At 71.7% G+C, this 55867-nt stretch carries 48 protein-coding genes and 2 pseudogenes (2 of these 50 cut by a window edge); 22 read left to right on the top strand and 28 right to left on the bottom strand.

Annotated elements, in window-relative coordinates:
• The 4 genes from ACZ4WQ_RS17510 to ACZ4WQ_RS17525 form a co-directional block, all read right to left on the bottom strand.
• Positions 1 to 15: the 5' portion of a Uma2 family endonuclease gene (locus ACZ4WQ_RS17510; protein ID WP_398371064.1), read on the bottom strand. The gene continues 594 nt to the left of window position 1, outside the view; 15 of the gene's 609 nt are visible here — the first part of the coding sequence; the start codon lies at positions 13 to 15; its stop codon lies beyond the left edge, outside the window.
• 169 nt (positions 16 to 184) lie between these two features.
• Positions 185 to 2641 carry an FtsX-like permease family protein gene (locus ACZ4WQ_RS17515; protein WP_398371066.1) on the bottom strand — a complete coding sequence of 819 codons (2457 nt, stop codon included), beginning with the start codon at positions 2639 to 2641 and terminating at the stop codon, positions 185 to 187.
• Positions 2638 to 3324 carry an ABC transporter ATP-binding protein gene (locus tag ACZ4WQ_RS17520; RefSeq protein WP_352127892.1) on the bottom strand — a complete coding sequence of 229 codons (687 nt, stop codon included), beginning with the start codon at positions 3322 to 3324 and terminating at the stop codon, positions 2638 to 2640. Before ACZ4WQ_RS17520 ends, ACZ4WQ_RS17515 begins: the two co-directional genes overlap by 4 nt.
• On the bottom strand, positions 3321 to 3845 hold the full coding sequence (locus ACZ4WQ_RS17525) for a PadR family transcriptional regulator (protein ID WP_014176769.1): 525 nt from the start codon (positions 3843 to 3845) through the stop codon (positions 3321 to 3323). Before ACZ4WQ_RS17525 ends, ACZ4WQ_RS17520 begins: the two co-directional genes overlap by 4 nt.
• 227 nt (positions 3846 to 4072) lie before the next feature.
• Here ACZ4WQ_RS17525 and ACZ4WQ_RS17530 point away from each other — a divergent pair, with 227 nt between their 5' ends.
• Complete coding sequence (locus ACZ4WQ_RS17530; protein ID WP_385340463.1) at positions 4073 to 5263, top strand: UDP-N-acetylglucosamine--N-acetylmuramyl-(pentapeptide) pyrophosphoryl-undecaprenol N-acetylglucosamine transferase; 1191 nt, start codon at positions 4073 to 4075, stop codon at positions 5261 to 5263.
• A 16-nt stretch (positions 5264 to 5279) separates the two neighbouring features.
• On the opposite strand, the gene ACZ4WQ_RS17535 is transcribed toward ACZ4WQ_RS17530, so the two are convergent.
• Genes ACZ4WQ_RS17535 through rfbB form a run of 4 tightly spaced genes read right to left on the bottom strand, consistent with a single transcriptional unit; the run spans position 5280 to position 8623 of the window.
• Positions 5280 to 5465 carry a hypothetical protein gene (locus ACZ4WQ_RS17535; RefSeq protein WP_385340461.1) on the bottom strand — a complete coding sequence of 62 codons (186 nt, stop codon included), beginning with the start codon at positions 5463 to 5465 and terminating at the stop codon, positions 5280 to 5282.
• Between the two features lie 25 nt (positions 5466 to 5490).
• On the bottom strand, positions 5491 to 6630 hold the full coding sequence (locus ACZ4WQ_RS17540; protein ID WP_311727521.1) for a DegT/DnrJ/EryC1/StrS family aminotransferase: 1140 nt from the start codon (positions 6628 to 6630) through the stop codon (positions 5491 to 5493).
• Positions 6627 to 7595: an ATP-grasp domain-containing protein gene (locus ACZ4WQ_RS17545; protein ID WP_311727522.1), complete on the bottom strand. Its 969-nt coding sequence runs from the start codon at positions 7593 to 7595 to the stop codon at positions 6627 to 6629. Before ACZ4WQ_RS17545 ends, ACZ4WQ_RS17540 begins: the two co-directional genes overlap by 4 nt.
• A 5-nt stretch (positions 7596 to 7600) precedes the next feature.
• Positions 7601 to 8623: a dTDP-glucose 4,6-dehydratase gene (rfbB, locus tag ACZ4WQ_RS17550; RefSeq protein ID WP_468022278.1), complete on the bottom strand. Its 1023-nt coding sequence runs from the start codon at positions 8621 to 8623 to the stop codon at positions 7601 to 7603.
• A gap of 239 nt (positions 8624 to 8862) precedes the next feature.
• On the opposite strand from rfbB, the gene ACZ4WQ_RS17555 reads away from it, so the two are divergent.
• Complete coding sequence (locus tag ACZ4WQ_RS17555) at positions 8863 to 10158, top strand: helix-turn-helix domain-containing protein (protein ID WP_385340457.1); 1296 nt, start codon at positions 8863 to 8865, stop codon at positions 10156 to 10158.
• A gap of 147 nt (positions 10159 to 10305) precedes the next feature.
• Here ACZ4WQ_RS17555 and ACZ4WQ_RS17560 read toward each other — a convergent pair whose 3' ends face one another.
• Positions 10306 to 10515 carry a type II toxin-antitoxin system antitoxin gene (locus ACZ4WQ_RS17560; protein ID WP_311727679.1) on the bottom strand — a complete coding sequence of 70 codons (210 nt, stop codon included), beginning with the start codon at positions 10513 to 10515 and terminating at the stop codon, positions 10306 to 10308.
• A gap of 80 nt (positions 10516 to 10595) precedes the next feature.
• A complete protein-coding gene (locus ACZ4WQ_RS17565) occupies positions 10596 to 11537 on the bottom strand; it encodes an SPFH domain-containing protein (protein WP_361183484.1) in 942 nt (313 codons plus the stop codon).
• Positions 11538 to 11790: 253 nt separating this feature from the next.
• On the opposite strand from ACZ4WQ_RS17565, the gene ACZ4WQ_RS17570 reads away from it, so the two are divergent.
• Entirely contained in the window at positions 11791 to 14061 is a 2271-nt protein-coding gene (locus ACZ4WQ_RS17570) for a transglycosylase domain-containing protein (protein WP_385340453.1), read from the top strand.
• An 80-nt stretch (positions 14062 to 14141) separates the two neighbouring features.
• Here ACZ4WQ_RS17570 and ACZ4WQ_RS17575 read toward each other — a convergent pair whose 3' ends face one another.
• The 6 genes from ACZ4WQ_RS17575 to ACZ4WQ_RS17600 all read right to left on the bottom strand — a co-directional run bounded on the left by ACZ4WQ_RS17575 (position 14142) and on the right by ACZ4WQ_RS17600 (position 22485).
• Positions 14142 to 16592: a SpoIIE family protein phosphatase gene (locus tag ACZ4WQ_RS17575; protein WP_358845254.1), complete on the bottom strand. Its 2451-nt coding sequence runs from the start codon at positions 16590 to 16592 to the stop codon at positions 14142 to 14144.
• A 57-nt stretch (positions 16593 to 16649) separates the two neighbouring features.
• A complete protein-coding gene (locus tag ACZ4WQ_RS17580) occupies positions 16650 to 17312 on the bottom strand; it encodes a class I SAM-dependent DNA methyltransferase (protein ID WP_311727680.1) in 663 nt (220 codons plus the stop codon).
• 263 nt (positions 17313 to 17575) lie between these two features.
• Positions 17576 to 18289: a cytidylyl-2-hydroxypropylphosphonate hydrolase gene (fomD, locus tag ACZ4WQ_RS17585; RefSeq protein ID WP_358845253.1), complete on the bottom strand. Its 714-nt coding sequence runs from the start codon at positions 18287 to 18289 to the stop codon at positions 17576 to 17578.
• 57 nt (positions 18290 to 18346) lie between these two features.
• A complete protein-coding gene (locus ACZ4WQ_RS17590; protein ID WP_468022279.1) occupies positions 18347 to 19738 on the bottom strand; it encodes a class II fumarate hydratase in 1392 nt (463 codons plus the stop codon).
• A gap of 99 nt (positions 19739 to 19837) precedes the next feature.
• The gene (locus tag ACZ4WQ_RS17595; RefSeq protein WP_358845252.1) at positions 19838 to 21970 is read right to left on the bottom strand and encodes a bifunctional polysaccharide deacetylase/glycosyltransferase family 2 protein; all 2133 of its coding nucleotides are present in this window, start codon (positions 21968 to 21970) and stop codon (positions 19838 to 19840) included.
• A 110-nt stretch (positions 21971 to 22080) separates the two neighbouring features.
• Positions 22081 to 22485, bottom strand: a complete 405-nt coding sequence (locus ACZ4WQ_RS17600; RefSeq protein WP_468022280.1) for a hypothetical protein — start codon at positions 22483 to 22485, stop codon at positions 22081 to 22083.
• 340 nt (positions 22486 to 22825) lie between these two features.
• On the opposite strand from ACZ4WQ_RS17600, the gene ACZ4WQ_RS17605 reads away from it, so the two are divergent.
• Positions 22826 to 23869, top strand: coding sequence for a chitinase (locus ACZ4WQ_RS17605; RefSeq protein ID WP_385340446.1), 1044 nt, complete (start codon positions 22826 to 22828; stop codon positions 23867 to 23869).
• A 22-nt stretch (positions 23870 to 23891) separates the two neighbouring features.
• Here the strand turns inward: ACZ4WQ_RS17605 and ACZ4WQ_RS17610 are convergent, their stop codons facing one another.
• Complete coding sequence (locus ACZ4WQ_RS17610) at positions 23892 to 25577, bottom strand: fumarate hydratase (RefSeq protein ID WP_398371075.1); 1686 nt, start codon at positions 25575 to 25577, stop codon at positions 23892 to 23894.
• Positions 25578 to 25788: 211 nt separating this feature from the next.
• Between ACZ4WQ_RS17610 and ACZ4WQ_RS17615 the strand changes: the two genes are divergently transcribed.
• Together ACZ4WQ_RS17615 and ACZ4WQ_RS17620 are read left to right on the top strand one after the other, a co-directional pair.
• A complete protein-coding gene (locus ACZ4WQ_RS17615) occupies positions 25789 to 26445 on the top strand; it encodes a DUF1707 SHOCT-like domain-containing protein (protein WP_311727534.1) in 657 nt (218 codons plus the stop codon).
• A 149-nt stretch (positions 26446 to 26594) separates the two neighbouring features.
• Positions 26595 to 26951: a WhiB family transcriptional regulator gene (locus ACZ4WQ_RS17620; RefSeq protein WP_311727535.1), complete on the top strand. Its 357-nt coding sequence runs from the start codon at positions 26595 to 26597 to the stop codon at positions 26949 to 26951.
• Between the two features lie 69 nt (positions 26952 to 27020).
• On the opposite strand, the gene glpX is transcribed toward ACZ4WQ_RS17620, so the two are convergent.
• Entirely contained in the window at positions 27021 to 28052 is a 1032-nt protein-coding gene (glpX, locus tag ACZ4WQ_RS17625; RefSeq protein ID WP_311727536.1) for a class II fructose-bisphosphatase, read from the bottom strand.
• Positions 28053 to 28223: 171 nt separating this feature from the next.
• On the opposite strand from glpX, the gene ACZ4WQ_RS17630 reads away from it, so the two are divergent.
• Positions 28224 to 28766 carry a DUF4245 domain-containing protein gene (locus ACZ4WQ_RS17630; RefSeq protein WP_398371819.1) on the top strand — a complete coding sequence of 181 codons (543 nt, stop codon included), beginning with the start codon at positions 28224 to 28226 and terminating at the stop codon, positions 28764 to 28766.
• 84 nt (positions 28767 to 28850) lie between these two features.
• Here the strand turns inward: ACZ4WQ_RS17630 and ACZ4WQ_RS17635 are convergent, their stop codons facing one another.
• The 3 genes from ACZ4WQ_RS17635 to xseA all read right to left on the bottom strand — a co-directional run bounded on the left by ACZ4WQ_RS17635 (position 28851) and on the right by xseA (position 31088).
• Complete coding sequence (locus tag ACZ4WQ_RS17635; protein ID WP_311727537.1) at positions 28851 to 29441, bottom strand: malonic semialdehyde reductase; 591 nt, start codon at positions 29439 to 29441, stop codon at positions 28851 to 28853.
• 134 nt (positions 29442 to 29575) lie between these two features.
• A complete protein-coding gene (locus ACZ4WQ_RS17640) occupies positions 29576 to 29857 on the bottom strand; it encodes an exodeoxyribonuclease VII small subunit (protein ID WP_311727538.1) in 282 nt (93 codons plus the stop codon).
• Positions 29858 to 29867: 10 nt separating this feature from the next.
• Positions 29868 to 31088 carry an exodeoxyribonuclease VII large subunit gene (gene xseA, locus ACZ4WQ_RS17645; protein WP_311727539.1) on the bottom strand — a complete coding sequence of 407 codons (1221 nt, stop codon included), beginning with the start codon at positions 31086 to 31088 and terminating at the stop codon, positions 29868 to 29870.
• 64 nt (positions 31089 to 31152) lie between these two features.
• On the opposite strand from xseA, the gene ACZ4WQ_RS17650 reads away from it, so the two are divergent.
• Positions 31153 to 32163, top strand: coding sequence for a 4-hydroxy-3-methylbut-2-enyl diphosphate reductase (locus tag ACZ4WQ_RS17650; protein WP_311727540.1), 1011 nt, complete (start codon positions 31153 to 31155; stop codon positions 32161 to 32163).
• 39 nt (positions 32164 to 32202) lie between these two features.
• On the top strand, positions 32203 to 33099 hold the full coding sequence (gene ppgK, locus ACZ4WQ_RS17655; RefSeq protein WP_311727541.1) for a polyphosphate--glucose phosphotransferase: 897 nt from the start codon (positions 32203 to 32205) through the stop codon (positions 33097 to 33099).
• Positions 33100 to 33121: 22 nt separating this feature from the next.
• Here ppgK and ACZ4WQ_RS17660 read toward each other — a convergent pair.
• Positions 33122 to 33817 (bottom strand): annotated as a pseudogene (locus ACZ4WQ_RS17660) (DUF6542 domain-containing protein); the annotation flags it as partial.
• A 68-nt stretch (positions 33818 to 33885) separates the two neighbouring features.
• Between ACZ4WQ_RS17660 and ychF the strand changes: the two are divergent.
• The 4 genes from ychF to ACZ4WQ_RS17680 all read left to right on the top strand — a co-directional run bounded on the left by ychF (position 33886) and on the right by ACZ4WQ_RS17680 (position 40470).
• A complete protein-coding gene (gene ychF, locus ACZ4WQ_RS17665; RefSeq protein WP_311727542.1) occupies positions 33886 to 34974 on the top strand; it encodes a redox-regulated ATPase YchF in 1089 nt (362 codons plus the stop codon).
• 1049 nt (positions 34975 to 36023) lie between these two features.
• Positions 36024 to 36848: an SDR family oxidoreductase gene (locus ACZ4WQ_RS17670; protein WP_398371081.1), complete on the top strand. Its 825-nt coding sequence runs from the start codon at positions 36024 to 36026 to the stop codon at positions 36846 to 36848.
• 154 nt (positions 36849 to 37002) lie between these two features.
• The gene (locus ACZ4WQ_RS17675) at positions 37003 to 38421 is read left to right on the top strand and encodes an ATP-binding protein (RefSeq protein WP_385345499.1); all 1419 of its coding nucleotides are present in this window, start codon (positions 37003 to 37005) and stop codon (positions 38419 to 38421) included.
• A gap of 795 nt (positions 38422 to 39216) precedes the next feature.
• Entirely contained in the window at positions 39217 to 40470 is a 1254-nt protein-coding gene (locus ACZ4WQ_RS17680; RefSeq protein WP_398371084.1) for an ATP-binding protein, read from the top strand.
• A 248-nt stretch (positions 40471 to 40718) separates the two neighbouring features.
• Here ACZ4WQ_RS17680 and ACZ4WQ_RS17685 read toward each other — a convergent pair whose 3' ends face one another.
• Entirely contained in the window at positions 40719 to 41642 is a 924-nt protein-coding gene (locus tag ACZ4WQ_RS17685) for an NADP-dependent oxidoreductase (RefSeq protein ID WP_385345495.1), read from the bottom strand.
• A 305-nt stretch (positions 41643 to 41947) separates the two neighbouring features.
• On the opposite strand from ACZ4WQ_RS17685, the pseudogene ACZ4WQ_RS17690 reads away from it, so the two are divergent.
• The 8 genes and pseudogenes from ACZ4WQ_RS17690 to ACZ4WQ_RS17725 all read left to right on the top strand — a co-directional run.
• Positions 41948 to 43744: pseudogene (locus ACZ4WQ_RS17690) on the top strand (class III lanthionine synthetase LanKC N-terminal domain-containing protein); the annotation flags it as partial.
• A 40-nt stretch (positions 43745 to 43784) separates the two neighbouring features.
• Positions 43785 to 44717, top strand: coding sequence for a lanthionine synthetase LanC family protein (locus tag ACZ4WQ_RS17695; protein ID WP_398371086.1), 933 nt, complete (start codon positions 43785 to 43787; stop codon positions 44715 to 44717).
• Positions 44718 to 44774: 57 nt separating this feature from the next.
• On the top strand, positions 44775 to 44903 hold the full coding sequence (locus tag ACZ4WQ_RS17700; RefSeq protein ID WP_311727550.1) for an ALQxL family class IV lanthipeptide: 129 nt from the start codon (positions 44775 to 44777) through the stop codon (positions 44901 to 44903).
• 44 nt (positions 44904 to 44947) lie between these two features.
• A complete protein-coding gene (locus ACZ4WQ_RS17705) occupies positions 44948 to 45067 on the top strand; it encodes an ALQxL family class IV lanthipeptide (RefSeq protein ID WP_311727551.1) in 120 nt (39 codons plus the stop codon).
• A 66-nt stretch (positions 45068 to 45133) separates the two neighbouring features.
• The gene (locus ACZ4WQ_RS17710; RefSeq protein ID WP_311727552.1) at positions 45134 to 45265 is read left to right on the top strand and encodes an ALQxL family class IV lanthipeptide; all 132 of its coding nucleotides are present in this window, start codon (positions 45134 to 45136) and stop codon (positions 45263 to 45265) included.
• A gap of 39 nt (positions 45266 to 45304) precedes the next feature.
• Positions 45305 to 45976: a flavoprotein gene (locus tag ACZ4WQ_RS17715; protein WP_311727553.1), complete on the top strand. Its 672-nt coding sequence runs from the start codon at positions 45305 to 45307 to the stop codon at positions 45974 to 45976.
• Positions 45969 to 47693: an ABC transporter ATP-binding protein gene (locus tag ACZ4WQ_RS17720; protein ID WP_398371089.1), complete on the top strand. Its 1725-nt coding sequence runs from the start codon at positions 45969 to 45971 to the stop codon at positions 47691 to 47693. Before ACZ4WQ_RS17715 ends, ACZ4WQ_RS17720 begins: the two co-directional genes overlap by 8 nt.
• Positions 47690 to 49423, top strand: coding sequence for an ABC transporter ATP-binding protein (locus tag ACZ4WQ_RS17725; protein WP_398371091.1), 1734 nt, complete (start codon positions 47690 to 47692; stop codon positions 49421 to 49423). Before ACZ4WQ_RS17720 ends, ACZ4WQ_RS17725 begins: the two co-directional genes overlap by 4 nt.
• Here ACZ4WQ_RS17725 and ACZ4WQ_RS17730 read toward each other — a convergent pair whose 3' ends face one another.
• The 4 genes from ACZ4WQ_RS17730 to lanKC form a co-directional block, all read right to left on the bottom strand.
• A complete protein-coding gene (locus ACZ4WQ_RS17730) occupies positions 49424 to 51769 on the bottom strand; it encodes a LuxR C-terminal-related transcriptional regulator (protein WP_398371093.1) in 2346 nt (781 codons plus the stop codon).
• 88 nt (positions 51770 to 51857) lie between these two features.
• Positions 51858 to 51986, bottom strand: coding sequence for a SapB/AmfS family lanthipeptide (locus ACZ4WQ_RS17735; protein ID WP_398371095.1), 129 nt, complete (start codon positions 51984 to 51986; stop codon positions 51858 to 51860).
• A 202-nt stretch (positions 51987 to 52188) separates the two neighbouring features.
• Complete coding sequence (locus tag ACZ4WQ_RS17740; RefSeq protein WP_311727558.1) at positions 52189 to 52314, bottom strand: SapB/AmfS family lanthipeptide; 126 nt, start codon at positions 52312 to 52314, stop codon at positions 52189 to 52191.
• A gap of 75 nt (positions 52315 to 52389) precedes the next feature.
• Complete coding sequence (gene lanKC / locus ACZ4WQ_RS17745; protein WP_385345481.1) at positions 52390 to 54945, bottom strand: class III lanthionine synthetase LanKC; 2556 nt, start codon at positions 54943 to 54945, stop codon at positions 52390 to 52392.
• A gap of 189 nt (positions 54946 to 55134) precedes the next feature.
• Between lanKC and ACZ4WQ_RS17750 the strand changes: the two genes are divergently transcribed.
• Complete coding sequence (locus ACZ4WQ_RS17750) at positions 55135 to 55284, top strand: class III lanthipeptide (RefSeq protein ID WP_311727559.1); 150 nt, start codon at positions 55135 to 55137, stop codon at positions 55282 to 55284.
• An 86-nt stretch (positions 55285 to 55370) separates the two neighbouring features.
• On the opposite strand, the gene ACZ4WQ_RS17755 is transcribed toward ACZ4WQ_RS17750, so the two are convergent.
• Positions 55371 to 55867 carry the final stretch of an MAB_1171c family putative transporter gene (locus ACZ4WQ_RS17755; RefSeq protein WP_398371098.1) on the bottom strand. Its footprint extends 745 nt past the window's final position, so only the last 497 of its 1242 coding nucleotides appear in the window; its start codon lies off the right edge, out of view — the gene reads right to left on this strand; it ends in the stop codon at positions 55371 to 55373.

The following is a 55867-nucleotide window of genomic DNA, read 5'->3' on the forward strand; positions in this document are numbered from 1 at the left end:
GGCGGTTGCGGACAAAGCGGGCCTCCCAGCGGCTGTCGAGACCATCGTCGTGGCCGCGCCACCGTCATGTGTCCCGTAAGACGGGATTCACTCCAACGGGTGGCATAAACCCCGAAACACCCGACCGCCGGGCCCTTTCCCCAGGTGGGAAGGGCCCGGCGGCAACAAGCGCGCCGATCGTGCGCTACTCCGTACGGAGCCCTTCCGGCCGCATCATGCGCCACAGCGGCCCCATGCTGACCAGGGTCACCAGCAGGATCACGCCCGCGCCGATGCCGGTCATCGTGGTGACGCTCGCCCAGTCCACGGCGATCGGCTCGTCGACCATCTTGAGCAGGATCGCCCCCAGGGCGATGCCGCCCGCGACCGACAGGGCCAGGCCCAGGACCACCGGGATCGCGGTCTGCCACAGGACGGACCAGCCGAGAGTCGCGCGGCGGGTGCCGAAGGCGACCAGGACCGAGAGGAGCTTCTTGCGTTCGCGCAGCTGCTCCAGCATGGAGACGATCATGCTCGCGCCGATCAGCAGCAGGGTGGCCGAGGCGCCGATGAACAGGCCGCGCTTGATGGTCCGGAACTCGTCCGACTGCTTGGTGCTCTGCAGCTCGTAGGTGTCCGGCTGGGAGGAGAGCCGGGCAGCCGTGTTGCGGGCGTACTCGATGGCGTCCGGGACCTTCGGGTCGAGCCGGAGCATCATCTGCACCGAGGGCTCGTCCAGGTCGGCGATGTCCAGCGCGCCCGGGGTGGCCAGGATGCCGGAGTGCTCGCTGCCCCGCGGGTCCTTCTTGAGGTCCACGACGGGCGTGGACTTGGGGATCGTCCACAGCAGCGGCTTGCTGCGGGAGGGGTTGTAGTCCTCGTCGAAGTTGAGGTTGACCGTCGCGCCCGGTTGGGTGAAGTAGGTGTCCTTGTCGTCGAACTCGGCGGGCTTGGTGACGAAGACGTCGCCGTCGCGGCAGTCGCCGATCCGCGCCAGCTCCTTCAGCGTGCGGCAGTCGCCGACCATCACGCTCTGGACCGGGATGTCGCCCGGGGCCTTGACCTTGCTGTTCGGGTCGCTGACCATTCCTTCGGTGACGCCGAGCGCGTCGCGCACGCCCTTGGTGCCGGTGTACTGCGCGATGGCGTCCCGCGCCTGCGCGCCGGTGTCCACCGGGATGTACGCCACCACATCGGCGCGGGTCGGGTCCTGTCCGGTGGAGGTGGTGTTGTCGCTCTCCGCGGCGGCGAAGAGCATGGTGATCGCGATCGCGCCGGCCACCGCGACCGTGATGCCGCTGACCGCGCGCGAGGCGGCGCCGCTGCTGAGCTGGAGCCGCCGGGTGGCGAGCTGCCAGGGGACGGGGCCGCCACCGAAGCGCTTGACGACGGCTTCGACCAGCCACGGCAGCAGCGCGGTGATGCCGACGAGCATCAGCACCGCACCGGCCGCGACCTGGTACATGTCGCCGTCGCTGCTCCCCGTTCCCGAGCTGAGGCGCGGCAGCAGCAGCGCGAGGCCGAGGACGGGGAACAGCAGCCGCCACCACAGGCGACGCGGCTTGGGCGCGGTGTTGCGTACGACGCCGAGCGGTTCGATGGTGATACTGCGCAGCGCGATCTGGGTGACCACGACGGCGCAGGTGGGCACCGCGACCATGATCAGCGTGGTGATGGCGGCCGAGGGCTGGACGTCGGAGGAGAAGACGCTGGTGCCGAACACCGCGACCCCGTCGATGAACTGCCTGACCAGCAGGAAGATCCCGGTGCCGACCACGAGTCCGAGGAGGGAGCCGACCAGTGCCTCGCCGGCCGCGATCCGCCGCGTCATCCGGCTGTCGGCGCCCACCAGGCGCAGCGCGGCGAGCCGTCGGTCGCGGCGCTCGCCGCCGAAGCGTACGGCGGTGGCGATGAAGATGGCCACGGGCAGGAGTAGCACCACACAGCCCACGACGATCAGCATCAGCAGGACCGGGTCCAGCTCCTGCTCCTGCTTCGGGGAGTTGTCACCCCAGTGGTCGAGACGGTTGCCGGCGCCCTCGACGGCGTCGGGTCCGACGCCCGCGTAGTAGAAGAGCTCGGCCGGTCCGGCCAGTCCCTCGTCGCCGATGGTGCCGACGATCTTGTAGTCGAGGCGTTCCCTGAGCAGCTTGTTGTCGCCGTCGGCGAGCAGCTTCTTCAGGGCGGGGGAGACCACCATCTCGCCGGTCGCGGGGATCCGGTCGACGCCCGGGGGCAGGGCCGGCCGGTCGCCGTCGGGGGCCAGCAGGAGCCCCGTGATGTCGGAGCCGCGGAAGGTGGTGCTTCCAAAGCCGAGCCGCACGGTGTTGGGGCCCGGTTTGACGTTGCTCGTGTAGCCGTTCGTGTAGGAGCGGGCGCTGGTGCGGTCGTCGCGCGCGGAGACGATATGCGGGACGGCGGCGGCGACCAGCAGCAGCGCCACGCCGAGCCCGACGCCGACCGCCGTCAGGAGCGTCCTGGTCCAGCTCTCCCGGCCGCCGCCGACCGCGAAGCGCGCCCCCGTCGCCAGGTCGGCGGCCCAGCGGCGCAGCCCGACCGGCTGGCGGGGCTCCGGGCGGGCGGGGGGCGCCGGGGGCGCTCCGCCGGGGGGCTGTTCCGCCTGCTCCGCAGCCCGCAGCGGGGTCACATGGCCGGCGCTCATCGGGCGCCCGCCATGTCCCGCGCCTTGCCGTCCCGTACGACGACCTCGCGGTCGGAGTACGCGGCGACGCGCGCCTCGTGGGTGACCAGGACGACTGCCGCGTTGGTCTCGCGGGCGGCCTCGGTCAGCAGCTCCATCACCCGCTCGCCGTTGAGCGAGTCGAGTGCGCCGGTCGGCTCGTCGGCGAACAGCACGCGCGGGCCGGTGACCAGCGAGCGGGCCACGGCGACCCGCTGTCCCTGGCCGCCGGAGACCTCGCCGGGCCGCTTGTCGCGCACATCGGCGACCTCCAGCCGCTCCAGCCAGACCAGCGCGCGGCTCTCCGCCTCCTTGCGCCCCACGCCGGTCAGCCGCAGCGGCAGCGCGACGTTCTCCACACAGCTCAGCTCGGGGACCAGCTGGCCGAACTGGAAGACGAAGCCGAACTCGCTGCGGCGCAGCGCGCTGCGCTGGGAGTCGGGCATGGCGGACAGCAGCCGCCCGCCGTACTGGACGGTGCCGGAGTCCGGGGTGACGATCCCGGCGAGGCAGTGGAGCAGGGTCGACTTGCCGGACCCCGAGGGGCCCATGACGGCCACGACCTCGCCCGCGTGGATCGAGAAGTCGGCGCCGTCCAGGGCGGGGGTCGGGCCGTAGGCCTTGTTCAGCCCTTCGGCTATGAGAAGCGAGCCTGCGGGAGTCATGGGGTTACCGCCTTGGCGAGTTGGCCGAGGCGCGCGGCGGTGAGCTCCAGCCAGCGCAGGTCGGCCTCGAGGTGGAAGAGGGCGTGGTCGCAGATGAGCTGATCGCTGAGGTCGCCGGTGCGCTTGCGCTGGGTGAGCTCGCGCATCAGGCGCAGATGCTCGGCACGCTGCACGTCGAGCAGGTCCGCGGCGTCCCGGCCGGTCATCAGCGCGAGGACGACCTTGGTGTAGAGGACGGACTGGAGGTACGGCTCGGGCTTCTCTGGCTGCCGGAGCCACTGCTCCACGTCGGTGATGCCGGCCTCGGTGATGGCGTAGCGCTTGCGCTCGGGGCCACCACCGTGCTCGATGCCGTCGACCTCGACGAGGCCGTTCTTCAGGAGCCGGGACATGGTCGAGTAGACCTGTCCGTAGTGCAGCGGGCGGTCGTGCCCGAATCTCTCGTCAAAGGCCCGCTTGAGGTCGTAGCCGTGGCGCGGGCCGGACTCCAGGAGTCCGAGCAGGGTGTGGCCGATTGACATGCGCAGCACTCTACACCATGCGTATACCTCGTGTGTATAGATGCGCGAGGCTGGGCGTTTCCGCAGGTGAGAGGGGTAGCCTCGCAAGCCCGCCCGGTTCCGCGGTGTCGAGCCCCTGTCCATGTGCGGCTCCGCCGCGTTGGGCTTCGCCGCGCCGGGGGGCTCCGCCCCAGACCTCCGGGCGGACCCTCCGGAATGCACATCCGGGTCGGGCGGGAGCTACTAGGGTGCGCGGGGTGAACGAACCTGCTTCCCGCCTGCCGAGCACCTTCCGCCTCATCGTCACGGGGGGTGGTACCGGCGGCCATACCTACCCCGCGCTCACCGCGGTCCGGGCATTGCAGGCCCGGCTGGCGGCCGACGGCCGCGCTCTCGATGTCCTCTGGATCGGCACGCCCGACGGTCTGGAGGCTCGCGTCGCCCCGGCCGAGGGCATCGCCTTCAAGACGGTCGCGACGGGCAAGATTCGCCGGTCTGCGAACCCGCTCAAGATGATCAGCCCGGCGAACGTCAAGGACATGGCGCGCGTGCCGCTCGGTGTCGCCCAAGCCCGCAAAATCGTGTCGGACTTCCGGCCGGACGTTGTCCTTGCGACCGGCGGGTACGTCGCCGTCCCGGCCGGGCTTGCCGCGCGGATGTGCAAGCGCCCGCTGGTGCTGCATGAACAGACGGTGCGGCTCGGGCTGGCGAACCGGAAGCTGGCTGGCTCGGCGACGCGCATCGCCGTGTCGTCGGAGTCGACGCTCCCGCTCCTCCCGGAGGCCGTACGGTCTGCGGCCGTCGTCACCGGGAACCCGGTCCGCCCGGAGGTGCTGGCCGGCCACGCGGAAAAAGCAATCACCGCGCTCGGGCTGACCGGCTTCGACCGGCAGCTCCCGACGCTCTACGTCACCGGCGGCGCCCAGGGCGCGCAGCAGATCAACAACGTTGTGCGGGACGCCCTCCCTTGGCTGCTGGAGCGCGCGAACGTGGTGCACCAATGCGGGCCGGCGAACGTCGAGGCCCTGCGCGCGAGCGCGGCCGGGCTCCCGCCGCAGCTCGCTGGCCGGTACTTCCTCACTGGGTTCGTCGGCCCAGAGCTACCCGACGTCCTGGCGCTCGTCGACGTCGTGGTCTCTCGCAGCGGCGCCGGCACCCTCGCGGAGCTCACCGCCCTCGGTAAGCCGGCCGTGTTCGTGCCGCTCGCCTCCTCGGCTGGGAACGAACAGGCGCACAACGCCCGCTACCTGGAGGAGGCAGGGGCTGCGGTCGCTCTTGAGGGGGAGGTCACCGCGGTGCGGTTGCGGGATGCTCTCGGACCGCTGCTGGCCGATCCGGCGCGGCGCGCGGGGATGGCGGAGGCGGCCCGGGTGCACGGGCGGCCGGACGCGGCGGACAGGCTCGTAGACGTGCTCCTGTCCGCCGCGTCCGGCGGCTGACCGGCCGGGGCCGGGTCTACGGGAGGTGCTGCGGGGCCCCGTTCTCGATGAGGCGGACGACGTCGGCGAAGGCATCCGGCTCCTTGCCCCAGGGGTCGGGGACGTCTCGGTCATCGAGGTAGAGGCCGAGCTTCGGCGCGGTCGCCTCGTCGGCGAGAATGAGCGCGGCCAGCGCTAGGCGGCAGCGGTTCCCGAGGCACACCGTCAGCAGCCGCCGCGGCCGGGGGTCACTGGCCGGCCCCCGCCGCGAGGACCTGCCGGAGCTCGCCGGCGACGTGCCGAGCGTCCACCTCCGTGAGGTGCTGGTGGAACGGCAACGTCATGATCTCCCGTCCCAGGCGCTCGGTGACCGGCAGCGGCCGGTGCCAGGCGGAGAAGGCCGGCTGCGTGTGGTTCGGCGGGTAGTGCACGCCGACGCCGATGCCGCGTTCCCGCAGCGCGCGGAACACCGCGTCGCGGCGGCCGTCGAGGACGCGGACGGCGCACATCGGCGGCACGGTGCGCGGCACGTCGGCGTCGACCAGGGCGATGCCGCCGACCCCCTCCAGCGCGGCGGCGTAGGCCCGCCACAAGGAGCGGCGCCGGGTCTCCGCCTCCGCGAAGTGGTCGAGCTGCACCAGCCCGACGGCGGCGTTGAGCGGCGACATCTGCACGCGCAGCCCGAACCCGTCAACGGTGTATGTCGTCGCCTCGGCGCGCCGGGCCGCGGACTCGATGATGCCGAGGCCGCGCAGCCGCCGACAGGTGTCGGCCTCCAGTGGCGTGCGGGGCACGATCGCGCCGCCGAGCCCGCACGTGAGGTTCTTCACCGGGCCGAAGGAGAAACACGTCACCACGCCGGTCGCGCCGACCCGGCGCTCTCCCTGGCAGGAGCCGAAGGCCTGCGCCGCGTCCTCGACGACGGTCACGCCCTGCTCGTCCAGCGCGGGCCGGGCCGGAGTGAGGTCGACTGCCCGGCCCCCGTAGAGAACCGGCATGACGGCGCGGGTATGCGGAGTGAGGGCGCCCAGGACCTCGGCGGGCTCGACGCAGCACGTGCGGGGGTTGACCTCGATGAACCGCGGCCGGGCCCCCGTCGCGATGATCGCCTGCACGGTCGCGCAGAACGTGAAGGAGGGCACCAGGACATCGTGTCCGGGGCCGACGCCGGCGGCGAGCATGGCGACGTGGAGGGCGGCCGTGCCGGAGGCGACCGCGACGACCTCCGACACCCCGAGGAACCCGGCAACGCGCTGCTCGAACTCCTCCGTGACCGCGCCGTGGTTGTACTGCCCGGCGCTCAACATCGAGGCGATAGCGGCCTCCTCGCCGCCGTAGAGGTACGGGCGCCCGTTCCGCGCGAGGTCCGGGGATGCGGTGCGGGTCATCGCGGGGTCCCTTCGCTGGTGGTCAGCGTCTCGACGTACTTCGTGAGGGTGATCTCCGGCTTGTACGTGAGCCGGTCATGGTCGACGTCCTGGCGGAAGAGGCCGCGGAGGTACTGCCCGACGTAGTCCGCGCCGGCCGCGACGGAGGCGGGGAAGCCTCCGCCGACCCTGGCGTTCGCCTCGGTGATGACGACCTGCTCCGGGCCCTCCTCGTCGCGGATGAAGCCCTGGACGCAGCACGCCCCGGTGACCCCGGTCGCGGTGAGCGCCGCCCGGACGCACTTGGCCGCCTCGGGGTCGGCGAACGTGCGGGAGACGACGGCGAGCCCGCCCTTGACCAAGAGTCGGTACCGGAGGATCACCGAGGCCTGACCGGCACGGTCAACGAGGCAATCCGCGGTGAACTCCCGGCCGCGGACGTGCTCCTGCACGACCGGCGCCGGGACGAGCTCGCATAACACCCGGGCCTGCTCCCGCGTCCGGCACACATGCACGCCCTTTGCGCCCTGCCCATACCGAGGCTTGACGACGAGGAGGCCGTCCGGCGCGCTGTCGAGCTCGTCCGGGAGGACAGTGCGAGGTGTCGGCACCCGGTGCTTGGCCAGCACAGCGGCGAACCGGGCTTTGTCTCCGCACGCCGTCGCCGCCTCCCGGGTCGGGAGCCAGGTGGTGACGCCAAGGTTCGCCAGGGGGCGGCGGAGGGCGATGAGCCTCGGGAGCTCCCGCTCAACCGTCGAGAGGACGGCGTCCGGGCGGGCCTTCGCGCACAGCCGGAGTACGGCCGCCCGGTACGCGGCGTCCGCCGCGGGTGGGAGGACGTGCGCGGTGACCTCCGGGAGGAGGAGCCCAGCCGCGTGCGGGTCCGCGTCGGCCGCGAGGACCTTGCAGCCGAGCTGCTGGAGGGACCGGGCGAGGTCGAAGCCGGGAGTGCTGCCGACCCCGGTCACGAGGATGCGCTTCGCCACGTCGGTCACCGCCCGGCCGGAGCGGCGGGCACGGCGCGCCGCGCGGGCGGAGGTGCGGCCTGCGGATTCCGCATGAGCGGCGCCCACCGGTCGGGGTTGCGGCGGTACCAGTCAGCGGCCTCGGCGAGCCCGCCCTCCAGGTCCCGGGCGGGCCGGTACCCGAGCTGGGCGGAGGCCTTCGAGCAGTCGATCGAGTACCGCAGGTCATTCGCCGGCCGGTCGGGGACGTAGGTGACCGCCTCCCGGGTCGCGCCGCAGATGCGGAGCAGGCGCTCGGTGAGCTCCCGGCCGGTGAGGTCGGTTCCGCCGCCGAGGTTGTAGACCTCACCGGGGGTTCCGCTCTGGAGGACGGCCTCGACGCCGGCGCAGTTGTCTTCGACGTGGAGCCAGTTGCGGACGTGCTCGCCCCGACCGTGGAGGGTGACCGGCTCACCGCGCAGGAGCCGGGTGACGAACAGGGGGATGATCTTCTCGGGGTGCTGGTACGGGCCGTAGTTGTTCGAGGACCGCGTCACGCACACCGGCACGCCGTACGTCTGGAAGTAGCTAAGGGCGATGAGGTCGCTCGCGGCCTTCGACGCGGCGTAGGGGACGGACGGACGGAGCGGGAACTCCTCGGTGGCCATGCCTTCCAGGAGCGGGCCGTACACCTCGTCTGTCGAGACGTGCACGAACTTCTGCACCTCGTGCCGCATCGCGGCGTCGAGGAGGGTCTGCGTGCCGCGGACGTTCGTCTCCAGGAACGTCCCGGCCGCGAAAAACGAGCGGTCGACGTGGGACTCCGCGGCGAAGTGTACGACCGCCGTGTGCGCGGCCATCAGACCGCCTACGAGTTCGGCGTCGAGGATGTTGCCGTGGACGAATGTCAGCTTCGGGTTGAAGAACGCCGTCCCCAGGTTCTCGATGTGGCCGGCGTAGGTGAGGGCGTCGAGGACGGTCACGGTCGCGACGTCGTCCGCCGCAAGGATGCGCTTGACGAAGTGCGAGCCGATGAAGCCCGCCCCACCGGTCACGAGTACGTGTTCCATAGATGCCTCCATGGAGGGAAGGAGACGGCCCGGCGTTGACCGTGCCGTCAAACGGAGCTCCCGGGCCGATCGGCCGGGCGTGAACTCACCATGCGGGCCCGCCACCGGGGCCGGGAGGTACCCGGCGCCGGTCCGCACACGGTGTGCGAGGCCCGCACACGGCATGCATCCGTACGCCCTCCCCGCACTGGGGAGTTGGCACTAGCGTCATTGCTCCCGCCGTTCCGTAGGAGGCGCCTATGGACGTCACCAGAATCGCGCGAGAGATCGGGGCCGAACTCCGCAGCGCGCGGTGCCGTGCCCGGCTCACGCAGACCCAGGTCGGGAAAGTCGTCGGCTACTCAGCGAGCGCGGTCTCCCGGATCGAGGCCGGCCGAATGCGGCTGGAGTACGACCGGCTCCTTGCCTTCGCCGCGTTCCTCAACATCCCACTCGACAGGCTGGGCGGGACTCCTGTCCCCAGCCCGGCCCCGATCGATACGGTGGGGCGTCCAGCGGACGAGGAGGATGCGGTGCGTCGTAGGAACCTGCTCACCGGTGCGGCAGCGATCGGAGTGACGGCCGCGTTCGGCGCCCCTGCGGCGAGCGCCTCACCCACCGGGGGCGACCCGGCCGCGCCTCTTGAGGACTACCTCTTCCGGCTCCCCGCCGTCGCCCCGGTGCCGCTGGCGCGGCTGGTGCAGGAGACGGCGAGCGCGCGGGCGGACTTCCGCGCCGCTCGGTACACCGCCCTAGGCCGCTCTCTCCCGTCCCTCCTCGCCGCCGCTTCCGCGACGTGGGAGGAGGCGACAGGGCACGACCGGGAGAAGGCGAGCGTCGTCCTCGCCCGCTCATACATCCTCGCCGCGGAGCTCGCGCTCAAGCACCACAGCGATGCAGCCTGGGCCGCCGCCGACCGCGCGCTCACCGCGGCCCGCGCCTCCGGGCACCCGGTGCCCGTCGGGGAGGCCTCCCGTGTGCTGGCGATCACGATGCGCCGCTCAGGGAGCTGCCCCTCCGCTGTGCAGCTCCTCACCCGCGAGGCCGCAGACCTCGACGGCGGGCAGGAGCAGACGGGAGCGGTCCGTACGACGCTCCTGCTCACCGCGGCGTACAGCGCGGCGACGGGCAGAGACCGCACTACCGCGCTGGATCTCCTCGACGCGGCCAAGGAAGAGACCGCCCGCCGCGAGGCGACACCGTCCGGGCTGTTCACCGTCGATGCGACGCGCGCGCAGGTCGACGTCTACCGTATCGGCGTTCTCAACGCGCTCGGCACCCCGGACGAGGGAGTGAGCGTGGCGCGGCGGATCAACGTCGACAGCATGCCGACGCCGGAGCGGCGCGCCCGCTTCTGGACCGATACCGCCCGCATGTGGCACGCCCTCCGGGACGGTAGGCAGACCTTCGCGGCGCTGCGGCGTGTCGAGCAGGAAGCGCCGCAGGAGGTACGGCGGCCGGCGCTTCGGGCGCTCACCGCCGATCTGCTCTACGCACCGGCCCGCGTATCCGGGGTGCGGGAGTTCGCGGCCCGTACGGGCGCGATCTCCGCCTGACCGGCCCCACTCCGGGCCACGGTCAGGAGTGGGCGGACGTGTGGCCTCCCGGCCCATGGTCGGGTGGCCCCTCAACCAGATCTTCATCAGCTTTCTGAGCGGCCTCGGGGAGGTAGGGGTGGGCGTGCACCACTTCCCCGAGGCCGCTCAGCCCTCTGAGGGGTCGGGCTCCGGGGGATGAGGGGCTCGGGGCGGGCGGCCGCGGCGGGGGATGGGGGCCGCGGAGCGGGGCAGCCGCCCCGCCTCCGCGAGCGCCTTCCGCAGCAGGAACTCGATCTGCGCGTTGGCGCTGCGCAGCTCGTCCGAGGCCCAGCGCGCCAGCGCGTCATGGACCGCGGGGTCGAGCCGCAGCAGCATCTGCTTGCGCTGCCGCGGAGCCCGGCGCGCGCCCTCGCGCGCGTCCGGCTCCGCGGCCTCGTCCCGCTCGCCGCTCTCCGTCACTGGTAGAGCGTGCCCGTGTTGAGGACCGGCTGCGGGGCGCGGTCGCCGCACAGCACGACCAGCAGATTGCTGACCATCGCCGCCTTGCGCTCCTCGTCCAGCTCGACGATCTGCTCCTCGGAGATCCGGGCCAGCGCCGCCTCGACCATGCCGACCGCGCCGTCCACGATCTGCCGGCGCGCCGCGACCACCGCGCCCGCCTGCTGGCGCTGGAGCATCGCGGAGGCGATCTCGGGGGCGTACGCGAGATGGGTGAAGCGCGACTCGACGATGCGCACCCCGGCCGCCTCGACCCGCGCGTGCAGCTCGTGCGCCAGCTTCTCGGTGATCTCCTCGGCGTTGCCGCGCAGCGACAGCGCGTCCTCGTCGTGCGCGTCGTACGGGTACTCGATGGCGATATGGCGCACCGCGGCCTCGGTCTGGGTGGAGACGAACTCCAGGAAGTCGTCCACCTCGAACACCGCCTGCGCGGTGTCCTCGACCCGCCAGACGACGACGGCGGCGAGCTCGATCGGGTTGCCGTACGCGTCATTGACCTTGAGCACCGGGGTCTCGTGGTTGCGCACCCGGGTGGAGATCTTCTTGCGGCTGGTGAACGGGTTGACCCAGCGCAGCCCCTCGGTGCGGATGGTGCCCTTGTAGCGGCCGAAGAGCTGGACGACGCGGGCCTGGCCGGGGGCGATCGCGCACAGTCCGCGCATCGAGATGAAGGAGGCGATGATCACGAAGATGCCGAGCGTGATGAGCCCGGGGTTGCTGTTGTCCTCGTAGGCGTATTCGGAGGTGTCGGCTCCGGCCGCGATGAGGATGGGGCCCGCGGCCAGGCCGGCCAGGCTGAGCAGCAGCGCGAGCCCGCCGCTGATGCTGCGCGCGGGGCGCTCACGCACCGGGGTCCTGGGCTGCTCCGGTATGTCGGCGGCAGGTGTGATATCGGTCATGTCGGGCATGGAGTTCCCCCGTTTTCGCTGGTGCTGGGTGGTGCGGGGCCGTTCGGCCTTCTATCAAAGTGATAGCAGATTTATGGCGGAAGGCAACCCTTGGCCGCGGCCAGACGTCAGTTCCCACAGGGTGGGTGCTGTTTGTCACCTTCGGAAAAAGCTTGATCGATGAGTATTTGACGTCAGTTGCGGTGTTAGCTTCATGAGCTGAGTTGGGGGCTGACGTACGGGAGCGGCGGGAGCGGCGGGAGAGATGGGCAGAGCCGAAGAGCGGCGGGCGCGGCAGAAAAGCGCTCGCAGAGCCGGGAAGGGTGGCAAGAAGGCCGGTAAGAAGACCGGTATACGCCGCTTCTTCACCTGGAAGATGGTGCTGGGCTACTTCCTCTCGATGGGACTGCTGCTCATCGGCGCCTTCATCGTGCTCTACTTCTGGGTCGACGTACCCAACGCCAACGCCCTGGCCACGGCGGAGGCCAACGTCTACAAGTACAGCGACGGCAGCATCATGGCCAAGACGGGCAAGATCAACCGTGAGTCCGTACCGCTGTCGAAGATCCCCAAAGAGGTGCAGCACACCTTTGTCGCCGCCGAGAACAAGGACTTCTACAGCGACCCCGGCGTCTCGTTCACGGGCACCGCGCGCGGCATGATCAACACGCTGCTGGGCCGGGGCAAGCAGGGCGGCTCGACCATCACCCAGCAGTACGTCAAGAACTACTACCTCAGCCAGGAACAGACCGTCAGCCGCAAGCTGAAGGAGCTGGTGATCTCCCTCAAGGTCGACCAGCAGGAGTCCAAGGACGACATCCTCGCGGGGTACATCAACACCAGCTACTACGGGCGCAGCGCGTACGGCATCCAGGCCGCCGCCCGCGCGTACTACAACAAGGACGTCGAGAAGCTCACCGTGGCGCAGGGCGCCTACCTCGCCGCGGTGCTCCAGGCCCCCAGCCAGTACGACTACTCGGTGGCCGGTCCCAACGGCAAGCGGCTGGTCGAGCAGCGCTGGAACTACGTCCTGGACAACATGGTCGAGAAGCACTGGCTGGACGCGGGCGAGCGCGCGGGCCTGAAGTTCCCCGTTCCCGACGACCCCCGCCCCACCCCCGGCGTCGACGGCCAGGCGGGCTACTTCGTCGAGCTCGCCAAGCAGGAGCTGGCCAAGTCCGGGGTGAGCGAGGACGAACTCGCGGCCGGCGGCTGGACGATCACCCTCAACATCGACAAGAAGAAGCAGCAGGAGCTGGAGAAGGCGGTCCGCACCCAGCTGACCGACAAGCTCAAGCCGAAGGCGCGCACCGTCGACAAGCACGCCCAGGTCGGCGCGGTCTCGGTGAACCCGAAGAACGGCGCGATCGTGGCGATGTACGGCGGCGCGGGCGCCACCAAGCACTGGACCAACAACGCCACCCGCGCGGACTACCAGCCCGCCTCGACCTTCAAGCCGCTCATCCTCGCCTCCGCGCTGGAGAACGAATCCACCACCGAGGACGGCACCCCGATCCGGGCCAACACCGTCTACGACGGCGACAGCAAGCGGCCGGTCAAGGGCCAGGACGGCGGCGAGGTCGGGTTCGCGCCGCCGAACGAGGACAACAGGGACTACGGCCGGATCACCGTCCAGACCGCGATGAACAACTCCGTCAACTCGGTCTTCGCGCAGATGGCGGTGGACGTCGGCCTGAGCAAGGTGAAGAAGACCGCCACCGACCTGGGCATGAACGCCAAGGCGGGCGGCTTCGACGTGGCCCCCGCGATGTCGCTGGGCGTCATGGGCGCCAGCCCCAAGGACATGGCCGGGGTCTACGCCACCCTCGACAACCACGGCAAGAAGGTCACTCCCACCATCCTGAAGTCGGCGGAGAAGGGCGACCGGACCGTCGAACTTCCCGACACCACCGGCGACGAGGTGATCAGCCGCACCGCGGCGGACTCCGTGACCTCCGTCATGACCGGCGTGGTCGACCAGGGCACCGGCTCGGCCGTCAAGCAGAAGGGCCAGGCCGTCGCGGGCAAGACCGGCACCTCCGACGACAACAAGTCCGCCTGGTTCACCGGCTACACCCCGGACCTGGTCACCTCGGTCGGCATGTTCGGCGAGGGCCAGGGCGGCAAGCAGGTGACGCTGACCGGCACCGCCGGCGGCGGGCGCGTCAACGGCGGTGGCTTCCCGGCCCAGATCTGGGCCGCGTACATGGGGTCGGCGCTCGACGGCGAGGGGACCGCCAAGTTCGACCTGGACACCGACATGGGCGCGGCCGTCCCGCCGCCGCCGAGCAGCAGCTCCGCCGCCTCCTCGTCCGCCAGTGAGTCGGCGGACCCGACGACCTCGGCCCCGCCCACGGACGAGAGCCCGACGGCCTCCTCGTCCGCGCCCACCACCCCGCCGACGACGCCCCCGAGCTCCGGCGGCGAGTCGTCGACCGACACCACCACGCCGCCGACGACCCCGCCCACCTCGCCCTCCGTGGACACCCGCGGCTTCCACGGCGGCAGTACGGGCCCGAGCAAGAAGCACGGCTGACCCCCACACCGGGATCATCCGATACGCGACGGCGGGCGGGGCCGAGAAGGCCCCGCCCGCCGCCGCGTGTGCCGCGCGTCTCAGGACCGCGGTGGCATCGCCAGCTCGAACCACACGACCTTGCCCGTGCTCAGCCGCGTCGCGCCCCACCGCCGCGCCATCCGGTTGACCAGGTACAGCCCGCGCCCGCCCTCGTCGGACGGGCGTGCCTGGCGCAGCCGCGGCAGCTGCGGGACATCGTCCCCGACCTCGCAGCGCAGCACGTCCGTCCGCAGCAGCCGCAGCGTCACCGGCCGCTCCGCGTACCGCACGGCATTGGTGATCACCTCACTCACCAGCAGCTCCACCGCGTCGGTCAGATCCTCCAGGTCCCACCGGGCCAGCGCCCGCCGCGCCAGCCGGCGCGCCTGTCCGGCCGTCTGCGCCTTGGGATCCAGGAACCAGTAGGCGACATCGCTCGGCGCGATCCCCTCGAAGCGGGCCGCCAGCAGGGCCACATCGTCGTCCCGGTCGCCCGGGCCGAGCATGTCCAGCACCTCGTCGCACAGCGGCTCCAGCGGCGGCGGGTTGGGGCCGGTGAGCCGGGCGGTCGCCGTCAGGCGCTCGCGGAGCTGCTCGATCCCGGTCCACACGTCCCGCATCCGCGACTCGACCAGGCCGTCGGTGTAGAGCATGAGGGTGGCGCCCGCGGGCGCGTCCAGCTCGACCGCCTCGAAGTCGACGCCGCCGACCCCGATCGGCGCGCCCGGCGGCACCCGCAGCACCTCCGCGCGCCCGCCGCGGTGCAGCAGCAGGGGCGGCGGATGGCCCGCGTTGGCCACCACGATGCGGTGCGCGACCGGGTCGTAGACCGCGTACAGGCAGGTGGCCATGCGGTCGGTGCCCAGCCGCTGCGCCTGCTCGTCGAGGTGGTGCAGCACCTCCTGCGGCGGCAGGTCGAGCCCGGCCAGGGTCTGCGCGGTGGTGCGCAACTGGCCCATGATGGCGGCCGAGGTCATGGAGTGGCCCATCACATCGCCGACCACCAGCGCGACGCGGTTGCCCGGCAGCGGGATCGCGTCGTACCAGTCGCCGCCGACCCGCGCGGTCTCGGCGGCCGGGAGATAGCGGCTGGCCAGCCGCACGCCGGTGGGCTGCGGCAGCGAGTCGGGCAGCATGGTGCGCTGAAGCTCGTCGGCGATGTACACCTCGCGGCCGTACAGCACCGCCTTGTCGACCCCGAGCGCGGTGTGCGTGGCCAGCTGGGCCGCGACCAGCAGATCGTCCGGCTCGAACGGCGGCCGGTCCGGGCGGCGTACGAACACAGCGGCGCCGATCACCCGGCGCCGCCCCCGCAGCGGCGCCAGGACCGTGCGCTGGCCCGTGGCCACCGACGTGTTCTCGCCCAGCAGTTCGGGCAGCGCGGCCCGGGCCGCCGAGGAGTCGCCGAAGACCGGCCGCACCCCGCGCAGCACCTCGTTCAGCGGACCGCCCGCCTCCACCTCGCACAGCTCGGCCGCCGGGCCGCCGCCCACGGCGGGCGACAGATCCGGCTGCGAGGGCAGCAGCGGCAGCCGCCCGCTCTCGGTGTCCGGGTCCAGCGGGATGCGGTCGGTGCGGCGCAGCCGCAGCACGACCGGGCCGACCGGGCGCTCGTCGCCGACCGGGAGCGGGTCGCGCAGATAGACCAGGATCGCGTCGGCGAAGGTCGGCACGGTGGCCCGGCACAGGCCCAGCACGATCTCGTCCAGGTCGATGCCGCGCGCGATCCGGCGGGTCGCCGCCCCGACGAACCGCAGCCGGTCACCGCCCCGGTCCCGCGCGGCGGCCGCCTCGGCGGCCACGGGGCCGCCGCCCGGCGGCACCGCGGGAACAGCCGGGACCGCGGGCACCGCCGGCACCCCGCCCTCGGGCGTGCCGTAGCCCACCTCGGCCGCGGCCCGGGCGTCACCCACCCCGGCCGGGGGGTGTTCGCCCGCGGCCGCGCCGCGCCGGGTGGCTCCCCGGGCGTCACGCCCTGGCCGCCCGCCCGTGCCGCCCCCGGCGGCCGGGGGCTCGGCGCCGGGGCCGGGAGCGCCGTCCCGCGCTCCGGGCCCGTGTGCCGCGCCCCTGGCGGCGTTGCGGTCCGCGTCCCACACTGGTTCGCCCTCCGGTGTGCCGTGCTCCGGCTGCGCCGGGTGCTCGTTTACCGCCTCGTTGGCCGACTCGCCGCCCGCCGCACCGCCGCCGGGATCCGCGGCACGGCCGCGTCTCCTCGTATGGCGCGAGGCGTCGTCGCCGCGGTCCTGGGCGCCGTCCCCGCCCGCGACGACACCCCGGCCCGGGGTGTTGTCCCGGGCCTGGCCGGAGACGGGGCCGCCGGCCGACTCGGCCGCGGGAAAGGCCGGACGAGGCCGTCCGCCGCCCGGCTCCTGGCCGGGGGCGTCGGCTCGGCGCACGGCGGTCCGCGGGTCCGGGACCGCGCCGTGCGCGTCCTCGGGCGTATGCGCGCCCGAGGCGGCGGCAGGGCTGGTGGCCTGCCGCTCGTTGTGGGAGGTGGGGTGCTCCGTCACGCGTGGGTTTCCATCCGTCCGGGGCCATGCGCCCTGTTCGTCCGGGCGCACCGAGTGTCAGACACGTCGTCGGCAGTGCAGATAGAGCTGGATCTCCGGTGGTACGTCCGTGCTGGCCGGGGCGTACGAGTGCGAGTCCTCCCCGGTGATCTCGAAGCCCGCGTCCTGCACGACCCGCCGCAGTTCTTCCCGCAGGTAACCGGATACCCGCACCGAGTTGCCCAGGAACGGGATCGCGAAGTCGTCGATGTCCGCCTCGACCATGGCCAGGGCCAGCAGCCCGCCCGGTCTCAGCAGCCCGCGCAGCGCCCGCAGCGCGTACGGGATCTCCGGGCGCGGCAGCATCAGCAGCGAGAAGAACGCGACGACGGCGTCGAACTCGCCGAGGTCGCGCGAGCCGCCCGGCCCGTAGCGGCCGCCGGCCCGCAGGTCGACGATGTCCGTCAGGTGGAAGGTGGCGGCCGGGATGTTGTGCCGGGCCAGCTTGAGCATGCCGGGGGAGATGTCGATGCCGACCACCTGGTGTCCGGCGTCGGCGAGCTGACGGGCCGTGGGCAGTCCCGTGCCACAGCCGACGTCGAGCACGCGGGAGCCGGGCGCGAGGGCGCCGGCCAGCCAGCGGCCGGCCGTGAGCTGGCCGTCCTTGTGCGGAAACGCCTCGTCGTAGCGGTCGCCGATGGCGTCGAAGGCCTCCGCCTGCCCGCTGCGGTCCAGCGCCAGCCGGTCGAAGTCCTCGAACCCCTCGTAGTCGTCGGCGTAGTCGGCGTCTTCCGAGCCGGCGCTCCCCGTCACGGTCACCGCCCCTCCGTCGCCCGCCCCGCCGTGGACGTGCCGACCTCCCTCATCGCTCACGCCTCCGCCCCCTCCTGTGACCGCGTCAGATGCCACGCCTCAATCTTGAGTTGCGCCGCTGTCCCGTTTTCGTGAGTGCAGTCTTCCGGACGACGATCCTACGTTTGAAACACAGGGGCACAGCAAGAGGTTCATGGCCTCGAGTGCGCCGACGTGCGATACCGGTCGGTACGGACAGCCGGCCGTCGCCAGTCCGCCGGCAGTTCGGGCACGGTCCACGCCGGGTCAGGACGCCAGTCCTCCCAGCCCTCCCGGAACGGCGCTCCCCAGGATTCGATGAGACCGACGGCGGCCCGCCCCGCGGCCCGTACGCGCTCCGCCTGCTCGGGGGACATCAGGCCGTCGCGCTGGGCCTGCGCGAACTCGTCCTCGTCCTTCCATTCCCAGCTGCGGTCCGGGTAGACCGCGATGTCCAGGAAGTGGTCCTCCGAGTCGATGCCGCCGCTCCAGCGCAGCCGCGGCTCCTCCAGGTTCACGTACCAGTTCTTGAAGCGCCAGTCACGCTCCCAGAACAGCCACACCGACCACGGGTCCCCGGGCCGGGCGAGCTTGAGGACGCCGGTGCCCAGCCAGGTGGACAGCGCGGTGGTGCGCGGCTTGGTGTAGCGGGTGGACAGTGGCTCGTGGTGGAGCGAGGTGCCGTCGGTCAGCTGCGGCTTGACACAGGAGGTGCCGGGGGCGAGCCAGACGGCGAGCAGCTTCGCGGTGTCCTGGACCACGGTCACGGGGCGGCAGATGTGGATGCTGTCGGCGGCGTTGGCGCGGTAGCGCCACAGGATGTGGTCCCCCCGCGCCCATCGAGCGGTGTGTGCCGTCCCCGTCGTCTCCACGATGTCCGCTGTCATGAGCAGATCTTAGGTGGGCGGGCGGCACCACGCCGTGACCTATACCGCAACACCGCGTTACGGGTGGGTCATCCGCAAGACATCGAGGGCTTCGTCCAGCTGCTCGAGGGTCAGCAGCCCCCGCTCCACGTACCCGGACTCCAGGACCACCTCCCGGATGGTCTTCCGCTCGGCCAGCGACCTCTTGGCCACCTTCGCCGCCTCCTCGTAGCCGATGTAGCGGTTGAGGGGGGTGACGACGGAGGGGGAGGACTCCGCGTACTCGCGGGCGCGCTCCGCGTTGGCGGTGATCCCGTCGACCGTGCGGTCCGCCAGCAGCCGGGAGGCGGCCGCCAGCAGTCGGACGGACTCCAGCAGGTTCTTGGCGATGACCGGGAGCATCACATTCAGCTCGAAGTTTCCGGCCGCCCCGGCCCAGGCCACGGTCGCGTCGTTGCCGGTGACCTGGGCGGCCACCATGAGCACCGCCTCGGGGATCACCGGGTTCACCTTCCCCGGCATGATCGAGGAGCCGGGCTGGAGATCGGGCAGGGCGATCTCGGCCAGCCCGGTGCGCGGCCCGGAGGCCATCCAGCGCAGATCGTTTGCGATCTTGGTGAGGGAGACCGCGAGGGTGCGCAGCTGGCCGGAGGTCTCCACCAGGCCGTCGCGCGCGCCCTGCGCCTCGAAGTGGTTACGGGCCTCGGTGAGCGGCAGCCCGGTGGCGCGGGCCAGCTCGGCGATGACGGCGGCGGAGAAGCCGGGCGGGGTGTTGATGCCGGTGCCCACGGCGGTGCCGCCCAGCGGCAGTTCGGCCAGCCGGGGCAGCGCGGCGCGCAGCCGCTCGACGCCGTAGCGGACCTGGGCGGCGTATCCGCCGAACTCCTGGCCCAGCGTCACCGGCGTGGCGTCCATGAGGTGCGTACGGCCCGCCTTGACCACCTCCGCGAACTCCGCCGCCTTGCGCTCCAGCGCCGCGGCGAGGTGGTCGAGCGCGGGGATCAGGTCGGCGGTGACGGCCGCGGTGGCCGCGATGTGGATGGAGGAGGGGAACACGTCGTTGGACGACTGGCTGGCGTTGACGTGGTCGTTGGGGTGGACGTCGCGGCCAAGGCGCTCGCTCGCGAGGGTGGCCAGCACCTCGTTCATGTTCATGTTGGAGGAGGTGCCCGAGCCGGTCTGGAAGACGTCGACGGGGAAGTGGTCGTCCCAGCGGCCCTCGGCGACCTGGGCCGCGGCGTCCGCGATGGCCTGCGCGACCTCGGCGTCGACCACGCCGAGCGTGGCGTTCACGGTGGCGGCCGCGGCCTTGATGCGCGCCAGCGCCTCGATGTGTGCGCGCTCCAGGCGCTGCCCGCTGACGGGGAAGTTCTCCACCGCCCGCTGGGTCTGGGCACGCCACTTGGCGTGCGCCGGGACCCGCACCTCACCCATGGAATCGTGCTCGATGCGGTACTTCTCGTCGGTCATGACGGACCCACCTCCACTCCCGACAGCACCCGCCTGCCCCGCCGTGTTCCCGGCCAGGGGGTGATCTTTCCCCTGTCCCGCACCGTCCCCGGGGAGCGGTCAGCGTACGGGTTCGGGGGTGGGGGTGCGGGGTGGGTCCACCTCGCCGGTGCGCCGCAGCTTCTGCCACGGCAGCAGCGCCCCGGACGCCGCCGTGACACAGGAGTGCAGCAGCACCAGGTACATCAGCTGCCGGTAGGCGATCTGCTGGAGCGGCAGCGCCAGCAGCGGCCCGTACCGCTCGCGGTCCAGCCGGAAGGCGTACGCCGCGGCGAGCAGCTGGAGCAGCACCAGGGCCCACCAGGCCAGCAGCGACTTCACCGGGTCGAGGAAGACCACCCCGTACAGCGTGAACAGGTCGATCAGCGGCGCGCACAGCGGTGCGACCACCTGGAAGAGGACCACCAGTGGCATCCCGACCCGGCCGAAGCGCCCGGAGGGGCCATGGTCGACCAGCGAGCGGCGGTGCTTCCACAGCGCCTGCATGGTGCCGTAGCTCCAGCGGTAGCGCTGCCGCCACAGCTGGGCCACCGTGCTGGGCGCCTCGGTCCAGGCGTGGGCGCTGTCCTGGTAGACGACCCGCCAGCCGGCCCGGTGCAGGGCGATCGTGATGTCGGTGTCCTCGGCCAGGGTGTCGGCGCTCATGCCGCCCGCCTCCAGCACGGCGCGGCGGCGGAAGGCGCCGATGGCCCCGGGGATGGTGGGCATGCAGCGCAGCAGGTCGTACATCCGGCGGTCGAGGTTGAAGCCCATCACGTACTCGATGTGCTGCCAGGCGCCGATCAGCCCGGCGCGGTTGCCGACCTTGGCGTTGCCCGCGACCGCGCCGACGCCCGGGTCGGCGAAGGGCCGGACCAGCTCGTGCACGGTGCCGGGTTCGAAGACGGTGTCGCCGTCCATCATCACGATCAGGTCGTAGCGGGCCTCGGCGATGCCGTGGTTGAGCGCGGCGGCCTTGCCCGCGTTCTCCTGCCGCAGCACCCGTACGTTCGGCAGGCCCAGGGCCGTCACGATGTCGCCGGTGCCGTCGGTCGAGCCGTCGTCCACGACCAGGATCTCGATCGGATGGGTGCTGGCGGCCAGCGAGTTCACCGTGTTGGCGATGCACTCCTTCTCGTTGTACGCGGGCACGATCACGCTCACCCGCTCCTCCACCGTCCGGCCCCAGGTGAAGCGCCGCCGGTCGCGGGCGCGCCGGTGCCACCACGCGAGCACCAGCATCATCAGCAGCCGCGCGATCACCGCGAGACCCACCACGGCCAGCAGCCAGGCCAGCCCCGGCATGGCGAAATGGGTGAGCGCCGCGGCCCAGATCAGGGCCCGGCCCTGCCAGACGCGCGAGCCGTCGGCCGGGTGGACGGCGGTCCCGGCGCCGAGCGCCCCGGTGACCGTGGTGAAGGTGTAGCCCTTCGCCTTCATCCGCTCGATGTACGTCCCCAGCGCCCGGACGGTCCGCGAGCGGTCGCCGCCCGCGTCGTGGAAGAGCACGGCGGCGCCCTTTCCGGCCTTCGGGGTGGCGTTGCGGATGATCCTTTCGACCGGCGGGCGCTTCCAGTCCTGGCTGTCGACGTCGATGAACGCGCTGATGTAGCCGCGGTCGCCCAGATACCGCTGGACCGGCCAGAGCAGGTCGTCGAGCGCGCCGAGCGTCGAGGCGTACGGGGCGCGGAACAGCGAGCTGGTGATGCCGGCCGCGCCGGCCAGGGCCACCTGGGACTGCGCCAGCTCGCGGTCCACCCGGCCGCGGTCCTGGTAGGCGAGGTCCGAGTGGGTGAAGGTGTGCACGCCGATCTCGTGGCCGGCGGCCCGCACCCGGCGCACCAGGCCGGGGTGGCGGACCACCATCTGGCCGAGCACGAAGAAGGTGCCCGGCACGTCGTGGTCGCGCAGCACCTTCAGGATCTCCGGGGTCCAGCGCGGGTCGGGGCCGTCGTCGAAGGTCAGCGCGATGGTCCGGGCCGGGATGCGGTGGCCGGTGGGCCTGCCGCGGTCGTCGAAGGCGAGCACCGGGCCGCCGGTGCGGACCCGGTCGGGGACGTGATCGGCGCGGAGTGTCCGGTGCACCCGGGCGTCGTTGCCGACCTCGGCGTGCAGATAGCCGTCCAGCAGCATCCCGCAGACCACCGCGACCAGTGTGGCCACCCCGAGCACCAGCCGCAGCCGGGGGACGGCGTGCCGCCCGGCTGCGGCCATCCGGGACACGGTGCGGCGGGGAGCCCGCTGCGGCTGCGGCCGCGGCGGGGGCTCGGCCGCCGGGGGCCGGCGGCGGCGCGGGCGCGGCAGCCTCGGCTGTCTGCCGCCGTTCATCGCGCCTCGGCCCCGGCCGGGCGGCCGGCGTGCCGGGAGGCGGCTCCGGCCATGGCCGGGGGCTTGTGGGGCGGGTGGTGGCCGCGCCGGGCGTCCTTGCCGTCCCGGGTGCCCTTGCCGTCCCGGTCGGCCTTGCCGTCCCGGGCGGCCGGGGAGGCCGCGGCGGCGGTGGCGCCGCTGCCGGGGACCAGGGTGTCGGGGGCGAGGGTGGTGCTGCCCGAGAACCCCGCTCCCAGGAGAGCGGTGTAGCCGAGGACGGCGGCCCCCGCGACCAGGCCCGCGTGCCGCAACAGGCGGGCGCGGCGCCCGGAGAGGTCCACGAACACGGGCCCCGCCGTGGCCCCGTCCGCGGCGAGGAGGCGCGCCGGAGCGCGCTCGGCCACGTCTGACTGTGGGTGCATGAGCGAGAGGCTAATGCAGCAAATAGGATTTTCCGCATATAGGTAAACGACGCGGTGTGTCATAGCTCATGACGGTTCATCCGGTGTGCGAGCTTTGAACGGCGGCCGATGGAGCACTCGGCCAGGCCCGGAGCCCCGTACCGGGCGGGGAGTGAGCTGAAGGGGCGCGCCGCCCGCGCCGGAGGCGCTGATGTCACTGTGAAAGGGAGAGCGCGCGGAGGCCCTGAGGCTGCAATCGATATGCGGCTCCGCCGCGCGAAGGGCCGAGCACGGTCGACTGTCGACAGGGGCTGAGGCGCCCCGGAGGCGAGTCCTGAGACTGGAGGGGAGAGACATTCGCGTGAGGGCCAGATCCACCCCACGCCTGGGTGGCCGCACCGCGCTCGCCGCGGCGGTCTGCGCGGCCGTCGCCGTCTGGGCCGGTGGCGAGCGGCCACTCCCGCGGCCCGCCTCCCCGCCCGCGCGCCCGCCCGCACCCGCTGTTGCCCGCGGCCACGCCGATGTACCGCTGGCGCCGTACGTCAGCGCCTGGGCGGCCTCCGGATACGACATGACCGCGGCCGCGGCGCGCGGCGTCAAGGAGTTCACCCTGGGCTTCGTCATCGCGGGCGCGGGCTGCGCCCCGGTGTGGGACGGCGGGATCCCGCTGGCCGACCGGGCACTGGCGGCCCGGATCGCCGCCGTACGCCGGGCCGGGGGCGACGTACGGGTCTCCTTCGGCGGCGCCACCGGGCCGGAGCTGGCCGCGGCCTGCCCCGGCGTGGGCCAACTCGTCACCGTCTACGCCGCGGTGATCGACCGTTACGGCTTCACCAAGGCCGACTTCGACATCGAGGGCGCCGCCCTCGCCGACCCCGTCTCCGCCACCCGCCGGGCGCGGGCCATCGCGCTGCTCCAGCGCGTCCGGCCGGGCCTGGACGTCTCGTTCACCCTGCCCGCCATGCCGTACGGCCTGACCGACGACGGCAGCGCCCTGCTCGCCAACGCCAGGGCCCAGGGCGTCGCCGTCTCGGGCGTGAACATCATGGCCATGAACTACGGCGGCGAGCACACCGGAAACATGGGCCGGTACGCCGTCCAGGCCGCCATCAACGCCCACGGCCGGATCCGCGGCGTCCTCGGCCTCTCCGCGGCCGCGGCCTGGAAGGCGCTCGCCGTGACCCCGATGATCGGCGTCAACGACGTCTCGGGCGAGGTCTTCACGCTCGAGGACGCCGCCGGTCTCGCCCGGTTCGCGGCGGCCAAGGGGATCGGCCGGCTGTCCATGTGGTCCGCGGAGCGCGACCGTCCCTGCCCCGCACGCGACAACGCCCCCGGGCCGGACCCCGCCTGTAGCGGCGTGGCCCAGCGCCCGGGGGCGTTCGAGTCGTTGCTGGCCGGCTAGAGCGGGTCCGGCCTCGCGTGGATCAGCCCTGCGGCCGCACCGGGATGCTGGTGACGAACGGCTGGGACGGGCCCGGGTCGGTGAAGAAGTCGTTCCCCTTGTCGTCGACCACGACGAACGCAGGGAAGTCCTCGACCTCGATCTTCCAGACCGCCTCCATGCCCAGCTCCGCGTACTCCAGGACCTCCACCTTCTTGATGCAGTCCTGGGCCAGCCGCGCCGCCGGGCCGCCGATCGAGCCGAGGTAGAAGCCGCCGTGCGCCTGGCAGGCCTCGGTGACCTGCCGGGAGCGGTTCCCCTTCGCCAGCATGACGTGCGAGCCGCCGGCCGCCTGGAACTGCTCGACGTACGCGTCCATGCGGCCCGCTGTCGTCGGCCCGAAGGAGCCGGAGGCGTAGCCCTCGGGGGTCTTGGCCGGGCCCGCGTAGTAGACGGCGTGGTCGCGCAGGTACTGCGGCATCTCCTCGCCCGCGTCCAGCCGCTCCTTGATCTTCGCGTGCGCGATGTCGCGGGCGACCACGAGCGGGCCGCTGAGCGAGAGCCGGGTCTTGACCGGGTACCTGGTCAGCTCCGCCCGGATCTCGTCCATCGGGCGGTTGAGGTCGATGCGCACCACGTCGTCGTCCGACAGGTGCTCGTCGGTGGTCTCCGGCAGGTACTTGGCCGGATCGGTCTCCAACTGCTCCAGGAAGACGCCCTCGGGCGTGATCTTCGCCAGCGCCTGGCGGTCGGCGGAGCAGGAGACCGCGATGGCCACCGGGCAGGACGCGCCGTGCCGGGGCAGCCGGACCACCCGCACGTCATGGCAGAAGTACTTGCCGCCGAACTGCGCGCCGATCCCGATCCGCTGCGTCAGCTCGAAGACCTTCTCCTCCAGCTCCTTGTCGCGGAAGCCGTGGCCGGTCGGGGAGCCCTCGGTGGGCAGCTCGTCCAGGTAGTGCGCCGAGGCGTACTTCGCGGTCTTGAGCGCGTACTCCGCGCTGGTGCCGCCGACGACGATCGCCAGGTGGTACGGCGGGCAGGCCGCGGTGCCCAGCGAGCGGATCTTCTCCTCCAGGAACTTCATCATCGAGCCCTCGTTGAGGACCGCCTTCGTCTCCTGGTACAGGAAGGACTTGTTGGCCGAGCCGCCGCCCTTGGCCATGAAGAGGAACTTGTACGCGCCGCCGTCGGTCGCGTACAGCTCGATCTGGGCGGGGAGGTTGGAGCCGGTGTTCTTCTCCTCCCACATGGTCAGCGGGGCCATCTGGGAGTAGCGCAGATTGAGCTTGGTGTACGCGTCGTAGACGCCGCGCGACAGGGACTCCTCGTCGCCGCCCTCGGTCAGCACGTTCTGCCCGCGCTTGCCCATCACGATGGCGGTGCCGGTGTCCTGGCACATCGGGAGCACGCCCGCGGCCGCGATGTTGGCGTTCTTCAGCAGGTCCAGCGCGACGAAGCGGTCGTTGGGGCTGGCCTCGGGGTCGTCCAGGATGCGGCGCAGCTGGGCGAGGTGGGCGGGGCGCAGATAGTGCGAGATGTCGTGCATCGCCTCGGCCGCGAGCTTGCGCAGCGCCTCCGGCTCGACCTTGAGGAACGTACGCCCGTCGGCCTCGAAGGTGCTCACGCCCTCGGCGGTCACCAGGCGGTACGGCGTGGTGTCCTCGCCCAGGGGCAGCAGGTCCGAATAGGCGAACGCAGGGCGGGCGGGTTGGGAGACAGGGGGCATGGCGTGGCCATTCCTCACTCGACGGGGCTACGGCTGACTTCGTCGACAGCGGACACCAGCGTAGAACGGGGCCGGGCGCCCGAACCTGTGAGGTCGGGCATACGGACTCCGTCCGTCGAGCTCCGTCCGCCGGACTCCGTCCGCCGGACTCCGTCCGTCGAGTCGCCACGACCCCTAGTCGCGATGTATCGCGACTGGGTACTCTGGTCACGTGACTGACCAACAGCCGGTGCCATTGACGAAGACCGCGCCCGCCCCCGTGCCCGCCGCGGAGCTGCGGGCCTCGGACGCGGATCGCGACCGGATCGCGGACGTTCTGCGCGAGGCGCTGGCCGAGGGCAGGCTCGACCCCGAAGAGCACGCCGAGCGGATCGACGCGGTCTACCGGGCCAAGACCGTCGGCGAACTGGAGCCCCTGGTCCGCGATCTGCCCTCGCCCGCGGCGAGCGGCCGGGCCGCCGTCCCGGCGCCGGGGCAGCCGTACGGGGCCCGGGCCCTGCCCGCCTCCGACAACCTGACGGCGATCTTCGGCGGCGCGGCGCGCAAGGGCCGTTGGCGGGTCAGGCGCACCACCCGGGTCCTGGCGATCTTCGGTGGCGTCGAAATCGACCTGACCGAGGCGCTGTTCGAGCATCGGGAGATCGTCATCGACGTCTCCGCCATCTTCGGCGGAGTCGAGATCAAGGTCCCGGAAAACGTCACGGTCCGCGGCGACGGCGGGGGCATTTTCGGTGGATTCGACATCAAGACATACGAGGCGCCGGACCCGGAGGCCCCGGTCATCGTGGTGCGGGGATTCGCCTTCTTCGGCGGTGCCGAGGTCAAGCGCAAGCGCGGAAAACGGCTGAAGAACCTACGTTCATATTGAATTTCCGGCAGGGGCAACGGTGTGCATAAGCACGCGCACAGCGGGTAAGGCTTGGTGCATCGTCTCTCGTACGGCTGATGGGGGTGTCAAGGGGCCGTGCGGGCCAGGCGGGCAAGGGTGACCACCGGAGCCGTCGTCAGGAGTAGACCGTGCTGCAACCGCATCAGCCCCTGCTGGACGCCGCCGTGCCCCCGCAGCGCAGTCCCGCTCGGGATCAGGCAGGCCCCTGGCACTCGGAGGCTGTGTGCCGCCGGGACGAGGCCGGGCTGTTCTTCGCTCCTTCGAAGGAGCCCACGGCTGCGCGGCTGTCGCGGGAAGAGGCCGCCAAGCGCGTCTGTGCGCGCTGCCCGGTCATGGTCGAGTGCCGCGAGCACGCCCTGCTCCAGCCCGAGCCGTACGGGGTGTGGGGCGGGCTGACCGCGGCCGAGCGCCGGGTCGTGCTGGCCCGCCGGCGGCGCCGCGAGGCGGAGCTCCAGCGCACCGTCCGGGTGGCCGCCGCCGGCTGACCGAGACCTGAGAAACCACGCGGCCGGGCCCCACCGGGGAGGAGGGGCCCGCCCGCGAGTGCATGCCCGCTAGCGCGCGCGGTCGAAGTCGACCGCGGCGTAGGCGCGCAGCTTGGACAGCCGGTGGACCGAGTCGATCTGCCGGATGGTCCCCGACTTGGAGCGCATCACCAGCGACTGGGTGGTCGCGGTCTCCGCGCGGTACCGCACCCCGCGCAGCAGATCGCCGTCGGTGATGCCGGTGGCCACGAAGAACACGTTGTCGCCCCTGACCAGGTCGTCCGTCTCCAGCACCTGGTCGAGGTCATGGCCCGCGTCGATGGCGCGCTGCCGCTCCTCGTCGTCCTTGGGCCACAGCTGGGCCTGGATGGTGCCGCCCAGGCACTTGATCGCGCAGGCCGCGATGATGCCCTCCGGCGTACCGCCGATGCCGAGCAGCAGATCCGCGCCGGCGCCCTCGCGCGCGGCCATGATCGCGCCGGCCACGTCGCCGTCGGAGATGAACTTGATCCGGGCGCCCGCCTCCCGGATCTCCTTGACGATGTTCTCGTGCCGGGGGCGGTCGAGCACGACCACCGTGACGTCCTCGGGGCTGGACTTCTTCGCTTTCGCGATCCGGCGGATGTTGACGCCCACGGGCGCCGTGATGTCGACGAACTCGGCCGCCTCGGGGCCGGTGGCCAGCTTGTTCATGTAGAAGACCGCGGACGGGTCGAACATGGTGCCGCGCTCGGCGACCGCCAGGACGGACACCGCGTTCGCCATGCCCTTGGCGGTGAGCGTGGTGCCGTCCACCGGGTCCACGGCCACGTCGCACTCCGGGCCGGTCCCGTCGCCCACCCGCTCTCCGTTGAAGAGCATGGGCGCTTCGTCCTTCTCGCCTTCGCCGATCACCACGACACCGTTCATGGACACGGTGTGGACGAGGGAGCGCATGGCTTTGACGGCGGCTCCGTCGGCGCCGTTCTTGTCGCCGCGTCCCACCCAGCGGCCGGAGGCCATGGCGCCGGCCTCGGTGACCCGGACGAGTTCCAGGGCCAGGTTGCGGTCGGGCGCTTCGGGGCTGACTTCCAGCTGGGACGGGAGATGATGCTCGGTCATCGGATCGCACCTTTCTGTACGGCGACGGCCGGATGTGAGGGTGTTTTGTACTTGGTGCGGGAGCTGTGGACAGCCCCCCGAAAATCACAGTATCCGCTGATTGCGAATGTGAGCAGAGGGCCCCACGCATGAGCACGGCGGCCATGAGGGACGATAGGGGGCGTGGCAGGTATGCGAGGCAAAGAGACGGTGCGGGACATGGTGCTGTCGCTGGCGGCGATAGGCGCCTTCGCGGCACTCATTTACGTCTTCGCCATTCCGCACGACGACAGCAAGAATCCGCTGAAGACGGTCGACTACAGGGTAGAGCTGATCACCGCCCGGCGCGCGGCGCCGTACCCGGTGGCCGCGCCGGAGCCCGGCAGCCTGCCCAAGGGCTGGCGCGCGACCTCGGTGACGTACGGGCCGGTGAAGCTCGCGCAGGCGGAGGGCGACACGGTCTGGCACCTCGGCTTCCTCACCCCGGACGAGGAGTACGTCGCGGTGGAGCAGAGCGACACCAAGGCGGGGCCGTTCATCGCTGATGTCACCCAGCGGGCGACGAAGACGGACCGGACGGAGCGGATCGACGGCAGGGAGTGGGTCCGCTACGAGGGCGACAAGTACAACGCCCTGGTGCACGCGGAGCCGGGCGCGACCACGGTGGTCACCGGCACGGCGACGTTCGGGCAGCTGACGGAAATGGCCGCCGCGCTCAACACGGACAAGGGCTGAGCGCGGCGGCCGGGCGCGCCGCCCCGCGGGGGGAGCGGGGCGGCGGCGGTGCCCCGCCGGGGGGAGCGGGGCGGTCCGGAGAGGTCACACCGTGGTGACGACCTCGTCGTAGGGGAGCCGGGGGCCGCGCGGGAACGAGGCGTTCTCGCCCGGCTTGCCGATGTTGATGATCATCAGCGGGGTGTGGTCGTCGTCCAGGAACTCCTTGCGCACCCCGGCCGGGTCGAAGCCCGTCATCGGGCCGGCGGCCAGACCGGCGGCGCGGATGCCCAGGATGAAGTAGCCGGCCTGGAGCGAGGCGTTCATCGCCGCGGCCTGCTCACGGGCGGCGCGCTCGGCGAAGAAGAGGTCCTTGGCCTGGGGGAAGGCCGGGAAGAGGGTGGGGAGCTCCTCGTGGAACTCGTTGTCCGCGGCCAGGATCGCGACCAGCGGGGCGGTGGCGGTCTTGGCCCGGTTGCCCTCGGACATGTGCGGGACCAGGCGCTCACGGGCCTCGGCCGAGCGGACCAGCACGACGCGCAGGGGCGACTGGTTGAACGCCGTGGGGGCGTACTTGATCAGGTCGTAGATCGCCTGGACCTGCTCGTCGGACACCGGCTCGTCGGTGAAGGTGTTGGCGGTGTGGGCCTCGCGGAAGAGGAGGTCCTGGGCGGTGGGGTCGAGGGCGAGAGACATGGTCGTGCGCAACCTTCTGCTTGCTGTGGGGGTGGTGCTTACGGAGCCCCACCATACGCGATTTAGGTTAACATTCAACTAAATCGCGGGCGGGGTGCTCCGAATCACAGCGACTGATCGCGTCGGCTCGCCCGTCAGCCCTCGCCGTCCCCCTCGCCCCCGCCCTGGCCCGCGTCCGCCGTCTCGGCCAGCGCCGCGTCCAGCCGGGCGCGGGCGCCCTCCAGCCAGCGGCGGCAGACCTTCGCCAGCTCCTCGCCCCGCTCCCACAGGGCGAGCGACTCCTCCAAGGTCGTACCGCCGGCCTCCAGGCGGCGCACCACCTCGACCAGCTCGTCCCGCGCCTGCTCATATCCGAGCGTGGACGCCTCGGCCGCGCTCCCGGCGGCCTTCGTGGCCTTCTGATCCGTCTTCGCCATACCGCACAGCCTATTCAGGGGGGCTGACAACGGCGCGAACCGCGAACTCGCCCTCGGCGACCCGGGCCCGGAGCTCCTCGTCCGCGCTCACCTCGGCCGCGGCCCGCACCACCGACCCGTCCGCGTGCTGGAGCACCGCATAGCCGCGCCGCAGCGTCGCGGCGGGGGAGAGCGCCACCACCCGGGCGTGGGTGTGCGTCAGCTCCGACTCCGCCCGGTCCAGCAGATGCCCGAGGCAGCGCCGGCCGCGGTCCAGCAGCCCCGAGACCTGCTCGGCCCGCTCGTCCACCATGCGCTGCGGCTGGCGCAGGCACGGGCGCGCCAGGGCCGCCGCGAGCCCCCGCTCCTCCCGGTCCAGCAGACCGCGCACGCTGCGCAGCCCGCGCTCGCGCAGCTGCTGGATCCGCACCAGCTCCTCGCCCACGTCCGGCACGATCTTCTTGGCCGCGTCGGTGGGCGTGGAGGCGCGCAGATCGGCGACCAGGTCCAGCAGCGGCGAGTCCGGCTCGTGCCCGATCGCCGAGACCACCGGGGTGGCGCAGGCCGCCACGGCCCGCACCAGCTGCTCGTCGGAGAACGGCAGCAGATCCTCCACGCTGCCGCCGCCGCGCGCCACGATGATCACGTCCACCTCCGGCAGCGCGTCCAGCTCCTGGACCGCCTCGATCACCTGGGGCACGGCGTGGACGCCCTGCACGGCGACATTGCGCACCTCGAAGCGGACCGCGGGCCAGCGCAGCCGCGCGTTCTCCAGCACATCGCGCTCGGCCGCCGAGGCCCGCCCGCAGACCAGCCCTATCAGCTGCGGCAGAAAGGGCAGCGGCTTCTTGCGCTCGGCCGCGAAAAGGCCCTCCGCCGCCAGCGACTTCTTCAGCAGCTCCAGCCGGGCCAGCAGCTCCCCGACCCCGACCGGCCGGATCTCGGTGGCCCGCAGGGACAGCTGGCCGCGCGGCGCGTACCACTCCGGCTTGGCGAGCACCACCACCCGCGCGCCCTCGGTGACCGTATCCGCGACCTTGTCGAAGACGGCGCGGAAGCAGGTGACGGTGAGCGAGATGTCGTACGAGGGGTCGCGCAGGGTCAGAAACACCACCCCGGCGCCCGGGCGCCGGGACAGCTGGGTGATCTGCCCCTCGACCCACACCGCCCCGAGCCGGTCGATCCATCCCCCGATCAGCCGGGACACCTCGCCGACCGGGATCGGCGCCTCAGCGGATGTGTTGACAGCCATGTGCGGGAGCGTATCGGCCGCCGCCGACAATGACCCGGGTCCACGGCCCCCTACCATGGTGAACATGACCGCAACGACAGCCCGCCGGGTCCTGCTCGCGGCCCCCCGGGGCTACTGCGCCGGCGTGGACCGTGCCGTAATCGCCGTCGAGAAGGCCCTGGAGCAGTACGGGGCGCCGATCTACGTGCGCAAGGAGATCGTCCACAACAAGTACGTCGTGCAGACCCTCGAGAAGAAGGGCGCGATCTTCGTCGACGAGACGGAGGAGGTGCCCGAGGGATCCATCGTGATCTTCTCGGCCCACGGCGTCGCGCCCGTCGTCCACGAGGAGGCGCGGCAGCGCCGGCTCGCCACCATCGACGCGACCTGCCCGCTGGTCACCAAGGTCCACAAGGAAGCGGTCCGGTTCGCCAAGGAGGACTACGACATCCTCCTGATCGGCCACGAGGGCCACGAGGAGGTCATCGGCACCAGCGGCGAGGCGCCCGACCACATCACCCTCGTCGACGGCCCGAAGGATGTGGAGAACATCCAGGTCCGCGACGAGTCCAAGGTCGTCTGGCTGTCCCAGACCACGCTCTCCGTCGACGAGACGATGGAGACCGTGGACGCGCTCAAGCAGCGGTTCCCGGGGCTCGTCAGCCCGCCCAGCGACGACATCTGCTACGCCACGCAGAACCGCCAGATCGCGATCAAGCAGGTCGCCGCCGAGGCCGACCTGGTGATCGTCGTCGGCTCCAAGAACTCCTCCAACTCGGTGCGGCTGGTCGAGGTCGCCCTCGGCGCCGGCGCCAAGGACGGCCACCTGGTCGACTTCGCCAGCGAGATCGACGAGGCCTGGCTGGAGGGCGTGACGACGGTCGGCGTGACCTCGGGCGCCTCGGTGCCGGACGTGCTGGTCGAGGGCGTGCTGGAGTGGCTGGCCGAGCGCGGCTTCGGAGATGTCGAGGTCGTCCAGCCGATGCGGGAGAGCCTGACCTTCTCGCTGCCCAAGGAGCTGCGCCGCGACCTGAGGTCCGAGGCCGCGGCCGCGGCGGCGGACGCCACCCCGGCGGCCCCCTCCCGGGACGCGTGAGCGGCCCATCCGGCGGCTCCACCCTCTAGCCTTCTGACCATGCAATCGACGCACTCCGCACCGCAGTCGCAGCCTCAGTCCCAGCCGACAGCCTCCGCCGCCCGGCCGGAGGGTTCCGGCCACCTCACGGGCCATGTCCTGGGCGTGGACATTGGGGGCTCGGGCATCAAGGGCGCCCCGGTGGACCTGGTGCGCGGGGACCTGGCCGAGGAGCGCTTCAAGGTCCTGACCCCGCAGCCGTCCACGCCCGACGCGGTCGCCGACCGGGTCCGGGAGGTCGTCGACTCCTTCAACTGGAGCGGGCGGCCGGTCGGGGTGACCTTCCCGGGCGTGGTGACCAGCGGTACGACGCGCACCGCCGCGAACGTCGACAAGAGCTGGATCGACGTCGACACGGCGGCGCTGCTCGGCGAGCGGCTCGGGTGTCCGGTGACGGTCCTCAACGACGCGGACGCGGCCGGCGTCGCGGAGATGACCTTCGGCGCCGGGCGCGGCCGTACGGGCACGGTCATCCTGCTCACCTTCGGGACCGGCATCGGCAGCGCGGTCTTCACCGGCGGGCGCCTGGTGCCCAACACCGAGCTGGGCCATCTGGAGCTGAGCGGCCACGAGGCGGAGAAGCGGGCCTCGACCAAGGTCAAGGACGACCACGGCCTGACCTGGCACCAGTGGGCGCACCGGGTGCAGAAGTACCTGGAGCACGTGGAGATGCTGTTCTCGCCCGAGCTGTTTGTGATCGGCGGCGGGGTGAGCCGCAAGTCGGAGAAGTTCCTGCCGCTGATCGAGGGGATCAAGGCCGAGATCGTGCCTGCGCAGCTTCAGAACAACGCGGGGATCGTGGGGGCCGCGATGGCCGCCCGGGCCGCGACGGCCGGTCCGGCCGGGGATCCCGGCTCCGCTGCCGCTCCCACTGATGCCGCTGGTTCCGCCGGCTGACCATGGCGCCCTTGCGCGCCAGGACGATCAGCGAGGCCAGCAGAGTTCCGGCGTAGAGCCAGCCGGCGTTCAGCGCCAGTGAGGTGAAGACGCCCATCGCCTGCCCGGCCAGGCCCTCCGACCCGTCGTTGATCGGCAGCAGCCCGAACGTGAACGCGATCGGCGCCCCGACCGGCGCCGCCGCCAGGTCCGCCGGGCGCACCCACAGCCCGCACGCCGTGGACACCAGCAGAAAGACCGTGCCGTAGGCGGTGGTGGAGGCGGAGAACAGCAGCGCGTCCAGGCACCCGAAGGTCAGCAGGGCGACGGTGGCCAGCAGACCCGCGCCGAAGCCGGTCAGGCGCGGGGTGGGATAGCGCAGCCCGGCCACCGCGCGCCGCACGGCCGGCCCGATGCCCGGCCCGCGCCGCCGCGGCGCGGCGGCGGCGGACGACGGCACGCGCCGCTTCGCCTCTCCCGCCCCGCCTTTGTGCCGGTCCCTGCCCGCGTTCCTGCCCGCGTTCCTGTCGTCCGCGTCGTCGTCCGCCGCGGGGCGGGGCGGCGGGGCGGCGTAAGAGCGGCGCGGCGTACGGGTGCTGTATGGCTCCACCCGACCAACGTAGGTCGACGGGCGGCGGGAATCCGGCGTTGGACACGCCCTTCGCAGGACCTTGGCAGTGTGTTCGACCGATTGTCGGTCCGGCCGGGTGACACGGGGCGGCCCCGTAGACTGGTGCATCGGCCCCGCAGCGGGCCTCGTCCCTGTCGTCACATTCTCGCTACGGGAAGTTACGGGAAGTCGCCAACGTGTCGCTCACGATCGGAATCGTCGGTCTGCCGAATGTCGGCAAGTCGACCCTGTTCAACGCCCTGACCAAGAACGACGTGCTGGCGGCCAACTACCCGTTCGCCACCATCGAGCCCAACGTCGGCGTCGTCGGCGTCCCCGACCCCCGCCTCGACACCCTCGCCGGGATCTTCGGCTCGGCCCGCAAGCTCCCCGCCACGGTCGACTTCGTCGACATCGCGGGCATCGTCAAGGGCGCCTCCGAGGGCGAGGGCCTGGGCAACAAGTTCCTGGCGAACATCCGCGAGTCCGACGCGATCTGCCAGGTCATCCGCGCCTTCAAGGACGAGAACGTCGTCCACGTCGATGGCAAGGTCTCGCCCAAGGACGACATCGAGACGATCAACACCGAGCTGATCCTCGCCGACCTCCAGACCATCGAGAAGGTGCTGCCGCGCCTGGTCAAGGAGTCGCGGATCCAGAAGGACAAGCAGGCCCAGGTCAAGGCCGTCGAGGAGGCCAAGGACATCCTCGAGGAGGGCCGCACCCTGTTCTCCGCCGGCATCGTCCAGGGCACCGAGCGCGCCGCCGTCCTCCACGAGCTGCACCTGCTCACCACCAAGCCCTTCCTCTACGTCTTCAACGTCGACGAGGACGAGCTCACCGACGACGCCTTCAAGGAAGAGCAGCGCGCCCTCGTCGCCCCCGCCGAGGCGATCTTCCTCAACGCCAAGCTGGAGGCTGACCTCGCCGAGCTCGACGACGAGGAGGCCCTCGAGCTCCTCCAGTCCGTGGGCCAGGACGAACCCGGCCTCGCCACCCTCGCCCGCGTCGGCTTCGACACCCTCGGCCTCCAGACCTACCTCACAGCCGGCCCCAAGGAGTCCCGCGCCTGGACCATCAAGAAGGGCGCGACCGCCCCGGAGGCGGCCGGTGTGATCCACACCGACTTCCAGAAGGGCTTCATCAAGGCCGAGGTCATCTCCTTCGAGGACCTGGTCGCCACGGGCTCGGTCGCCGAGGCCCGCGCGGCGGGGAAGGCCCGGATGGAGGGCAAGGAGTATGTGATGCGGGACGGGGACGTGGTGGAGTTCCGCTTCAACGTCTAGTTCCTCTCCGAGCTCGCCCCCTGATCGACATTTGCGCAGTTCAGGGGGCGATTCGCTGCGTGGATTCGTGCGTTGCGGCGGAATGTTCAAGGTCGGGGTTCGCGAGATGCGACGCAGCGTTTGTGCAAGTCAGGGCGTTGCCGCCCGACTTGTTGAATCCGGGCGGGGTTTCCGGTTGCTGGATTTTTGCTGGTTCGGTCGGCGTGGCTGAGCGGCCTCTGGGAAGTGAGGCCCCCCATGCCGCCCGGCACGGCAGCTCGCTGCGTTGTCGGAGTCGCCCGCTACGCCGCGGCAGGGGGTGCCTCCCCCAGTTACCGCCGGAAGGTGCCCTGCACCGGACGACGCGGGGACGCACCCCACTTCCCCGATCGCCAACCTGCTGGGGTTCGTCGTCGGCCACGTCCTCTACACCGGACAGCAGACCTTGCCGCATCGGCCACACCGGGATGCTGCAACGGGCCTGGGACAGGGTTCTGGAAACCAAGCCGGTGCTGCTGGTCCTCATCGGCTCGGATCTGTCGATGATGGAGGCGCCGCCCACTCTTCGCGTGCCGGCTGTTGTGCGGGGCGGCCCGGGCTGAGGGCGGCTGCGGTGGCGGTGACGTGCCCGTTGCCTGGCAGCTACTCGCCGAGCTGCTTGGCCGCTCAGGATCTTCAGCTGTCGGTCGCTTGAGTGATCGATGGGCATCATTCGTCCGAATGCCCGCCACCTTGTCGGCTATTTGCCCGCAAGGAGTCCGTCTAAATGACCATCGATCTTGGCGGTAGAGGTTGTCCGCAGTGTTGCGCTCGGGTTCGGCGAGTTCGTTCTGGCCTCGCGGGGAGCCCGGCGTGCTCTGCTGTCCCACGATGTGCGCGAGTTCGCCGAGCCGGACGGTCCTGCCGGTGATCGCCTCGTCCAGCAGGTAGCGGTTACACAGCGCGCACCGTCCGCCGCCATCTCCCGCACGATGCTCGTGCCGTCTTGCGTAGGGCCGAACCGCCCGTCTTTGCGCCGGGCTCTCGATTCACCCTCCAGGCCGAGGCAGCGTGCCTTAGCGTGTTGCGGCATGACGGTGCTGATCATCGGTGGCAGCGGGTTCTTGGGGACGGAGCTGCTGCGCGAGGCGCGCGCCAAGGGCTGGGACACGGCTGCGACGTTCCACTCCCGCCCTGGCGACCCCGCAGCCGCCGCCTGGCACCAGCTGGACATCCGCGATCCCGTACGCGTGGAGGCGGTGCTGACCGTGGTGGCGCCGCACGCGGTGATCAACGTGACCAGCGGCGGGGCGGACTGGAAGGTCACCGCGGACGGTTCCATCCACATCGCCATGGCCATCGCGAAGCTCGGGATCCGTCTGGTGCACGTCTCCAGCGACGCCGTCTTCTCCGGCAGCCGGGTCCACTACGACGAGACCTGCGCCCCAGACCCGATCACGCCGTACGGGGCCGCGAAGGCCGCCGCCGAGACAGCCGTGCGGCTCCTGTGTCCGGACGCGGCCGTCGCCCGCACCTCGCTGATCATTGGGAACGGCCATTCCGAACACGAACGCCTGGCGCACGCGCTGATCGCCGGAACGGGGGAAGGTGTTCTCTTCACCGACGACGTGCGCTGCCCCGTGCACGTCGAGGACCTGGCCGCCGCCTTGTGGGAACTCACGCGATCGGACGGGGCCGGCCTCTTCCACCTTGCCGGCCCCGACGCTCTCAGCCGTTACGACCTCGGTGCGCGCATCGCCCGGCGCGACGGCCTGGACGCATCCCGTCTGCCGTCTGGGCGCCGAGCGGACACGCGCCTGCCCGGGCCACTCGACGTGCGCCTCGACAGCCGCGCTACTGAGCTTCGCCTGACCACCAGGCTCCGTGGTGCCCGGGAGTTCCTTGGCGAGGCGTAGGAGAAGTGCGGGCTCCCCCTGGCGGGCACCGTGATGCTGGCCTTGGCCCCTGCGTGGCACGACCGGCCCGGTGCCGCACGGCCGGAGGGAGGCACCACACTAACATCAATGTTGCTAACGTTGATGTTAGTATCATGGATGGAGGTCGGTAGGCATGGCGGACTTTGTAGGCCGTCGGCAGGAACTGGCGACGTTGGAGCGAGAGCTGCGGAAGGTCGCGGCAGGGGTTGGCGGGGAGCGGCCCGGTCGGTGCGTGATGTTGCGCGGGCGGCGCCGAGTGGGCAAGTCGCGACTGGTCGAGCGGTTTGCGGAGCACTCCGGAGCCCCGTTCCTGTTCTACGCGGCCACTGGTGCGTCCCCCAGGGATGATCTGGCGCGGCTGGCTCGGGACGCCCAGGCATCGACGCTGCCGTTGGCGGGGCTGGTGGCCGCCGCGCGGCCGGAGAGTTGGGATGCCGCGTTCGACGTGCTGGCTGCGGCGCTGCCCGCTGACCGGGCGAGCGTGCTGGTCATCGATGAAGTGCCGTACCTGATGGATACCGGTGGCGCCTTTGAGGGGATGCTGCAGCGGGCCTGGGACCGGGTGCTGGAAACCAAGCCGGTGCTGCTGGTCCTCATCGGCTCCGATCTGTCGATGATGGAGGCGCTGAACAGCTACGGGCGACCCTTCCATCAGCGCGGCCGGGAGATGGTGCTGGGACCACTCAACCCCGCCGAGGTGGGACAGATGCTTGGGCTGGATCCGGCGGAAGCTTTCGACGCTGCGCTGGTCACCGGCGGGCTACCGTTGATCTGCGCGGAGTGGCCGCGTGGCGCGGGGCTGTGGGATTTCCTCGGCGAGGCGCTGAGTGATCCGGTCTCCGCCCTGCTGGTGTCGGCCGAGCGCTCGCTGGCTGCCGAATTTCCGCCGCAGGCCCAGGCGCGTACGGTGCTGGCGGCCATCGGCAGCGGCGAGCGGACCTTCACCAACATCGCCCGTGCGGCCGGCGGAATCGGGGCCACGCCACTGCAGCGAGCGCTGGAGCTGCTGACGGACAAGCGGATCGTCGCCGCGGAGCTGCCCGTATCGCTGCGTCCGTCGAAGGATCGCCGCTACCGGGTGACAGATCCCCACCTGCGGTTTTGGCTGCATCTGCTCGGCCCGTCCATGGAGGAGATCGAGCGGGGGCGGGGCGATCTGACCCTGGCGCGCATCCGGGAGAACTGGACCAGCTGGCGCGGCCGGGCCGTCGAGCCCCTTGTCCGTGAGGCCCTGGCACGGATACTGCCCGATGACCGGCTGCCCGCGGCCCCCGCAGTGGGCGGCTACTGGACCCGCACCAACGACGTCGAGATCGATATCGTCGGGGCGGATCGCGCCCCAATTGCCAAGGAGCTGCTCTTCGTCGGCTCCATCAAGTGGCTGGAGCAGTCGCCCTTCGACCGGCACGACCTGGCAGCTCTTCATCGACACCGGGCCGCTCTCACCGACGAACCCGTTCCGGTGATGGCGGTCTCGCGAAGCGGCGTGGACTCTCTGGGCCTCGATGCCGCATACGGCCCCGGCGATTTGCTCACCGCCTGGCCGTTGTGAGTGGCGGGCTGCGAGGCGCGGGGATGGTCCCACGCGAGGCTGCCAGTCGGTCGTACGCTCAGTTGCTGGGAACGGTCCGTCGTCGCAGCCGTTTCGCCGGGGACATCGCCGCTGTTGCGTGAGCTGCGCGACGGTGGCGATCGCCGACAGCCGGATACGTGCTGGATCGGGCGCCACCGGGGGACGTTTCCGCAGGTCACTGCGGAGTCGTCGATGTTCCGCTTCAACGTCTAGTTCCTCCCCGAGCTCGCCCCCTGATCGACATTCGCGCAGTTCAGGGGGCGATTCGCTGCTTGGATTCGTGCGTTGCGGCGGAATGTTCAAGGTCGAGGTTCGCGAGATGCGACGCGGTGTTTGTGCAAGTCAGGGCGTTGCCGTCCGACTTGTTGAATCCGGGCGGGGTTTCCGGTTGCTGGATTTTTGCTGGTTCGGCCGGCGTGGCTGAGCGGCCTCGGGGGAGTGAGGCACGCCCCCACGCCGCCCGGCACGGCACCTCGCTGCGTTGTCGGAGTCGTGCGCTACGCCGCGGCAGGGGCACGCAGACCTTGCCGCATCGTCCTCGCGTGCCGACTGTTGTGCGGGGCGGCCCGGGCTGAGCTGCGGTGGCGGTGACGTGCCCGTTGCCTGGCAGCTGCTCGCCGAGCTGCTTGGCCGCTCAGGGTCTTCAGCTGCTGGTCGCTTGAGTGATCGATGGGCTATCGTCCGTCCGAATGCCCGCCGCCCTATCGGCTGTTTGTCCACAAGGGGTCCCTCTAAATGACCATTGATCTTGGCTGTGCTGGCACTCTGTGATGCATGGCAACTCGCAATGATCTGGTTCGGCGCCATGCCGAGAGCCTTGTCGCGGAAGCGCTCGATGACACACGCGTGGTGCTGGTCAACGGCGCCCGTCAGGCGGGGAAGTCGACCTTGACCCGCCTGACCGCCGCGCGTCGCCGCGACCCCGTCCTGCGTCTGCTCGACGACGCGGCGACCCTGCGTGCCGCGATGGACGATCCCACGGGATTCGTCGAGCACGACTCGATGATGCTCATCGATGAGATCCAGCTTGCGCCGGAACTCCTCCGTGCGATCAAGGTGGCCGTCGACCTCGATCCGACGCCGGGGCGCTTCCTGCTGACCGGATCCTCGCGGATCCTTGCCATGCGGACGCTGCCGGATGCGCTGCCCGGCCGTATGGAGGTCATCGAACTGTGGCCGTTCTCGCAAGGGGAGATCAGCGGCGGTCGGGACCGGTTCGTCGACGCGGCGTTCACTCACGGCCCCGGCCTCAGCCGCACCTCCGCTCTGCGTAAGCGCGACTATCTGGACCGCGCGGTCGTCGGTGGATTCCCCGAGGCCGTCAAGCGCACGTCCCGGCGCCGGACCGCTTTCTTCAACGCCTATCTTTCGACGCTTGTCGAACGTGATGTGCTGGAGCTCGCCAGTATCGAGCGGCACGGCGGGATCCTGAAACTCCTCGGTCTCCTTGCCGGGCGGACTGGAGGGCTGCTGGTCCCTGCGGCGCTCGCCACCGCCTCGGGTATTCCCCGCACCACGCTGGTGCGCTACCTGGAACTGCTTACCTCAGTCTTTCTGATCAAGACCATTCCGGCCTGGACCTCCGGGCTGACGGGAAGGACGGTGGGGACTGGCAAACTCGCCTTCGTCGACACCGGGATCGCCTGCCATCTGACGGGCCAGGACGCCGCCCGGCTCGCTGAGCCCGACGGCGCGGCCGGTGCCATGTTGGAGAACTTCGTCGTCATGGAACTCGCCCGCCAGCTGACCTGGTCCGAGCAGCAAGGCCGCCTCTTCCACTATCGGACCAAGGACAAGGTCGAGGTAGACGCGGTCATCGAGACGCCGCGAGGCGACGTGATCGGCATTGAGGTCAAGGCCGGGGCCACCGTGCGCACCGAGGACCTCTCGGGGCTGCGCAATCTCGCCAACCTGCTCGGGGACCGGTTCGTCGCCGGCTACGTCCTCTATACGGGGCAGCAGACCTTGCCGTTCGGCGACCGGATCCGGGCTCTGCCCATGGACGCCCTGTGGCAGCTGAGCCCCTGACGGGCGGTGGGGCCGGTGGGGTGACCCAGCGATTCCATGCCTGTTGCTGGATCGGCGCTGGATGGTCCGGCCGGATTTGCCGTTTCCGCAGGTGACTGCGCTGTTCCCGACGTTCCGCTTCAACGTGTAGCGGGGCCTCTTCCGGCAGGTCGACCGGCCCTTCCCGGCCGATGCGAGCGCACTCGAGACTCGCATCGGACAACTGCCCCTGACGTAGCACGGCGGCTCAGTCACCACGCCTGGCAGTCCTACTCGTCTTCGGCGACCTGGATGATCGTCTTGCCGGGGGTGCGCTTTTCGGGCGCGAAGGCGGCGGCCGCCTCCTGTAGCGGCCGTACCGCTCCGACGATCGGCTTGAGCCGCCCCTCGCGCAGCCGCTGCGCCAGGTCGGCGAGGCGGACCCGGTCGGGTTCGACGACGAAGAAGACCGCGCGTCCGTCCGTGGGGTGGACGGTGACCGGCTCCGCGATGGTGACCAGCGTGCCGCCGGCCCGCACCAGCGCCGTGGAGCGCTCCAGGATCTCGCCACCGATCACATCGAGTACGACGTCCACCTCGCCGATGTCCTCCAGGCGCTCGGCGTGCAGGTCCATGAACGTGTCCACGCCGAGTTCCAACGCGGTGCCCCGGTCGTCGGCGCGGCCGGTGCCGAACACCCGGGCGCCCACCTCGCGGGCGAGCTGCACGGCGAGGGAGCCGACGCCGCCCGCGGCGCCGTGGATCAACACGGTCTGTCCGGTGGTGAGGCGGCCGTGGTCGAAGAGGCCCTGCCAGGCCGTGAGTCCGGAGATGGGCAGGGCGGCGGCCGTGGTGTGGTCGACGTCGGCGGGGAGCGGGGCGAGGTTGCGGGCCTCGACTGCGGTGTACTCGGCGAGCGAGCCGTTGCGGGCCCAGTCGGCGAGCCCGAAGACACGCTGGCCGACGGTCAGGCCGGTGGTGCCGTAGCCGAGCTCGGTGACCACACCGGACAGTTCGTGGCCGGGCACGGACGGCGTACGGTCGCGGCCGGCCCGGTCGGTCCAGGTGCCGGGCCAGGTCAGCTCGCCCGGGGTGAAGCCGGCGGCGTGCACGCGGACGATCACGTCGTTCTCGGCGGCGTGCGGGTGGGGCAGCTCGGTCAGGGTGAGGCCGCCGATGCCGGCGTCGCGGTCCTGGACGGTGATGGCTCGCATGGATTCCTCAGGCGTGGGGGGCGGCGGGCAAAGGCCCTGGCGGTCGATGTGCGTCGGCTGTGATCGCATTTTCGGCGATATGGGCGAAGCATCCCAGATGTCTGGTCCAATCCCGTGCCATCCTGCTGGGTCATTTGCCGGGCTACGGCAGCTGCGGCGTCCTGGCCGAAATCGGCCAGTCGAGGATGGCGGCGCGGGAGTGTCCTTGTCGTACCCGTTTGTGCCCGGATGCAGGGTCCACGCCGAGCGCGAGGTTGTGGGGATTCCCCCGATGTCGGCACCGGCACTCCGCGGCCACGATGCACATGGCGCCGCCGCGCCGCCTCCCGGGCCGCTCGCCTCAGCCGTGGACCCCGACAGGCACCAGCGGTGACGCCCTCCCGTCGAACCGGACAGAAAGCCGTCCCGTGCTCACCTTTCCGTTGCACAGCCTCGTGCGCTCCGTCCTCGTCGAACTGGGCGAGGGCGAGTGGACGGTCGAGGAGACCGACACCTGGTGCCATGTCAGTCCGCCGACCGGCCGGGCGCGGATCCAGGGCTGGAAGCTCCATGTCTCGGCGACACCGCTGTCAGTGCCGCATGTCCTGCACCGTGCGGCCGAGGTGCTCGTCGCCGCGGGCTGCTCCTTCAAGTTCGCGGGCAGTCTGCGGCTTGTCGACGAGATGACGTCGGCCGGTTACGACCGTGCTCAGTGCGGCAAGATCATCACCGCGTATCCCCGCGACGACGACCAGTTCAGGTCGCTGGCCGAGGAACTCGACGCGGCTACGGCCGGCCTGCCGGGGCCGGCGATCCTCTCCGATCGCCCGTACCGCAAGGGCAGCCTGGTCCATTACCGGTACGGGGCGTTCCGCGGGAAGCCGGTCCTGACCGACGACGGCTCGTACGAGGCGCGGATCGAGGCGCCCGACGGCACCTTGGTGACCGACCACCGCAAGGCGTGGTTCGCCCCGCCCGAGTGGGCGGCCCTGCCGCTCGCCGGGCCGCCGGGGCGGGCGGCGAAGCCTCCGGCCGTGCCCGGGCCGGTGCTGCTGGACGGCCGGTTCGAGGTGCGCGAGGCGATCCGCCACTCCGCGCGCGGTGGTGTCTACCGGGCGCTGGACCGCAAAACCGGGCGCGAGGTGGTCGTCAAGCAGGCGAGAGCTCACGTGGGCGGCGGCCTGACCGGGGAGGACGCCCGGGTGCTGCTGCGCCGTGAGGCCCGGAACCTGTCCGAACTGGCGAGTGTGTGCCCCGAGTTGGTGCACGAGTTCGAGCAGGACGGCCACGCGTTCCTTGTCGAGGGCCTGGTCGCGGGGGAGCCGCTCGCGCAGTGGGTCCGCACGCGCGAGGTGGAGGCGCCGGACGACAGTGGAATGGTCCCCGCCGAGGCCGTCGCGCTCGCGGCGGACCTGACCCGGCTGCTCGTCGAGGTGCACGGCCAGGGTCTCGTCTACCAGGACTTCACGCCCAACAACGTGATGGTCACTCCCGAGCGGCGGCTGGTGCTGATCGATCCCGAGTGGGTCACCGCCCCCGGAACGTGGATCACGCGAGCGATGACTCCCGGCTTCGCCTCCCCGGAGCAGTTCGCCGGGCCGCGCTACGGTCCCGCCTTCGGTCCGGAGTCGGATCTCTACTCGCTCGGCACGGTGCTGTGCTACGTGGCCACCGGTGTCGCACCCGTCTTCGCGGCGGACGAACCAGATCTCCGCACACACAGCGAACGGATCCGCTCCCTGCTGGAGGCGGTCACCGCGGAGCGCCCCGCGGCGCGGCTGCTGGCGCCTGCCGTGGTCGGCCTCACGCGGGAAGACCCGGCCCGGCGCTGGAGCGTGCGACGCGTCCAGGACTTCCTGGACGGCCTGGGCGAGCCAGGGACCGTCCGCGACACCGGCACCCGGCCGCCCGGGCGGGCCGAGTGGCTGCGGCTCGTCGACGACGGGCTCACGTACGTGCTGCGCACCATGGCGGACCCGGCCGACGGGCCGAAGCGGCTGTGGCCTGCCGGGCCCTTCGGCGACAAGGCCGACCCGTGCGCCGTTCAGCACGGGGCGGCGGGTGTCCTGGGGACCCTCGTCCGCGCCGACGAAGCGCTGGACCGGGGCGACCTGCGGGACGCGATCGCGCGGGTCGTCGAATGGATCGACACCACAAGCGCCGATGTGCCTCGCGTCCTTCCCCGGCCTCTACTTCGGCCGCTCGGGTGTCGCCTGGGCGCTGTACGACGCCGCGCGCCATCTCGGCGACACCGGCCTCGCCGACCGCGCCGCCGAACTCGCCCTGTCCGTCCCCGTGTCCTGGCCCAACCCGGACGTGTGCCACGGGGTCGCCGGAGCCGGTCTCGCCCAGCTGCGCTTCTGGTACCGCACCGGGCGGGAGGAGTTCCTGGAGCGTGCGGTGGAGTGCGCGGACCGTCTGGTGGCTGTCGCGGAGACCACGGCACGGGGGGTTGTGTGGCCGGTACCGGACGACTTCGACTCCGCGCTGGCCGGTGCCCGCCATCTCGGCTTCGCCCACGGTGTGGCCGGCATCGGAGCCTTCCTGCTGCACGCGGCGCACGAGACCGGAGACCAGCGGTACGCCGACCTGGCCACCGCCGCGGGGCAGACCCTGGTGGCCGAGGCGGAACGCGGTCCCTGGGGCGCCCGCTGGCGCTCCGACGTGGCGCAGGAGCCCGGCACGGGGCTGCTCTACCACTGGTGCAGCGGCTCCTCGGGCGTCGGCACGTTCCTGCTGAGCCTGGCGTCGGCCACCGGCGACGACGCCTGCCTGGAGCTGGCGAAGGAGGCGGCCGCGGCCGTCCACCGGGTCCGCTGGTCCGCGCCCACCGCCGCCTGCCACGGGCTGGCCGGCGACGGCGAATTCCTGCTCGACCTCGCGGAGGCGGTCCCCGACGGACCGTACCGCCGCTGGGCCGAGGACCTGGCCGGTGTGCTGTACCAACGGCACACCGTTCGGGACGGCCTGCTCGTCATCCCCGACGAGACGGGCGCCACGCTCCGGGCCGACTACCAGACCGGCCTGGGCGGCCCGGTCCAGTTCCTGCTGAGGCTCGCACACGGCGGCCCGCGCCCCTGGATGCCGCGGTCCTGACCTCGGTGATCACACCCACTCCGACGACCGACAAGAGACAGAGGAAGAGGAAGAGACATGGACATCGATCTCGACGCGTTGCAGCTCCTCCCCGCCGCGGAGACCGCCGCCATCTGCTGGTTCACCTGCCTCGGCAGCTGCAACGGCTTCACCTGCGACGGCACCTGCGGGCGTACGGACGCGTGACGCACCGCAACCCCGCTCAAGTTCACCTCCGAAAGGCCTCGCACATGGACATCGACATCGACGCGCTCCAGCTCCTCTCGGGAGAGGAGACCGCCGCCGTCTGCACCGCCACCTGTGCCGACACGTGCCACCAGGGCGGCACCTGCACCCAGACGTCCGGCTGACGTGTCCCGGCGTCCGATCGGAAGGCCGGCACGGCCTTGGGACAACCACTTTGGAAAGGCGACGACATGGAATTCGATCCCGACGCGCTCCAGCTCCTGCCCGCTCCCGGCCAGGTGGAGGGCGCGCCCACGACCTGCGGGGGGATCACCTGCGACACCGGAGCCACCTGCGGCGTCACCTGCCCGGTGACCAACTGACCTGACGTCCGTATCCATGGCCGACTGAGAGGAACCACCGTGCCGGAACCGCAGGACGAGGCCGTGACGCAGCCGTCCTCCGCACGCCCCGCCCCCGGGCGGGGGCTGCCCGGAGTGACGCTGGAGCGGGGACGCGTGCTGTTCGTGTCCTCCGGCGCCATCGGCGTCACCGCCCTACCCGAATGGGCCATGGCCCTGCGGTTCCGGTACGGCTGGTCCGTCCGCGTCTGCCTCACCTACTCGGCCGACCGGCTCGTGTCCAGGAGCGCGCTTGCCGCCGTGACACAGGCACCCGTCGAAGGCCCCGACTGGTCCACCGAGCGGGGCGTCGTACCCCACCAGGAGCTGGCCGAGTGGCCGGACCTCGTGATCGCCGCCCCGGCCACCACCAACTTCGTCGCGAAGTGTGCGGCCGGGATGGCCGACAGCCTCGCCCTGACCACCGTTCTGTGCACGAGAGCACCGGTACTGATCGCACCGAGCATTCCGGAGAATGCCCTGGCCCGTCCGGCGGTGCAGCGCAATCTGCGGCTCCTGAAGGAGGACGGCTACCACGTGGTGCCCATGAGCCCCGCGGTCTCGGCCCACCGCGGCACCGTCAGCCCGTCCGGTATGCCCGGCCTGCCGGCGATCCTGAACACCGCCGCCCGCGTGCTGGACAAGCGGGGGCACAGCGGCGCCGTCGATGCGAAGAAGCAGCCCGTTGCCTGAGGTTCCCGCCGCTGCGGCCATCCCCTCCGGCCGTTCCCTGCTGTGGGATGCCGCCCGTGAGACACGAGGTCGGCTCACGCTGCTCGCCGTACTCATGCTGGTGCGCAGCGCCACCGCCCTCGCCGCGCCCGCCCTGCTCGCGGTCGCGGTCAACGGGGTCCTGCACGGCTCGAGCGACCCCGGCCCCGCGACGCGGTGGGCGGCGGTGGTGACGCTCGGCGCTCTCTGCGAGACCGTCATGATGCCGCTGGGCGCCTCCGGCGCCGCCCGCGGCGCCCGACGGCTGCGCATGCGCCTGGCCCGGCATCTCATCGGCCTCGGAGCCCGACAGCCCCAGCCACACGGCGAGTCCGTCACCCAGATCACCCAGGCCGCCGCCCAGGCCGGCATGCTGCCGATGGCTCTCGCGCAGTCGGCGGTGACACTGACCGGTTCGCTCGCCGCACTCGCCTGGCTGTGGACCACGGACTGGCGCTCCGCCCTCGCCTTCAGCCTGGCGGCCCCGATCACGGTCGTCATCGCCCGCCGGTTCATCGGCCGGGTCACGCGGACCCACTCCGCCTACCTGGCCGCGCAGGCCGAGATCGCCAACCGGCTCCTCGCGGCGCTCTCCGGCGCCCGGACCATACGCGCCTCCGACACACTCGACGCGGAACGGGCGCGTGTGCTGCGGCCGCTGCCGGACCTGTCGGCCGCGGGGTGGCGGATGTGGCGACTACAGCGGGGCACCGTATGGAAGTTCGGCCTCCTGCTGTCGCTGACCGAGGCCCTCGTCCTGGCGGTCGCCGGACTCGGCGTCACCCAGGGCCGCTTGTCCGCCGCGCAGCTGCTCGCCGTCACCGGCTACCTGCAACTCGCCTTCCAGGCACTCCAGCAGATCGACACGCAGCTCATGCTGGCCCAGGCCAGCGCCGCCGCACGCCGCTTGGCAGCCGCACTCGCCACCCCACCCCAGGCCTACGGCCAGGGAAAGGCCGCGGCCCCGACCGCCGCCCAGGGCGCGCTGAGCCTGCGCAAGGTCACCGTGCGCCGGGACGACGAGGTCCTGCTGGACGGCATCGACCTCGACATCCCGGCCGGCGTCTCGGCCGCGCTCGTGGGCCGCACAGCCTCCGGCAAGAGCCTGCTCGCCGGCCTGCCCGGCCGGCTCACCGAACCGGACGAGGGCGATGTGCTCCTCGACGGTGTCCGGGTGCGCGAGCTGACGGCCGCCGAACTGCGCCACGCCGTCGCCTACGCCTTCGAACGCCCGGAACTCATCGGAACCACACTGCACGACACCATCGCCTACGGCCGCCCGGACACCTCCCGTGCGGCAGTGGAACGGGCCGCCCAGGTCGCGCGCGCGGACGGCTTCATCCGGCGCCTGCCCGACGGTTACGACACCCTGCTGGCATCCGCCCCCATGTCCGGCGGCGAACGGCAACGCGTCGGCCTCGCCCGGACCCTGACCCGCGACGCGCTCGTCTACGTCCTCGACGACGCCACCTCCGGCCTCGACACCGTCACCGAGGCCGAGGTCAGCGCGGCCGTCACCAGCGCCCTGGCCGGCCGGACGAGACTCGTCGTGGCCCACCGCGTCACCACCGCCGCCCGCTGCGATCTGGTCGTATGGCTCGCAGACGGCCGTGTCCGCGCGGTGGCCCCGCACACCGAACTCTGGCCGGACCCCGCCTACCGGGCGGTGTTCGCCATCGCCGAGGAGGATCCGTCGTGACCGAGATCGCCGACTGGCGTCCCGGGCTGCGCCTGCTGCGCTCCGCACTGCGCGACACCGGCTCCCCGGCGCTGCGCCTCGCCGCCTGGTCGGCCGTGGAGGCGGCGCCGGCGCTGGCCTCCGGCTGGGTGCTGGCGCGCGCCCTGGACCAGGGATTCCTGAACGGACGCCCGGCCACGGGCCTCGCCTGGCTGGCCCTGTTGGGTGTGCTCTACACCGTCCGGGCCGCGGCCGAACGCGCCGCCTTCGACCCGCTGGCCCACATCGTCGAACCGCTGCGCGACGAACTCGTGCGGCGGCTCGTGCACGGCACGCTGTATGCCGCCGTTCACCGCGTCCGCACCGCCGACGCGACCGATGTGTCACGGCTGACCAGCCAGGTCGACGCGGTGCGCGGCATCGTCGGTGCCCTGCTGCGCACGGCCCGGCCCCTGGCCGTGACGCTGATCGCGGCACTCACCGGCCTGGCCGTGCTGGATCCGCTCCTGGCCGTCGTGGTCGGGGTGCCCCTCGCGGCGGCCGTCGCCGTGTTCCTGGTGAGCATGCGCGCGGTCACCCGCCGCCGACAGCTCTATCTGGCCGCCGAGGAAGAGGTGGCCGCCGTCACCGGGGCGGTCCTCGCCGCCGGGCGGGACATCACCGCACTGGGCGCGGAGGAACGGGCGGCCCGTGATGTCGAGCGCGCGGCGGACGCCTCCGTGACGGCCACCTCGGCGGTGGCACGGGCCGGCGCCGTCCGCACGCCGGTCATCCTCCTCGGCGGCCACCTGCCCGTCCTGCTGATGCTGCTGACCGGACCGGCCCTGGTACAGCGCGGTGGGATGTCGGCGGGCGCGGTCGTCGGCGCCGTCATGTACGTCACGATGTACCTGATTCCCGCCCTCGAGCTGATGACCGGCTCGGTCGCCGGCTACTGGAGCCAACTGCGCGTCCTGACCGCCCGGCTGGCCGCGGCCTCGGACACACCGGACGAGCCCGCACCCCTTTCGGCGGCCGAGGAGCCGCGGGAAGGAGACCTGGAGGTCCACCATCTGACCTTCGCCTACGGGCCGCACGCCGAACCGGTGCTGCGCGAGCTGAACCTCACCGTCCCGTCCGGCGACCATCTCGCGATCGTCGGCCCCAGCGGCGTCGGCAAGTCGACGCTCGCCGCACTGCTCGTCGGCGTCGAGGCACCCCTCCACGGCACGGTGACCATGGCCGGGCAGCCCGTGAAGGCGGGCCGGGTGGCCCTGCTGCCCCAGGAGGCGTACGTGTTCCCCGGCACCGTCGCCGACAACCTCCGCTATCTCGCTCCCGACCTGGGCACGGAGGCGCTGGACCGGGCCGTGGAAGCGGTCGGGGCGCGGGAACTCATCACCCGCCTCGGCGGATACCACGCCGAGATCACCGATCCGGCCGGCACGCTCTCCAGCGGGGAACGTCAACTCATAGCGCTGGTGCGCGTGTACGCCTCACCGTCCGCCGTCGTGGTCCTGGACGAGGCGACCAGCCACCTCGACATGGCGGCGGAGGCCGTGGCGGAGACGGCCTTCGCGGCCCGCCCCGGGGCACTCATCGTGATCGCCCACCGCCTGACCAGCGCCGCCCGCGCCCGGCGCGTCCTGCTCCTCGACGGCGAACACCCCGTCCTCGGCAGCCACACCGAACTCGGCGCCACCAGCCCGGCGTACGCGGCACTCGTCGGCCACTGGACGGCACAGGCACCGCGACCCGCCGCACGACCGTGATCAGCCGCGTCCGGCCCAGCCTCGTGCGGCCCCGCCTGCCGCGGCGGCCAGGGCCGTCCGGGACCGTACGCCGGTCTTGCGGAAGATACGGGTGAGATGCGCCTCGACGGTCTTCACGGAGATGACGAGCGTGTCCGCGATGTCACGGTTCGGCAGGCCCAGCCGGACCATCCCGACGATCTCCGACTCCCGGGCCGACAAGGCGGACGTCAAGGCGGCGTCGGCCCTGGGCCGGCGCCCACCGATCGCACGCTGCTGGTCGATGGCCGCACGCCGGAGCCACGCGGACCCCGTCGCCACGGCCAGCGCCTTGGCGCGGCCCGCCTCCTCCGCGGCCTCCGGCAGCCGGCCGGCGCGGGCCAGCCGCTGGGACAGCAGGAGGCGGGTACGGCACTCCCACAGAGCCATGCCCTGGCCGGCGAAACCCGATACGGCCTCGTTCAGCAGCCCCAGCGCGCTGTCGTCATCGGCGGTATCCGCCCGGGCACACAGGTCATGGGCTTCGCGTCCGGGTGCGTTTTCGGTGCGCATGTCGTTTCCGCGGCCCGGCACATCGGGGACGCCTTCGGGCGGCACAACGGCCCACCACAGCCGCTCGGGGGCGGGCATGGCCGATGTCATCGCCACGGTCGCCGTCCCCCGGCGGCCGTCGCGCCACGCGAGGACCGACGAGCGCAGCAGACGGGCCGGACCGGCCAGGTCGGGACGGTGCAGGGTACCCGCGCGTGTCTCGCAGTCCTCCGCCGTCCGCAGCGCCTCCTCCAGCCGCCCCAGGGCGAGCAGCGCCCACCCGTGCCCCAGCAGGAGCCGGGGCAGCAGCCCGGACCGTCCGGCCCGGCGCGCCGCCCGGCTCCCCCGGGCGAAGAGGCCGGCGGCGGCCGGGAAGTCCTCGGCGAAATTCGCCGCCCAGCCCAGCCGTACGACCGTCTCCAGATGCTCTGCCAATGCCGTGCCGTCCAACCCGTGCAAGAAGGCCCCCGCGGCAGCCGCTCCCGTGCGGTAGGTGGTGGAGTGATCGGCCATGGCACCGGCCAGCGCCACCACGGCCGCCGCCTCCGGTCTCGTGTCCTCGGCCAGCAGCCTTCGTACGGTGGGGATTTCACTGCGGACGGCAGCCATGAGAGCGAGCCGCAGACGCAGGGGAGGGGCCATGTCCTCGGAAGCGGCCCGCAGACCCCCGGCGAGGAGCTCACGTGCCTCGTCATGCCTGCCCAGGTCGATGGCCAGACGGGCACGGAGATCGGCCATGACGGTGGGGTCTTCCAGAGCACCGAGTTCCGGCAGCAGTTCGCGGCGCGCGCGATGATCCCCGGAGTGCTCCGCCGCCTGCCAGAGGGAGACCGCGAGTCGACGGCGCAGCGAGGACGGCACGTCGAACGGCGCGATCCGACGCGCGGCGCGCAGCCATTCCACGGCACGTTCCGGGGACGAGCCGATAGCGCGGTCCGCCGCGTCGGCGAGCAGCCGCACCGCCGGCAGGTCGCCGGGCGCGGCGGACCGGGTGACATGTACGGCCCGTTCGACGGGATCGGCACCGGCCTCGTGCAGCACCTCGGCGGCCCGGGCGTGCGCGGCGATCCGGGCGCCGGGCGGGATCCGGGCGTACACGACAGCCCGCACAAGGGGGTGGCGGAACCGGAACAGCGGTGTGCCGACGATATGGGCGCTGATGATGCCGCGCTCGACGAGGGCGTCCAGCGCCGGGAGCACGGCGGCCACCTCACGGCGGGCCACGGTGGCGACGAGCGTCACATCGAAGGGGTCTCCCAGTACGGCCGCGGCCGAAGCGAGCTCACGTTCGTCCGGGCTGAGCCAGGCGGGCTCCCGGGCGTGCTGGGAAAGCGGGGCGGCGAACAGGCCGGTCCGTGCCAGTGCGCGCAGTTCGAGGTCGCTGAGCGAGGCCAGGGTGGGCAGCCAGCCCGGAAGGCCGCGGGTCAGCTCGTACAGCAGACAGCGGCGCTCGACGGACAACCCCGAGCCGAGCAGCCCGGCGAACTGCTCCCGGGTCAACGGCGCGGTCCCGATGCGGTACGCCCGCTCGCTGACGGGCTGTTCGGGCAGGACGGTGCGGGCGACGACGGCGGAGGCCGGCGGCACCGACACGGGGAGGGCGCCGGCCAAGCCGTTGTCGTCGAGACAGACGAGGGCGCGTGCGTCCGCCGGGGCGCCTGACGGATTCCACACGACAGCCAGTCCGCGCTTCTGCGCCTGTGCGGCCAGTTGCTTCAGCATCCGTGTCCGGCCGCTGCCTGGCTCGCCGGCTATCTGGATCTCGCACACCGCGGGTGTTTGCGGCCGGAAGGCCTCGGCGATGGCCTGGTCCAGCACGGCGGTCACATCGTTCATGGGATCAGCCAGACAAGTCTCGACGCGGACCGACAGCCAGCGACGCGGTGGTGTGCGTCACTGGGCTGGTCGGCTGTTCGGCGGGCTGTCAGCAGACGACGACGCTCGTGTTGCTCTCGCAGCCGAGGGCGATGCTCATGCTGCTCGCGGCGACGAGGCCTTCTTCGTCCGGACCGTTGTCGGTGTTGAGATCCTGAAGTTGCAGAATCTGCGGCATGGCGTATTCCTTAATGGGACGAGCGCTGCTGATCGCGCCGGACCCTCGGGCACCAGGCCTTGTCCGGCGGTGTGTGACGCCTGCGGCGGGGCGGGGAACAGCACCGATGTGCGGCTCCGCCGCGTGGCTTCGGCGGGGGTGGGGAGGTGTCGGGCACCTGACACCTCCCCACCGATGGTGCGACGCTGTCGGGCCGGCGTTACTAGCAGACGATGAGGCTCAAGTTGCTGTCGCAGGCGAAGCCGCTGAGCGAGCTCCAGGCCTCGACGCCGTCCTCGTCGTGCCCCTGGCTGGTCTCGAGCTCCTGAAGCTCCAGGATCTGAGGCATGGTGGTGTTCCTTTCATCGATGGGATGGTTGGTGACCCCGGCCGACAACAGACGCGGCCGGGAGCTTGTGGGGTCTCATGCGGGGACCGCGTCCACGGTGAAGAAGGGATTCGGGGCGGGATCGAGCAGTTGGCTGAGGAAGAGCAGCACTCCCGATGAACCGCTCCAGAGTTCGGCGCTGAACCGGAGCGTCTGGTCGCCCAGGAAACGCGTACCGTCCGCGTGCGGAACGGCGTGTGTGTACAACGCCTGTGCGACGCGCAGGGCCGCCTCCCGGGCTTCGGTGTCGCCGGTGAGACGGGCGTGCTCGGCCAGGACCAGGCCGAGACCCGAGAGCCCTTGGTACAGCCCGGGCATCGCGGTGAACCTCGAGTCGAGCCGGGCGAGCAGCCTGGGCAGATCCCCGGCCAGCCGTTCGTCATCCACGGCGGCGGCATATCGGGACACCGCGAAGGTGACTCCGGCGGTACCGCTGTACATGTACGGCATGGCGCGGCGGTCGGCCGTGGAGACCGGGAAGGACAGGTCGGGAGCGAGCGGGTCGGAGGCACGGTCGAGTTCCGCATGGAGCAGGCGCATGCCACGGGTGAGCGGGCCGCTGTCCCCGGTGACATGGGCGAGTTGCTGCAACATCAGGGCGATGCCGCTCCGGCCGTGCAGGAGGCCGACCGCGTCGTCGGGACCGAGGTACGGGGTGAGCTCGCTGTCCGGTGGCAGCGCGGCCGCGATGGCCAGGGCTCGGTCGAGGTGACGCTCGTCGGCTGTGTGGCGGTACAGGGCGAGATGGGCCATCGCGATACCGGCCGAGCCTTCGGACAGGGTGGCGCTCCGCGCGGCGAGGGGATGCGGGGTGGCTGTGGAAAGCAGGTCGGCCGCTTCCTCGATCAGGCCGTGGTCCGCGAGGACCCACGCGATGCCCGACAGGCCGACGTGCAGGCCGGGTGGCAGAGTCGGCGCGGCCGAGAGAGCGTCGCGCCGCAGCCGCTCCAGCGCCCCCTCGGGCAGCGGCCGGCCGGCCCGGGTCAGGGCGTGCAGGACACCTGCCGACCCGTAGGCCACGCACAGCGTGTTGGCCAGGTACCCCTCCGGGACGGTGGGGAACACTCGCTCCGAGTGGCCCGGATCGGCCATCGCGACGAGGGCGTCCGCGGTGCTTTCCCGCAGTGCGGCCAGATGCGTGAGCGGGTCGCTTTCCACGTCCGCGGGCGTGGGGAGCGAGGGGCTGTCGGACGGGGTGTGATAGCGGGTGGCGTGCGTCCACAGAGAGTCCGGTACCGGCGCCGTCTTCTCGATGCCATGACGCAGATGTGTCAGAACGTCGGGGTTGCGGTGGGCGACCAGGTTCAGCGGGAAGATCAGGAACTCGGCGATTCCGCTCAGCCCGTAGTGGTCGTAGATCTCGGGATCCGCGCCGGTCAGGCTGCGGGGCGGGCTGAATCCGGGCGTGCCCATGGGAGCGAAATCGCTGCCGATGCGCGCTGCCGCCTCGAAGTCGATCAGCCGGACCGCGCCGTCGTCGGTCGCCATCACGTTGCCGGGGCTGACGTCGACGAATACGAAGCCGAGGGAATGGAGTCTGTCGAGGGCCCCTTGGGTCTCCGTGAAGACCCGTTCGCACCGCGCGAAGTAGTCGGCGAAGTCATCGTGCGTCGGTGCCGTTCTGATGCTCGGATTGTGGGCGACTGTCCACGCGTTCAGGGTGCGGCCCTCGATGAACTCCGTGACCAGGAACTCGTGCTCCCACTCCCGGAAGTACGCGATCGGTTCGGGTACGAGCCCGGGGGCGGCGGCGTGCAGGGCTTTGAGGGTCTCCCACTCGGCCCGCAGCCGCTCGGGCGCGGTGGTGTTGCCCGCACTCACGCCGGTGTGCGGCCGTGCCTCCTTGATGAACACGCTGCGGCCGGTGCTGTTCTCGCGCCCCCGGTAGGCGCCTCCGCCGTTGCTGGGCCGCAGCACGGCCTCGAAGGTGAACCCGCCGAAGGACAGCTCGTCGGAGGGGGCGGAAACGGATTCCGCGAAGGGGTCTTCTATGCCGGCCGGCAGGTGGAACGACACCCCGCGCTGGTCCTCGACCAGGTTTCCGTGGCCGTCACGGACGAGCGGCAGGCGCGTACCGTCCGGATTCAGCCGCTCGGACCGCCGGTAGGCCCCGTAGCGATAGTGCACCGTGCGGGATGCGCCGAACCGTCGGTCGCTGAGGACGTACGGGCCCTCCTCATCCTTCAGCGCCTCGCTCAGCGCCTCCATCAACGTGCGTGAGGCCGCGACATCCGGGGGATAGGCGGCGATGAACTTGCCGCTCTGTGGACGAGCCGCGTGTTTCTGGTGCATCCACTCGTAGAACAGCTCCGCGGTGATGTGCTTGAAGGCTGTGCCCTGTTCGAAGAGGATGCCGGCGGCGATGTCGAGGACCTCGTCGAGGCGGTCGGGCCGGGCCGAGACATGCACCTTCCAGCCGCAGTCGGCGAGTGCGGCGTCCTCGGGCAGCCACATGGTCCACACGCCTGCCTGGCTGGACGTCCACCCGTCCGGGACCCGGCTCGGACGGAACAGCCAGCCGGGCGCGGGAGCGCTCTCCAGCGGTGCGTAGAAGTCCGGGTCGGCGACAGTGAATCCGTACGGTTTCCTCATCCGTCTCTCCAGTGGGCCGCGTACGAGACCGTCCAGTACGGCGAAGCGGTCGGGCCCGCTCTTCTCGCACCGGTTGACGCACCACACGATGGGCGAACCGCATGCGCCATGTCAACTGAAATGAATGACCTTCTAAAACTCATTCACATGAGCTAATCTGCCGTCCGGTCAACCCACAAGGAGACAGTCATGAGCAGAGTTCTGGCCCTCCAGTCCCTGGAGCCGGCGGAAACCGAGGTCGCGGACGCGTTCCCCACGACCATGACCATCACCACCAGCAACAGTCATCTGAGCGTGTTCATGGACTGCTCCACGACCGTCACGCGGGCAGTGGAGTAGGGAACACGCGGAACGTGCACAACTGACGGCGTCTCGAACGACTCTGGCTGACGGCGCATCGGCGGACATCGGGGATGTCCCTCGTCTCAGGCGCGACCCGAGCTTTCGGTTCCCGCCGCGACGTGGTCGCGCATACGGTCGAGGACGTCGCCGACCACTCGGGAATGGATGAGCGCGCGAGTGACCCGAACCAGCCAGGCCGCCTCGTCCTCGGTGGTTTCCAGGTGCGCCGTCGGTGTCCGGCGGTGCTGGTCCGGTGTGCCGCTGTGCGTGCGCCCGGCCCGCTTGTTCTCGAGGGCCGCGGCGATGACGGCGGCTTCGAGGACGGCCTCGGGGTCGGCCGCCGCCGGGCCGGCGCGGTCGAGCGCCTCCATGGCCCAGGTGAGTGCTTCCGTCTGCTGATAGGCCCTCAGGGCCATGCTGCCGTCCCGGATCTCGATGACCCTGCGGTACAGGGCGAACTCCGCTCGGCGCAGACCGGGGCGCCGGACGGCGGCGTCCGGGTCCAGCGCGATCTCGGGCAGTTCGGCGTAGAGCGCCGACCACAGCGGTTCCAGGTTCTTGTGCGCGCGGCGGGCGCGCA

This window comes from Streptomyces sp. NPDC028305 (assembly GCF_055569495.1).

What these genes read in the sequence shown, in the direction of transcription:
- ACZ4WQ_RS17515 (WP_398371066.1), bottom strand. Translation starts at nt 2,641, where the DNA reads ATGAGCGCCGGCCATGTGACCCCGCTGCGGGCTGCGGAGCAGGCGGAA.
- ACZ4WQ_RS17520 (WP_352127892.1), bottom strand. Translation starts at nt 3,324, where the DNA reads ATGACTCCCGCAGGCTCGCTTCTCATAGCCGAAGGGCTGAACAAGGCC.
- ACZ4WQ_RS17525 (WP_014176769.1), bottom strand. Translation starts at nt 3,845, where the DNA reads ATGTCAATCGGCCACACCCTGCTCGGACTCCTGGAGTCCGGCCCGCGC.
- ACZ4WQ_RS17540 (WP_311727521.1), bottom strand. Translation starts at nt 6,630, where the DNA reads ATGACCCGCACCGCATCCCCGGACCTCGCGCGGAACGGGCGCCCGTAC.
- rfbB (WP_468022278.1), bottom strand. Translation starts at nt 8,623, where the DNA reads ATGGAACACGTACTCGTGACCGGTGGGGCGGGCTTCATCGGCTCGCAC.
- ACZ4WQ_RS17555 (WP_385340457.1), top strand. Translation starts at nt 8,863, where the DNA reads ATGGACGTCACCAGAATCGCGCGAGAGATCGGGGCCGAACTCCGCAGC.
- ACZ4WQ_RS17560 (WP_311727679.1), bottom strand. Translation starts at nt 10,515, where the DNA reads ATGCTGCTGCGGCTCGACCCCGCGGTCCATGACGCGCTGGCGCGCTGG.
- ACZ4WQ_RS17565 (WP_361183484.1), bottom strand. Translation starts at nt 11,537, where the DNA reads ATGACCGATATCACACCTGCCGCCGACATACCGGAGCAGCCCAGGACC.
- ACZ4WQ_RS17570 (WP_385340453.1), top strand. Translation starts at nt 11,791, where the DNA reads ATGGGCAGAGCCGAAGAGCGGCGGGCGCGGCAGAAAAGCGCTCGCAGA.
- fomD (WP_358845253.1), bottom strand. Translation starts at nt 18,289, where the DNA reads ATGACAGCGGACATCGTGGAGACGACGGGGACGGCACACACCGCTCGA.
- ACZ4WQ_RS17590 (WP_468022279.1), bottom strand. Translation starts at nt 19,738, where the DNA reads ATGACCGACGAGAAGTACCGCATCGAGCACGATTCCATGGGTGAGGTG.
- ACZ4WQ_RS17595 (WP_358845252.1), bottom strand. Translation starts at nt 21,970, where the DNA reads ATGGCCGCAGCCGGGCGGCACGCCGTCCCCCGGCTGCGGCTGGTGCTC.
- ACZ4WQ_RS17600 (WP_468022280.1), bottom strand. Translation starts at nt 22,485, where the DNA reads ATGCACCCACAGTCAGACGTGGCCGAGCGCGCTCCGGCGCGCCTCCTC.
- ACZ4WQ_RS17610 (WP_398371075.1), bottom strand. Translation starts at nt 25,577, where the DNA reads ATGCCCCCTGTCTCCCAACCCGCCCGCCCTGCGTTCGCCTATTCGGAC.
- glpX (WP_311727536.1), bottom strand. Translation starts at nt 28,052, where the DNA reads ATGACCGAGCATCATCTCCCGTCCCAGCTGGAAGTCAGCCCCGAAGCG.
- ACZ4WQ_RS17630 (WP_398371819.1), top strand. Translation starts at nt 28,224, where the DNA reads ATGCGAGGCAAAGAGACGGTGCGGGACATGGTGCTGTCGCTGGCGGCG.
- ACZ4WQ_RS17635 (WP_311727537.1), bottom strand. Translation starts at nt 29,441, where the DNA reads ATGTCTCTCGCCCTCGACCCCACCGCCCAGGACCTCCTCTTCCGCGAG.
- ACZ4WQ_RS17640 (WP_311727538.1), bottom strand. Translation starts at nt 29,857, where the DNA reads ATGGCGAAGACGGATCAGAAGGCCACGAAGGCCGCCGGGAGCGCGGCC.
- xseA (WP_311727539.1), bottom strand. Translation starts at nt 31,088, where the DNA reads ATGGCTGTCAACACATCCGCTGAGGCGCCGATCCCGGTCGGCGAGGTG.
- ACZ4WQ_RS17650 (WP_311727540.1), top strand. Translation starts at nt 31,153, where the DNA reads ATGACCGCAACGACAGCCCGCCGGGTCCTGCTCGCGGCCCCCCGGGGC.
- ppgK (WP_311727541.1), top strand. Translation starts at nt 32,203, where the DNA reads ATGCAATCGACGCACTCCGCACCGCAGTCGCAGCCTCAGTCCCAGCCG.
- ACZ4WQ_RS17670 (WP_398371081.1), top strand. Translation starts at nt 36,024, where the DNA reads ATGACGGTGCTGATCATCGGTGGCAGCGGGTTCTTGGGGACGGAGCTG.
- ACZ4WQ_RS17675 (WP_385345499.1), top strand. Translation starts at nt 37,003, where the DNA reads ATGGCGGACTTTGTAGGCCGTCGGCAGGAACTGGCGACGTTGGAGCGA.
- ACZ4WQ_RS17680 (WP_398371084.1), top strand. Translation starts at nt 39,217, where the DNA reads ATGGCAACTCGCAATGATCTGGTTCGGCGCCATGCCGAGAGCCTTGTC.
- ACZ4WQ_RS17685 (WP_385345495.1), bottom strand. Translation starts at nt 41,642, where the DNA reads ATGCGAGCCATCACCGTCCAGGACCGCGACGCCGGCATCGGCGGCCTC.
- ACZ4WQ_RS17695 (WP_398371086.1), top strand. Translation starts at nt 43,785, where the DNA reads ATGTGCCTCGCGTCCTTCCCCGGCCTCTACTTCGGCCGCTCGGGTGTC.
- ACZ4WQ_RS17700 (WP_311727550.1), top strand. Translation starts at nt 44,775, where the DNA reads ATGGACATCGATCTCGACGCGTTGCAGCTCCTCCCCGCCGCGGAGACC.
- ACZ4WQ_RS17705 (WP_311727551.1), top strand. Translation starts at nt 44,948, where the DNA reads ATGGACATCGACATCGACGCGCTCCAGCTCCTCTCGGGAGAGGAGACC.
- ACZ4WQ_RS17710 (WP_311727552.1), top strand. Translation starts at nt 45,134, where the DNA reads ATGGAATTCGATCCCGACGCGCTCCAGCTCCTGCCCGCTCCCGGCCAG.
- ACZ4WQ_RS17730 (WP_398371093.1), bottom strand. Translation starts at nt 51,769, where the DNA reads ATGAACGATGTGACCGCCGTGCTGGACCAGGCCATCGCCGAGGCCTTC.
- ACZ4WQ_RS17735 (WP_398371095.1), bottom strand. Translation starts at nt 51,986, where the DNA reads ATGCCGCAGATTCTGCAACTTCAGGATCTCAACACCGACAACGGTCCG.
- ACZ4WQ_RS17740 (WP_311727558.1), bottom strand. Translation starts at nt 52,314, where the DNA reads ATGCCTCAGATCCTGGAGCTTCAGGAGCTCGAGACCAGCCAGGGGCAC.
- lanKC (WP_385345481.1), bottom strand. Translation starts at nt 54,945, where the DNA reads ATGAGGAAACCGTACGGATTCACTGTCGCCGACCCGGACTTCTACGCA.
- ACZ4WQ_RS17750 (WP_311727559.1), top strand. Translation starts at nt 55,135, where the DNA reads ATGAGCAGAGTTCTGGCCCTCCAGTCCCTGGAGCCGGCGGAAACCGAG.